Source organism: Limosilactobacillus gastricus DSM 16045 (assembly GCF_001434365.1).
Classification (GTDB): Bacteria; Bacillota; Bacilli; order Lactobacillales; family Lactobacillaceae; genus Limosilactobacillus; species Limosilactobacillus gastricus.
Map to the genome: position 1 here is coordinate 1 of NZ_AZFN01000007.1, position 57,671 is coordinate 57,671.

At 42.6% G+C, this 57,671-nt stretch carries 47 protein-coding genes, 1 tRNA gene, 1 pseudogene and 1 other annotated feature (1 of these 50 running past the window's edge); of the genes and pseudogenes, 12 read left to right on the forward strand and 37 right to left on the reverse strand.

Going from position 1 to position 57,671, the window contains the following annotated elements; genetic code table 11:
* Positions 1-59: 59 nt before the first annotated feature.
* A complete protein-coding gene (gene argS / locus FC60_RS03080) occupies positions 60-1,748 on the reverse strand; it encodes an arginine--tRNA ligase (protein WP_056937035.1) in 1,689 nt (562 codons plus the stop codon).
* Between the two features lie 157 nt (positions 1,749-1,905).
* Between argS and rlmD the strand changes: the two are divergent.
* Together rlmD and FC60_RS03090 are read left to right on the forward strand one after the other, a co-directional pair.
* Positions 1,906-3,332, forward strand: a pseudogene (gene rlmD, locus FC60_RS03085) (23S rRNA (uracil(1939)-C(5))-methyltransferase RlmD).
* Between the two features lie 40 nt (positions 3,333-3,372).
* Positions 3,373-4,170, forward strand: a complete 798-nt coding sequence (locus FC60_RS03090) for an alpha/beta fold hydrolase (protein ID WP_056937036.1) — start codon at positions 3,373-3,375, stop codon at positions 4,168-4,170.
* Between the two features lie 117 nt (positions 4,171-4,287).
* Here FC60_RS03090 and FC60_RS03095 read toward each other — a convergent pair whose 3' ends face one another.
* The 6 genes from FC60_RS03095 to FC60_RS03120 all read right to left on the reverse strand — a co-directional run bounded on the left by FC60_RS03095 (position 4,288) and on the right by FC60_RS03120 (position 11,508).
* Complete coding sequence (locus FC60_RS03095) at positions 4,288-5,445, reverse strand: ArgE/DapE family deacylase (RefSeq protein ID WP_056937037.1); 1,158 nt, start codon at positions 5,443-5,445, stop codon at positions 4,288-4,290.
* A gap of 23 nt (positions 5,446-5,468) precedes the next feature.
* A complete protein-coding gene (locus FC60_RS03100; RefSeq protein WP_056937038.1) occupies positions 5,469-6,170 on the reverse strand; it encodes a methionine ABC transporter permease in 702 nt (233 codons plus the stop codon).
* Positions 6,163-7,227: a methionine ABC transporter ATP-binding protein gene (locus FC60_RS03105; protein WP_056937039.1), complete on the reverse strand. Its 1,065-nt coding sequence runs from the start codon at positions 7,225-7,227 to the stop codon at positions 6,163-6,165. The genes FC60_RS03100 and FC60_RS03105 overlap by 8 nt, the downstream gene beginning before the upstream one ends.
* Before the next feature lie 18 nt (positions 7,228-7,245).
* The gene (locus FC60_RS03110) at positions 7,246-8,091 is read right to left on the reverse strand and encodes a MetQ/NlpA family ABC transporter substrate-binding protein (RefSeq protein ID WP_056937040.1); all 846 of its coding nucleotides are present in this window, start codon (positions 8,089-8,091) and stop codon (positions 7,246-7,248) included.
* A 59-nt stretch (positions 8,092-8,150) separates the two neighbouring features.
* Positions 8,151-8,393: a binding site (T-box leader), on the reverse strand.
* A gap of 92 nt (positions 8,394-8,485) precedes the next feature.
* The gene (gene asp1 / locus FC60_RS03115) at positions 8,486-9,979 is read right to left on the reverse strand and encodes an accessory Sec system glycosyltransferase Asp1 (RefSeq protein WP_056937041.1); all 1,494 of its coding nucleotides are present in this window, start codon (positions 9,977-9,979) and stop codon (positions 8,486-8,488) included.
* 2 nt (positions 9,980-9,981) lie between these two features.
* Positions 9,982-11,508: a glycosyltransferase gene (locus tag FC60_RS03120; RefSeq protein ID WP_056937042.1), complete on the reverse strand. Its 1,527-nt coding sequence runs from the start codon at positions 11,506-11,508 to the stop codon at positions 9,982-9,984.
* Positions 11,509-11,622: 114 nt separating this feature from the next.
* Here FC60_RS03120 and FC60_RS03125 point away from each other — a divergent pair, with 114 nt between their 5' ends.
* Complete coding sequence (locus FC60_RS03125; RefSeq protein WP_056937043.1) at positions 11,623-12,006, forward strand: hypothetical protein; 384 nt, start codon at positions 11,623-11,625, stop codon at positions 12,004-12,006.
* Between the two features lie 65 nt (positions 12,007-12,071).
* Here FC60_RS03125 and pyrE read toward each other — a convergent pair whose 3' ends face one another.
* The 17 genes from pyrE to FC60_RS03210 all read right to left on the reverse strand — a co-directional run bounded on the left by pyrE (position 12,072) and on the right by FC60_RS03210 (position 33,774).
* Positions 12,072-12,710, reverse strand: a complete 639-nt coding sequence (gene pyrE / locus FC60_RS03130; RefSeq protein ID WP_056937044.1) for an orotate phosphoribosyltransferase — start codon at positions 12,708-12,710, stop codon at positions 12,072-12,074.
* Positions 12,707-13,435 (reverse strand): orotidine-5'-phosphate decarboxylase, encoded by a 729-nt coding sequence (gene pyrF / locus FC60_RS03135; protein WP_056937045.1) that lies wholly within the window; start codon positions 13,433-13,435, stop codon positions 12,707-12,709. Before pyrF ends, pyrE begins: the two co-directional genes overlap by 4 nt.
* Positions 13,436-13,530: 95 nt before the next feature.
* A complete protein-coding gene (pyrR, locus tag FC60_RS03140; RefSeq protein ID WP_007122729.1) occupies positions 13,531-14,061 on the reverse strand; it encodes a bifunctional pyr operon transcriptional regulator/uracil phosphoribosyltransferase PyrR in 531 nt (176 codons plus the stop codon).
* 170 nt (positions 14,062-14,231) lie between these two features.
* Positions 14,232-15,521: an adenylosuccinate synthase gene (locus tag FC60_RS03145; protein ID WP_007122730.1), complete on the reverse strand. Its 1,290-nt coding sequence runs from the start codon at positions 15,519-15,521 to the stop codon at positions 14,232-14,234.
* Positions 15,522-15,693: 172 nt separating this feature from the next.
* Positions 15,694-16,251 carry a CHAP domain-containing protein gene (locus FC60_RS03150; RefSeq protein WP_056937046.1) on the reverse strand — a complete coding sequence of 186 codons (558 nt, stop codon included), beginning with the start codon at positions 16,249-16,251 and terminating at the stop codon, positions 15,694-15,696.
* 165 nt (positions 16,252-16,416) lie between these two features.
* A complete protein-coding gene (locus tag FC60_RS03155) occupies positions 16,417-17,061 on the reverse strand; it encodes a hypothetical protein (RefSeq protein WP_056937047.1) in 645 nt (214 codons plus the stop codon).
* A gap of 17 nt (positions 17,062-17,078) precedes the next feature.
* Complete coding sequence (locus FC60_RS03160) at positions 17,079-18,518, reverse strand: glycosyltransferase (protein WP_056937048.1); 1,440 nt, start codon at positions 18,516-18,518, stop codon at positions 17,079-17,081.
* Positions 18,519-18,555: 37 nt separating this feature from the next.
* Positions 18,556-18,957, reverse strand: coding sequence for a hypothetical protein (locus FC60_RS03165; RefSeq protein WP_056937049.1), 402 nt, complete (start codon positions 18,955-18,957; stop codon positions 18,556-18,558).
* Positions 18,957-20,072, reverse strand: a complete 1,116-nt coding sequence (gene wecB, locus FC60_RS03170; protein ID WP_056937050.1) for a non-hydrolyzing UDP-N-acetylglucosamine 2-epimerase — start codon at positions 20,070-20,072, stop codon at positions 18,957-18,959. Before wecB ends, FC60_RS03165 begins: the two co-directional genes overlap by 1 nt.
* A gap of 298 nt (positions 20,073-20,370) precedes the next feature.
* On the reverse strand, positions 20,371-22,074 hold the full coding sequence (locus FC60_RS03175) for a glycerophosphodiester phosphodiesterase (protein ID WP_056937051.1): 1,704 nt from the start codon (positions 22,072-22,074) through the stop codon (positions 20,371-20,373).
* 210 nt (positions 22,075-22,284) lie between these two features.
* The gene (locus FC60_RS03180) at positions 22,285-22,662 is read right to left on the reverse strand and encodes a DUF805 domain-containing protein (protein WP_056937052.1); all 378 of its coding nucleotides are present in this window, start codon (positions 22,660-22,662) and stop codon (positions 22,285-22,287) included.
* 176 nt (positions 22,663-22,838) lie between these two features.
* A complete protein-coding gene (locus tag FC60_RS03185; RefSeq protein ID WP_040468788.1) occupies positions 22,839-23,033 on the reverse strand; it encodes a hypothetical protein in 195 nt (64 codons plus the stop codon).
* A gap of 382 nt (positions 23,034-23,415) precedes the next feature.
* Positions 23,416-24,531 (reverse strand): vitamin B12 independent methionine synthase, encoded by a 1,116-nt coding sequence (locus tag FC60_RS03190; RefSeq protein ID WP_056937053.1) that lies wholly within the window; start codon positions 24,529-24,531, stop codon positions 23,416-23,418.
* A gap of 3 nt (positions 24,532-24,534) precedes the next feature.
* A complete protein-coding gene (msrA, locus tag FC60_RS03195; RefSeq protein WP_056937054.1) occupies positions 24,535-25,062 on the reverse strand; it encodes a peptide-methionine (S)-S-oxide reductase MsrA in 528 nt (175 codons plus the stop codon).
* A 17-nt stretch (positions 25,063-25,079) separates the two neighbouring features.
* Positions 25,080-25,931, reverse strand: coding sequence for a MetQ/NlpA family ABC transporter substrate-binding protein (locus FC60_RS03200; protein ID WP_056937055.1), 852 nt, complete (start codon positions 25,929-25,931; stop codon positions 25,080-25,082).
* A 360-nt stretch (positions 25,932-26,291) separates the two neighbouring features.
* Entirely contained in the window at positions 26,292-30,131 is a 3,840-nt protein-coding gene (gene addA, locus FC60_RS03205; protein ID WP_056937056.1) for a helicase-exonuclease AddAB subunit AddA, read from the reverse strand.
* Positions 30,118-33,774 carry a PD-(D/E)XK nuclease family protein gene (locus FC60_RS03210; protein ID WP_056937057.1) on the reverse strand — a complete coding sequence of 1,219 codons (3,657 nt, stop codon included), beginning with the start codon at positions 33,772-33,774 and terminating at the stop codon, positions 30,118-30,120. The genes addA and FC60_RS03210 overlap by 14 nt, the downstream gene beginning before the upstream one ends.
* 387 nt (positions 33,775-34,161) lie before the next feature.
* Between FC60_RS03210 and FC60_RS03215 the strand changes: the two genes are divergently transcribed.
* Positions 34,162-35,553 carry a Na+/H+ antiporter NhaC family protein gene (locus tag FC60_RS03215; RefSeq protein WP_056937058.1) on the forward strand — a complete coding sequence of 464 codons (1,392 nt, stop codon included), beginning with the start codon at positions 34,162-34,164 and terminating at the stop codon, positions 35,551-35,553.
* Positions 35,554-35,643: 90 nt separating this feature from the next.
* Here FC60_RS03215 and FC60_RS03220 read toward each other — a convergent pair whose 3' ends face one another.
* Together FC60_RS03220 and FC60_RS03225 are read right to left on the reverse strand one after the other, a co-directional pair.
* Positions 35,644-37,734: an ATP-dependent Clp protease ATP-binding subunit gene (locus FC60_RS03220; RefSeq protein WP_056937059.1), complete on the reverse strand. Its 2,091-nt coding sequence runs from the start codon at positions 37,732-37,734 to the stop codon at positions 35,644-35,646.
* A gap of 80 nt (positions 37,735-37,814) precedes the next feature.
* Complete coding sequence (locus FC60_RS03225; protein WP_007122741.1) at positions 37,815-38,054, reverse strand: DNA-binding protein; 240 nt, start codon at positions 38,052-38,054, stop codon at positions 37,815-37,817.
* Positions 38,055-38,481: 427 nt separating this feature from the next.
* Here FC60_RS03225 and trpX point away from each other — a divergent pair, with 427 nt between their 5' ends.
* The 4 genes from trpX (at position 38,482) to FC60_RS03245 (ending at position 42,186) form a co-directional block, all read left to right on the forward strand.
* The gene (trpX, locus tag FC60_RS03230; protein WP_056937060.1) at positions 38,482-39,474 is read left to right on the forward strand and encodes a tryptophan ABC transporter substrate-binding protein; all 993 of its coding nucleotides are present in this window, start codon (positions 38,482-38,484) and stop codon (positions 39,472-39,474) included.
* Complete coding sequence (locus FC60_RS03235) at positions 39,471-40,367, forward strand: ABC transporter permease (RefSeq protein WP_056937061.1); 897 nt, start codon at positions 39,471-39,473, stop codon at positions 40,365-40,367. The genes trpX and FC60_RS03235 overlap by 4 nt, the downstream gene beginning before the upstream one ends.
* Positions 40,364-41,125 carry an ABC transporter ATP-binding protein gene (locus tag FC60_RS03240; RefSeq protein ID WP_056937062.1) on the forward strand — a complete coding sequence of 254 codons (762 nt, stop codon included), beginning with the start codon at positions 40,364-40,366 and terminating at the stop codon, positions 41,123-41,125. Before FC60_RS03235 ends, FC60_RS03240 begins: the two co-directional genes overlap by 4 nt.
* A gap of 122 nt (positions 41,126-41,247) precedes the next feature.
* Positions 41,248-42,186 carry an alpha/beta hydrolase gene (locus tag FC60_RS03245; RefSeq protein ID WP_420804648.1) on the forward strand — a complete coding sequence of 313 codons (939 nt, stop codon included), beginning with the start codon at positions 41,248-41,250 and terminating at the stop codon, positions 42,184-42,186.
* Positions 42,187-42,226: 40 nt separating this feature from the next.
* On the opposite strand, the gene FC60_RS03250 is transcribed toward FC60_RS03245, so the two are convergent.
* A complete protein-coding gene (locus FC60_RS03250; RefSeq protein ID WP_056937064.1) occupies positions 42,227-42,844 on the reverse strand; it encodes a helix-turn-helix domain-containing protein in 618 nt (205 codons plus the stop codon).
* 434 nt (positions 42,845-43,278) lie between these two features.
* On the opposite strand from FC60_RS03250, the gene FC60_RS03255 reads away from it, so the two are divergent.
* Both FC60_RS03255 and FC60_RS03260 read left to right on the forward strand, forming a co-directional pair.
* On the forward strand, positions 43,279-44,454 hold the full coding sequence (locus FC60_RS03255; protein ID WP_056937065.1) for an aminotransferase class I/II-fold pyridoxal phosphate-dependent enzyme: 1,176 nt from the start codon (positions 43,279-43,281) through the stop codon (positions 44,452-44,454).
* Positions 44,455-44,469: 15 nt separating this feature from the next.
* On the forward strand, positions 44,470-45,459 hold the full coding sequence (locus FC60_RS03260; protein ID WP_056937066.1) for a D-2-hydroxyacid dehydrogenase: 990 nt from the start codon (positions 44,470-44,472) through the stop codon (positions 45,457-45,459).
* A gap of 61 nt (positions 45,460-45,520) precedes the next feature.
* On the opposite strand, the gene rlmH is transcribed toward FC60_RS03260, so the two are convergent.
* From rlmH to yycF, 7 genes are all read right to left on the reverse strand, one after another.
* On the reverse strand, positions 45,521-46,000 hold the full coding sequence (gene rlmH / locus FC60_RS03265) for a 23S rRNA (pseudouridine(1915)-N(3))-methyltransferase RlmH (protein WP_056937067.1): 480 nt from the start codon (positions 45,998-46,000) through the stop codon (positions 45,521-45,523).
* Positions 46,001-46,346: 346 nt separating this feature from the next.
* Positions 46,347-47,588: a S1C family serine protease gene (locus tag FC60_RS03270; protein WP_056937068.1), complete on the reverse strand. Its 1,242-nt coding sequence runs from the start codon at positions 47,586-47,588 to the stop codon at positions 46,347-46,349.
* Positions 47,589-47,661: 73 nt separating this feature from the next.
* Entirely contained in the window at positions 47,662-48,468 is an 807-nt protein-coding gene (locus FC60_RS03275) for an MBL fold metallo-hydrolase (RefSeq protein ID WP_056937069.1), read from the reverse strand.
* Positions 48,469-48,479: 11 nt separating this feature from the next.
* Positions 48,480-49,265 carry a two-component system regulatory protein YycI gene (locus tag FC60_RS03280; protein WP_056937070.1) on the reverse strand — a complete coding sequence of 262 codons (786 nt, stop codon included), beginning with the start codon at positions 49,263-49,265 and terminating at the stop codon, positions 48,480-48,482.
* Between the two features lie 3 nt (positions 49,266-49,268).
* A complete protein-coding gene (yycH, locus tag FC60_RS03285; protein WP_056937071.1) occupies positions 49,269-50,564 on the reverse strand; it encodes a two-component system activity regulator YycH in 1,296 nt (431 codons plus the stop codon).
* A complete protein-coding gene (gene walK / locus FC60_RS03290) occupies positions 50,542-52,410 on the reverse strand; it encodes a cell wall metabolism sensor histidine kinase WalK (RefSeq protein ID WP_056937072.1) in 1,869 nt (622 codons plus the stop codon). The genes yycH and walK overlap by 23 nt, the downstream gene beginning before the upstream one ends.
* Positions 52,411-52,422: 12 nt before the next feature.
* On the reverse strand, positions 52,423-53,130 hold the full coding sequence (yycF, locus tag FC60_RS03295) for a response regulator YycF (RefSeq protein WP_007122754.1): 708 nt from the start codon (positions 53,128-53,130) through the stop codon (positions 52,423-52,425).
* Positions 53,131-53,310: 180 nt separating this feature from the next.
* On the opposite strand from yycF, the gene FC60_RS03300 reads away from it, so the two are divergent.
* Together FC60_RS03300 and FC60_RS03305 are read left to right on the forward strand one after the other, a co-directional pair.
* Complete coding sequence (locus tag FC60_RS03300) at positions 53,311-53,631, forward strand: hypothetical protein (RefSeq protein ID WP_056937073.1); 321 nt, start codon at positions 53,311-53,313, stop codon at positions 53,629-53,631.
* 142 nt (positions 53,632-53,773) lie between these two features.
* Positions 53,774-53,846 (forward strand) — tRNA-Lys (locus FC60_RS03305).
* An 82-nt stretch (positions 53,847-53,928) separates the two neighbouring features.
* Here FC60_RS03305 and dnaB read toward each other — a convergent pair.
* The 3 genes in view from dnaB to FC60_RS03320 are tightly spaced (at most 20 nt apart) and all read right to left on the reverse strand, a layout consistent with a single transcriptional unit that may run on beyond the window.
* Entirely contained in the window at positions 53,929-55,299 is a 1,371-nt protein-coding gene (gene dnaB / locus FC60_RS03310) for a replicative DNA helicase (RefSeq protein ID WP_007122755.1), read from the reverse strand.
* A 20-nt stretch (positions 55,300-55,319) separates the two neighbouring features.
* Positions 55,320-55,772, reverse strand: coding sequence for a 50S ribosomal protein L9 (rplI, locus tag FC60_RS03315; RefSeq protein WP_007122756.1), 453 nt, complete (start codon positions 55,770-55,772; stop codon positions 55,320-55,322).
* Between the two features lies 1 nt (position 55,773).
* A protein-coding gene (locus FC60_RS03320; RefSeq protein ID WP_056937074.1) for a DHH family phosphoesterase crosses the window boundary here: on the reverse strand, positions 55,774-57,671 show its 3' portion. 133 nt of this gene lie beyond the right edge of the window; 1,898 of the gene's 2,031 nt are visible here — the last part of the coding sequence; the start codon falls outside the window, past its right edge; it ends in the stop codon at positions 55,774-55,776.

A 57,671-nucleotide genomic window follows, 5' to 3' on the forward strand; every position in this document is an offset into this window, starting at 1 on the left:
AGTGTCCAACTTTAAGGGTTCACTTCAAGGCTCTCCCATTCTGATGACCGTTTTTCTATTTACATTTCATCTGGCGCTTTAATATCAAGCATTAACAGCGCGTACTTCAAAACATGACTGATGGCTTGTACTACCGCCAAGCGCGCATCTCGTTGCTCATCGTCAACCAAGATCCGAGTATGTGCATAGTAACGGTTAAAGCGCTTAGCTAATTCCAAAGCATACTTAGCGATAACGCTTGGATCATAATTATCCGCGGCCCGTTGAATGACATCGGCAAAACGGCCCATAAAGGAAACTAACTCCCATTCTTCGGCGCCAATCTTCGTCAAGTCAACTTGAGAGAAGTCCCGCAGACCACCTTTACGTAAAATACTTTCGGCCCGCGCCCGGGAATATTGGACATAAGGTCCCGTCTCCCCTTCAAACTTAACCACTTCATCGAGATTAAAGTCAACGGCATTGCGCCGGTTGTTCTTCAAATCGTGGAAAATGACAGCGCCGACTCCGACTTGTTTAGCGACTTCATCAGCATTAGCTAAATCAGGGTTCTTTTCCGCAATTTGTTGGCGCGCTAAATCAATCGAGTCGTTTAAGACATCTTCTAAGGAAACGGTATTCCCCTTCCGCGTTGACATCTTTTGTCCGTTAATACTCATTAACCCGAAGGAAATATGTTCAATCTGGTCGTACCAGTTGAAGCCCATTTCCTTAAGACCGGCCTTTAATTGGTTGAAATAAGCTTCTTGTTCAGCTCCTACCACGTAGAGTGACTTTGCATGGCCAAACATCCGCTTCCGGTAAAGGGCAGTAGCAATATCCCGGGTAATGTATGTCGAGGTCCCATTACTCTTGATGATTAACAGCGGTGGTAAATCATACTTTTCAAGGTCAACGATTTCGGCCCCTTGACTCTTTTTCAAGAGCTTTTTATCCCGCAATAGTTGAATTGATTCCCCCATTTTTTGAGCACTAAAAGCTTCCCCATTGAAGGAGTCAAAGTTCACATCCAACATCTTGTAGACCCGTTGGAAACGTTCCAAGGAAATTGATCGGAACCAGCGCCATAATTGCCAAGCTTCTTCATCGCCGTGTTCCAATTTGGCAAACCATTCCCGGCCCATGTCATCATATTCGGGATGTTCATCAGCTTCCCGACTAATCCGGACATAATAGCTTAATAAGACATTAATCGGATCCTTAGCAACTTCTTCTTCGCTTCCCCACATTTTGTAAGCGGCCATCATCTTCCCAAATTGGGTACCCCAGTCACCAAGATAATCAATCCGAATCGGCTTATAATGTTCTTTTTCGAGAATCCGAGCAATTGACTCCCCAATCATGGTCGAACGTAAATGCCCCATTCCCATCGGTTTGGCAATGTTAGGTGAGGAAAACTCAACGCTGGCCGGAGCATTGTGTCCCAGATCACGGCGACCATAGTTGGCTGGATCAGCTAAAATAGCTTTTAAAATATCGGCCCCGACTTGCCCCTGGTTCATGTAAAAGTTGATGTAAGGACCAGCTTGGACTACCTTTTCATATTTACTCGTGTCTAATTTGGCAATTAAATCTGCCGCAATCGCTTGCGGGGCCTGATGTAACTGTTTAGCTAAGAAAAAGGTAGGAAAAGCAAAGTCCCCGTTATTGCTATCCTTCGGCCGTTCGATTTTGCTTTCGATTTCGGCGACCGAAAGCTCTGGCAAGACCGTTTGTAGGGTCATCGCAATTTGTGCTTGTTCGTTCATCGCATCCTCCTGTTTTTTATCTTGTCGTCTGAATGACGTTCGTTTATTCTCAATCCTAACAATTATAGCAAGGTTGATAAGGGTTATTCAACGATCATCGCTGATTTATGAAGCAATTAAGGTATAATACTAATTATTAAGATAAAAGGAAGTTATCATGCCATCAAAAAGATATCGACAATCACCAAGTCGGCCAACTCGACGACCGATACCACCAATTGAAGTTGCCATCGGTGACCGGTTTCCCCTAACGATTAAGAAACTGGGTATTAACGGCCAAGGAATTGGTTATTTTAAGCATAAAGTATGTTTTGTGCCCCAAACTATTCCCGGTGAAATCATTGTTGCTGAAGTGACGGCCGTTCACGAAAAGTATCTTGAAGCTAAGATTCATCGCCTGAAAAAAGCCAGTCCGGATCGCGTTTCTCCCAAGGACGACTATGCTGGCTTGGCTGGCGGTTTTGAGTTAGAACATCTTGCTTATCAGCGCCAATTAGCATTTAAACGTCAAGTGGTCCTTGATAGTTTAGCTAAATTTAAACCATTTGGTTATCAACACTATCAGGTGCGTCCAACCATCGCGGCCCCGCATCCTTATGGTTACCGGAATAAAGCCCAGTTCCAAATCCGCCGAATTGACGGGAAAATCGTGGCGGGCCTTTATCGGGCTAATAGCCACGAGGTTATCGATATGGTCACTTGTGCGGTTCAAATGCCTGCAACGATGCTAGTAATGCGCCAATTAGTCCAATGGATCCAAGAACTTCAAATCCCCGTCTATGATGAGGAATCTAATAGTGGAATTATTAAAACTATTGCTATTCGAGAATCCCGCAGTACCGGTGAAATCCAGGTTACCTTCATCACCAATAGTCGCAAACTCCCCCATAAACGCCTCCTACTGGACAAAATCCAAACTGAACTCCCCGCTGTTAGGTCGGTCATACAAAACTTCAACCCTGGTGATACCCCCTGATCTGGGGAAAGAAGACCACCAAATTAGCAGGTGATGACTATCTAACCGAAAGTTTGATGGGATTAGACTTTCATTTATCCGCCCGCTCCTTTTTGCAATTAAATCCAGAACAAACGGAAACCCTGTATGAAGAAGCTGCTAAGGCTATCGATTTAACGCCTGACGATACCCTAATTGATGCCTACGCCGGAATTGGTACCATTGGTCTTTCCCTAGCAAGTCGGGTTAAACGAGTTCTTGGCATGGAAACGATTCCTGAAGCTGTTGCTGATGCCAATCAAAATGCCACTTTAAATGGGATAACTAATGCGCGCTATGAAATCGGAACCGCCGAAGAAGTAATGCCCAGATGGCGGCAAGAAGGCCTTAACTTTGATGCGATCATTGTGGATCCGCCACGAACCGGTTTAGATCGGGCCTTTATTGACCAGATCCTTCAAGAAAAGCCCCATAAGTTCGCCTATATTTCATGTAATATGGCCACCCTCGCTCGGAACCTGACTCACCTTGTCCCAACCTATCGCGTGGAGTATATTCAACCCATTGACATGATTCCCCAAACGCCGCGCTGTGAAGCGGTTGTCAAATTAGTATTAAACGAAAGGTAAATAACTTTATTAAAATTAACCTTCTCTGGAGATGCCAGATATGTATAGCGCAAAGAATTTAAAAATGTCCGTAAATCACCATCAGATCAGCTATATCCAATTTGGAAAAGGTTCTAAAGTATTGGTTTTAATTCCAGGATTATCAACACAACGAATAGAAGGTAAAGCATATTCAATGTCTTGGCTATATCGTGAATTTGCTAAAGACTATAAAGTCTTAATGTTTGATCGTCGGGACGATGTTAATCCCGGATACTCAATCCGCCAAATGGCTGAAGAAATCGCTCAAGCTTTAGACCAACTAAAAATTAAATCTGTTGATGTTATTGGTGTGTCTCAAGGCGGCATGATCGCCCAGTGTTTAGAAATTACACATCCAGAATTAGTTCATAAAATGGTGATAGCAGTGACCATGAGTCGGCCAACCAAGACATGTAAACAAACTATTGGCAATTGGATCTCTTTGGCCAAAAATGGTGATACCCATACATTAGTTAAAGATTCGTTATTTAAGTCATATTCCAGGCAATATATTAAGCATCATAAATGTATGTTAAACTTATTGAGCTATTTTAGTCGCGTTAAGGACCTGAATAGATTTATTATTTTAGCTCAATCTATTCTGGAATTTAATATTTCTGATCAATTAACAATGATTAAATGTCCGACTCTAGTAATTGGCGGGCGTCAAGATAAGGTCTTAGGAATTGAAGGAACGCTACAAATAATCGATCAAATTCATGCACAAAGTTACATTTACGATAACTATGGTCATGCTTTATACCTTGAAGCTAAAGATTTTAACCACAGAATTCGTAGATTCCTAAATGAACGGTAAATTCACCCAATTATTTTGGGTTTGAAATACAAGAATACTCACAACCTATTTATCAAATATCAACGTAAACTACTAAACGGCCCAGTGACCAACAATGGCACCTGGACCGTTTTTCATCTATGCAAAATAATCTTTAATGATTGTCTTGTAGGCTTCAATCGTGACTAAAAAGCTTGAGATGGTCGTGTACTCATTTACTTGATGGGAGATGTTCCAATTATCAGCCCCCAGCAAAACGACCGGCAGATCCTGGTGATGCTTAACAAAGACACTGGCATCCGTCGCCCCATTAATAATCGTTAGTTTGGGTTGTTCATGTTCGACAAGGGAACTATACGCCTCTTGGGAAGCCTTTAAAACCAATTGCACTAACTTACCATCGGGATCAGATGCCACCGGCCAGAAACTATGAATAATCTCCAAACTTAATTGCGCCTGTCCCGCTTGATTAATTTGATCTACTAAGGCCTGCAATTTAGCAATCACCTGGTCATTAGGAAACGCCTTGGTTGGCCGGATATTTCCGTTAATTTCGGCCTGATCAGGAATCGTATTCACTTGGTCACCAGCCTTAAAAATGGTCACACTGTGTTTAACGGTTCCCAAGTATGGATCAACTGGGGAGTCATCAAAGAGCTGGCGTTCACCGACACAAAAATCAATCAAACTATCAATCGCATTAACCCCGTCAGCAGGGCGGGAGCTATGTACCGACTTACCAACACTAGTAACCCGATAATTCAAGCTCCCCGAATGAGCATAAATAACATTCCCACTGGTGGGTTCCCCAACGATCAAGGCACTAAGATCTTGGGCGATCCCAGCCGCTTCTAATCGATTTGCCCCCGGCGTTCCATACTCCTCGCCAGCGGTGGCAATTAACCGAACCTTCCCAGGAAGCTTCTGTCCAGCAGTCACCAATTCAATAATGGCAATAACTTGAGCAGCCAGGCCACTCTTCATATCGGCAGCCCCGCGCCCATAAAGTCGATCACCAACGACGGTCGCCGCGAATGGATCATAATCCCATTTTGCCAGATCGCCAGTTGTCACCGTATCCATATGACCAGTGATTCCTAGAACTTGATCATCGGTTCCTTCACCGACCTCCAAAAGTAAGTTCGCCCGTTGATCACCAAAGGGCAAGACCTGAGCTTCAAGCTTATATTGAGCAAATAACTTTTGTAAGTACTGGGCCACCGCCAATTCATTTCCGTTAACGGATTGAATCTGAATTAAATCCCGTAAAATTTGAAGCCGTTCTGCTTTTTCCATGCGTCAACCTACTTTCGTTTAAACTAACGTTTTTGGTGGTTGAGGCTCTTGGCTAACCAATCACCAATTAATTGAATAATTAAAACAAAGAGCAAGACTAACAATGTCGCTACAAAGGTCACGTCATTGTTAAAGCGGTTATATCCGTACGAGATCGCTGTGTTCCCAAGACCACCAGCCCCAATTGCCCCGGCCATGGCCGTTAAGGATACAAGTGAAATCAAGGTCACCGTGGAAACCCGAGCAATTTCAGATCGGGCTTCTTTTAAGTAGACGTTAAGGATAATGTCCCAGTTGGTTGCTCCCAAAGCTTGGGCTGCTTCCACTTTCCCGGGGTTAACACTTTCTAAGGCCACTTGGATCTGCCGAGCATAAAAAGGTGCCACGCCGACTGACAATGGAACTAACGCAGCCGTCATCCCAATTTGCGTCCCCACTAATAGTTGGGTAAAAGGAGCGATGAAAGCTAGCAAAATAATAAATGGAATCGCCCGGAAAACTGAGACAACTTTATCACAGAGACCAAACCAAAAGGCATTTTCTAAGATGCCACCTGGTTTGGTAATTACTAAGGCCACCCCAAAAATTAACCCAATGATACCCCCGAAAATAGCGGGCCATACCGTCATATAAATGGTTTGTCCAATTGCTGTTCCCCAACCGCTATCGCCTGTCCATCCTAAGGAGCTCACATTTGGGAACCAAGAATTTAATAAATTAATCATGCCAAATCCCCCGATCATCAATTTGCGTTACTTCGATTTCTTTTTCTTTCAAGTATTTCAATGCCTTAGCATGTTGTTCGTCGGTTCCTTCTACAATCACGAAGAGCGTCCCCACCGGTTCATTACCTAAAACTTCCACGTTCCCGTAAAGCATGGAAACATCGACTCCACATTCCTTATATAGGGAAATAATGACCGATTCACCGACGTTTTTAGCACTAAATACTAACTGATACAGCCGCTGACTGGCGGACAATTGTTCCAAGTTGTAGGCGCGCAGGGTATCAATCGCCGCCAGTGAACCACCCACGAATTGTCGAGTTAATTCTTGTTGGGGCTTTAGATAAATGTCATGCAGGGTTCCTTGTTCAATAATCTTCCCGTATTCCATGACGGCAATCTTATTCGCAACCCGCTTAACGGCATCCATTTCGTGCGTGATTAAGACAATCGTTAGTGATAACTTCTCATTCAAATCCTTCAATAAATCCAAAATTTGGTTGGTCGTTTGGGGATCTAAAGCCGAAGTTGCTTCATCCGAAATTAAGATATCTGGGTCGTTGGCTAACGCCCGAGCAATAGCCACCCGTTGTTTTTCCCCCCCAGATAGTTGGGCCGGAAAGGCTTTGGCTTTATCAGACAAGCCAACTAAGTCTAATAGCTTTTCCGCTTTAGCTTGCACTTCTTTTTCTTTTAGTTTGCTATGTTTAAGGGCAAACATCACGTTTTCCACGACGGTGGTTTCGTCTAACAAGTTAAAGTGTTGGAAAATCATCCCGATCTTCCGCCGCTTTTCTTGAAGCTCTTTATTAGAAATTTGTTGTTTTTGATCATCAAAGAGGACGGTCCCATTGACTTCAATCCGCCCTTGTGTCGGCTTTTGTAAGAGGTTGATAGTCCTTACTAAAGTGGACTTCCCAGCACCCGAATAACCGACCACCCCATAGACATCACCTTTGGCAACGTGCAGGCTAACGTCTTGAACAGCTTTTACTTCCTGGTTCTTTTCCGGATGGAAGGTTACATCAACATGATCTAAGGCAATAATATCGCTCATATAAATATCCTTTCTAAACTACTTTAAGTTCAAATCCCAAGCGGTCTTTTCGGTATCACCATAATACTTTTGGTAAAGCTTCTTAACGGCAGCTGTCTGATAGGCTTTAACCACATCTTTATAGGCTTGATTGTTCTTGTCCTGCTTTCGAGCCACAATGATATTAATCCATTGTTCTGAATCTTTATTAACTGGCTCAGTATAAATGACATCCTTACTACTTAACTTAGCGGCATTGGCATAGGTATTGTTTACTACTGCAGCATCTACATCATCCAAAGTCCGCGCTGTTTGCGAAGCATCCATTTCTTTAATATTCAGGTTCTTCTTATTTGTCTTAATATCCGAGATTGTTGCTAATTTCCCTGTGCCCTTCTTAAAGGTAATCAAACCAGCATTCTTTAATACGTACAAGGCCCGAGATTCATTGGTGGCATCATTAGGAACCGCAATCGTGGCGCCATCAGGTAAATCATTAATACTCTTGTACTTAGTTGAGAATAAGCGAATCGGAGCAATCACTGTTTTCCCGATTGAAATTAAATTACCCTTATTAGCCTTATTCCATTCATCTAAAAAGGCTTGGTGTTGGAAAGCATTTAAATCAATGTCCCCATTTTTTAGCGCCTTATTGGGCTGATTGTAATCAGTAAAGGTCTTGGTTTTAACGGTAATCCCATATTTTTCCTTTGCCGTTTTAGCAACTTGTTTCCAGATTGCCACATCAGCTTTGGAACTATCAACCACCCCGACTGTCACGGTCTTTTGACTAGTCTGGGAATGATGGAAAAAGCTAAAGTAAGCGCCAATCACCACCACTACAGCAATGATAATCCCAATGGTCCAATTACGTTTCTTGTGCATCTCGATCTACCTCTTTTTGTTTTATGACGAATAAAAAACACCCGCCCCAATCATCTCTGATAAAGGACGAGTGCTCGTGTTACCACCTTTAGTTTGCTACTTCCTCACGAAAAATAGCCTTGCTAGGTTACTCTGATCAAACAGAATTACCTTGCACTAATAACGTGTGCGACCCCGTCACTAGCTAAATGATCGCCAGTGCCATTCCAAGCCCATCTTCATAACCTTAAATTATCCTCTTTCACCACCCGAGGACTCTCTTACTAATCGCCAGTTACTACTCTGCTTTTCGATATGTTTATTCGTTCATAATTAATATGTTTTTTATTATAGCTGAATTCCAGGGATCGTCAACCACTTCGCCTTAATAAATTAAACTAATTCTCATAATTAACTATTTTAGGCGCTCCCATTGTTGCCAAACCATCTCATCCTGATAATCGGCTAACTGAGTACCGGCTTGCTGCCGATATTGATTTAATTTTGCCGGATTTTTTAAAAGTTGTACTACCTTTTGCACAAATTGACTTACTTGATTAACTGGTACCAATTCACCATTAACCCCTGATTGAACTAATTCCTTTGGCCCGTATTGAAAATCATAGCTGACCATCGGCACTGAATGAGCCAAGGCCTCAACCATCGCTAAGGGAAAAGCATCGATACGACTAGCATCTAAATACAAATCGGCTTCTTGGTAAGCTTTGGATAAATCGACTTGGTAGCCCGCCCAGGTAACGGCTCCTTGAAGTTTTAATTCTTCAATCAATTGATCTAGTCCCCTCCGTAACTGGTCACTGCAGTAACCATAAATGGTTAAATGCGTCTTTGAAACCTGGTGATGAATTTGGGCAAATATCTGTAGCAATTGATCAATTTGTTTATCAGGAGCAATCCGACCGACATAAATCATCTCAAAGACCGCCGGCTTTTTTTGCTCAGTTACTACCACTGGTTTTACAACCACGGGGCTCACTTGATATACCGGCACCTGATTACCAACCCGTGCTCGAAGATTCGTCGCCTGTTCCTGGCTGGCGGCTAAGATCCCATCCCATGCTTTAACGTTCGAAACTAAGGCTGCTTGTAGAAGGGTTGCTAATGGTCCATGCGCTTGATCTGGTCGATCACCGCCTTCTGGCATGGCCATCCACAGATATTTATGAGCCTTCGTCTGCATCCGCAAGACTGGGTTAATCGTTTCTTGTGGTCGATCGGCAATAAATTGATTATTTTCACCATGGGAGCGATTCAATTCATCTAAGAAAAAGGTGAATAGGTCATCTAAATTATCAAAGAAATAATCACGTCCCTGATAGTCTTTCAAGATATTTAAAGAATTGATTGCTGTATTCTTAGTTGATTGTACATAATAACGTTCTAGATAACGTTTTCCATTCGGCCGATAGTACTGTTCGTAAAATAATTCCCCTTGTTTCCCATAGCTGCGATCTAGGCACTTAAAGCCACGCCAATCATAGATTTGACTCAAAGTCTTATTGCCACTATCATCGAAATAGTCAATCCGACCAACCTGGGCCACCGTCCCCCCAATAAAGTAGATTTCAGCCACTAATCGGCCACCCAGCGTGACCTGACGAAAGTTATTGCCCGTCCCGATTTGATAATCCACCGGCAAAGCGAGGTCATCGATCTTTAAAGGCGCACCGACATAATCTTGGGTGCCCGCAAAAAAATCATATAAGGTCGTCACTTGGCTTCGGTCCAGGCCAAAACGTTGTAAAGTCTGATCAAGGTTCGGTAAAAAATCACGCAGGACTAGTTGTGCCGGACTTTGATGGCGCTTGAATAAACGTAGGCGAGCTAACTCCGTATGTTCGATACTCGAGTTTTGCGGTAACAAATACCGGTTCACAAAAAAGAACATCCTTATTCTCCCTCCACGATTGAAATTAAGTTCTTCCATAATTGCATCACGTTAGCTTCCGAATATCGTTCACTATCCTGATAGGCATGGCCACTGAATTGCCGCAATTTGTCCGGATGACTCAATAAATCAATAATGGTCTTAGCTAAACCGTCCCCATCACCATTTTGCGTTAGGTACCCATCTTGACCGTCAATTACCACTGCCGCTGGGCCATACTTGATGTCATTAGCCACAATTGGCACTCCATGGGATTGTCCTTCAACTAACGATAAGGGCAAACCCTCGGCTCGTGATGGTAAGACCATTACTTGGGCCTGATCATACACTTGTGCCACATCACTGGTATAACCCTTAAAATGAACTGACCCCTTGATCTGAAGTTGGTCGACGAGTTCCTTTAGTTGGTCATCAAAATGATCATTTGCATAGCCCCACAGCTCTAACTCAGCCGTTGGTACTGCTGCTTTAATTTGGGGCCAGACTTGAAGAAGTTGATCTTGTTGTTTTTCGGCGGAAAGCCGGGCCACAACCACTACTAGTCCAGGTCTGCGTTGTTCAAACGGCACTCGCGGGGTCTTTAAGACTTCATCAGGTACGATCGGCCCAGGAATTTGCAGGACGCGCGTTTCTTTAGCAAACCGCGCTGCCACATCCGCTGCTTGTTGTGGGGTTAAAGCAATAATCCCATCCCAATCTTGAGCATGGTTTAAGCCCCAAGTATAGTTATAATTCAGGGGTGAATTCATAATGTCATCCCCATTGTTAAGATGATTATTGTGGAGTTGCAGCCAACGTGACACGCGATGATGCATATTTAATACTGCCCATCCCAGTTCATAACTCCGGTCAACAATTAAACCAACCTTTTGATCACCCACGATCGCTGGATCAGTCACTAACTCGTCATAGAAAAAGCGGGTTAAATCATCAAAGTTGGTAAACTGATAATCACGACCACGATAATTAACCAGATGATATACTTGTTGTTCTTTTTCCCGTTTATTCAGGGTTTTCGTGGTTTGAATTGCCAAACTTCCATCTGGACGATAATAATTCTGCACTGTAATCTGATTGGACCAATCATACAATTGATCCACCGACAAGAAGCCCCGATAATCAAACCAGGCCACTTTAACTAGTTTTCCAAAGCGGTCAAAATATTGTTGATTTAACACATGGTGATCCCGTTTGTCCCGTCGAACATACATCACGCGATGTTTGCCCGCATAGTAATTATAATTAACTCCATCTGCTTGCCGTCTCCAGGATGGATCAATGGCCAGTTCTTGAATTTGTTTGGGATGATACTCTACCATCAGAGACTCTTGAAAGTAGTCAAACAGGTTAATAAAGTCTTGATCTTCTACCCCAGCAGCTTGGGTAATTTTATGTAATTCATTCGAATATTGGCGCGTCACAATTTTGGCCGGGGAATTGAATTTGTTAAATAAATGCTGGCGCTTAATTTGCGCATGCTCAATTCCCGACTTATTAGTTTGTAAATTATCATTTAAGAAGAATAACATAGCCGACTCCTTTTCATTGGTTCGAGTTTATCACACCTCAATGAAGATTATTAGTGATGTCTTCAGACATATGTTAAGATAAAGAAATCAGTATACTATATAAAGGAGTCCCTCATGCAAAACCCCTTTGGGAACAACAACCAAGACTTTTTTAATAACTTACCCATTCCACCAAATTATGCCAAAATCATTAACGACCAGGGTGATATCCGAATTGCTAAGGTTGGTTTTTCCTGGACCACTCTCTGGTTCGGATTTTTCCCCGCTATTTTCCGGGGTGATTGGTATAATTTTTTAGTAATGCTTTTTATTGATGCTGACTACTACCTAGTATCAGTAGTCTTTGGGTGGCAATGGATGTTCGCCTTACCATTCCCCGCCATTTTCTTTGGCTTTGTATATAATTACTTATACTTCCGCCATCTCTTCCACAAAGGCTTTCGACCAGCGGATCAACATTCACAAGAAGTATTAACCCGCGCTAAATATTGGAAATAGTAAGCCAACTCACAAAACGGCGACTGATGAAGCAAATCGTTTCATCAGTCGCCGCTATTTTTTGCTTAATGTTGATCACTCCACGCTTGTGGATCTTCTCGCCATTGATGTAATGATGCCAATTGATCTTGGTTAATCAATTGTTTTTGTTCTGCAGTGGTAATTAAGGTGGTGTAATTAGTGACAGTTTGATAGCTAAGACCGGCTTCCGCAAAGTTCTGATCTAAGGCTGGTAATTGGTAAGAGAAAACCGCAACTACCCCGAGGACCTGACCCCCTTCGCGATTAACTTCTTGGGCCGCCTTTAAAACGCTGCCCCCCGTAGAAAGCAAGTCGTCGATTACCACCACTTTTTGGCCTGGTTTTAAAACCCCTTCAACTTGTTTACCTTGTCCATGATCTTTGGGCTTTGACCGAACATAGATAAATGGCAAATCCATAGCTTGAGCAACCCAAGCGGCATGGGGAATCCCAGCTGTAGCTGTTCCGGCAATCACTTCTGCTTCTGGGAAGTTCGCCTTGATTAATTCCACCATGCCTTGGTAAATATTCGCCCGCACATCAGGATAAGAAATGGTCAGCCGATTATCGGTATAAATTGGCGAATGTAACCCACTCGCCCAGGTAAATGGTTGATCCGGGTTCAGGGTCACCGCTTGAATATCTAAAAGGCCTTGTGCAACTTTTTCAGCATAATTTGTCATTTTGTTTCTCCCATAAATGCTTGATAGATAGTTTGATAACTAGTAACTGGATCATCACTTTGCGTAATTGGTCGCCCAACCACAATGCCATTACTACCAATTTGGCGCGCTTGAGCAGGGGTAACTACCCGGGATTGATCATCGGTTTGATTGAGGTTCGGTCGAATCCCTGGGGTTACACATAAAAAGTCATCCTGAGTAACCTCTCGAATGGCTTTAACCTCCAAGGCCGAGCAAATAACCCCGTTAGCCCCAGCCTTTTCCGCCAGTTGCGCATAGCGCTTAACTGAATCTACTAACGCCCCCGGAATACCTTGTTCCTGATGCATGGTGTCCTCATCCATTGAAGTTAATTGGGTCACTGCTAATAACTTAGGTGTCGGCAAATTAACTGTCTTGGCTCCGGCAGTCAGACCTTCCTTAGCTGCTTGAATCATTTTCGAGCCCCCAGCCGCATGGACCGTAGTAAAATCGACCCCCAATTGGCCAAGAATTTCCATCGATCGACGAATAGTATTTGGAATATCATAACCCTTAAGGTCCAAGAAAATTTTTAAGCCTTTGGCCTGGGCAGCTTTAATAATTGCCGGACCATTAGCATAGTACAATTCCATGCCAATTTTCACAATTGGCTTATCAACTAAGGCACTCAGTTGATCAAATAGCTGTTCGGCAGCTTCTTTCGTATCAACATCAATTGCCACCATTGGTACAAAATGTTCCATTACTTTCTCCTAATAAAAAACACAGTCCTCCCCATTGAGAACTGCGTTGCTCAATCACAATTTTGCCCTCTCTGGAGTCAATTCAAATGTGATAGTTATTCTAACGTAATACCTTCGTTACCGTCGTATTCTTCCACCGCCACATGGACCGTTTCATTAACGGCCGTCGGAATATTCTTACCGACAAAATCCGGCCGAATCGGCAATTCCCGATGTCCCCGGTCGACTAAGACAGCCAGTGAAATCCGCTTGGGACGTCCCAAATCCATTAAAGCATCCAAAGCAGCCCGCACGGTCCGTCCAGTATATAGAACATCATCTACCAAGATAACGTGCTTATCATTAATATCAAAATCAATATCAGCGCTCGTCACGGTTGGTTCCACCGTATGGTCAGCTTGATGACGGTCATCACGATACAGGGTAATATCTAAAGAACCAACTGGTACCTTTACCCCTTCTAATTGTTCCATCCGCTTTGCCAAACGTTGGGCTAAATAAACCCCCCGAGTCTTAATTCCTACAAAAACTAAGTTATCGACACCCTTGTTCTGTTCAATAATTTCATAGGTAATCCGGGTTAATGCTCGTTGCATACTGGACCCATCAACGATTTCTCGTGCCAAAATTCCCACTCCTTTGATTATTAAAAGCTCGTTTTAGTGCCAGGACTAAAACGAGCTAGTTTCATTCAACATAGTCAGTCCTTAGGCACCTCACCGGGTAACTTTAAAGGTTTGTTAACATAAGTTTAACTTTGCTAACACTGGCTTGTCAATCATTTGTTAGATTCTCTTTAACCCTCCCAAGGGTTGGTCAAAATGATCGTTTGTTCACGATCAGGACCGACGGAAATCGTCGCTAATTTGGCATTTGATAATTCTTCTAACCGTCGCAGGTACTTTTGCGCATTCTCTGGCAATTGATCAAACTCGGTAACTCCAGTAATGTCTTCTTGCCAACCCGGCCATTCTTCATAAACCGGTTCACACCGTTCTAGTTCGGCTAAACTAGCTGGATAGTAGTTGATAATTTCACCATCTAACTTGTAGGAGCGACAAATTTTAACCGTATCGAGGCCATCAAGCACATCCAAAAGGTTCAAGCTTAAGTAATTCATACCATTAACCCGTTGGGCGTGACGCATGGCAACACTATCAAACCAACCTACCCGACGGGCGCGGCCAGTCACGGTTCCATATTCATGACCAGTTTCTCGAATATGATCCCCAATCTCATCATGCAATTCCGTTGGGAAAGGACCAGCTCCTACCCGGGTTGAGTATACCTTACAGATTCCGACAACTGTATTAATCAATTCTGGACCTACCCCAGCTCCCGTAGCGGCCCCACCGGCAGTTGGTACCGATGAAGTAACGTATGGATAAGTCCCATGATCGATATCTAACATGGTGCCTTGTGCCCCTTCAAAGAGAACCTTTTGACCATTGGTTAAGGCATCACTAATCAACACCGAAGTATCCGTCACGTATTGTTTCAATTCTTGACCGTATTGGTAATATTCTTCAAAGATGTCATCAAAATTAATTGGGTCAACATTATAAACCTTGGTGAATAAGTCATTTTTGATCGCTAAATTTTGCTTTAACTTCTCAGCAAAGGTGTCCTTTTCTAATAGGTCACACATCCGAATCCCAATTCGCGAAACCTTGTCCATATAGGTCGGGCCAATCCCATTTTGGGTTGTCCCCACTTTATGGTCACCTTTAGCAGCTTCTTGGCATTTATCCAATAAAATGTGGTAAGGCATCGTTAAGTGAGCTCGATTCGAAATCCTTAAGCCACTTACGTCGATCCCTTTTTCTTGAAGATAGTGTAATTCTTCTAAGAGGGCTTTGGGATTAACCACCACCCCATTACCAACAACCGCCAATTTACCAGGGCTAAAAATCCCCGATGGCACTAATCGCAATGAGAACTTCTTGTCATCAAAGGCAATCGTATGCCCTGCGTTATTCCCCCCTTGTGAACGAACCACGACGTCAGCATCTTGACTCAGGTAATCGGTCATCTTACCTTTCCCTTCGTCACCCCATTGACTACCAACAATCACTACTGATGCCATAAATAATCACCTCATTTTTCGATTGCACAATTACTTAATAATACTACAAAATCAGCTACCAGATTGCAAGTCTAGATATTGACAATTGATAGTTAGATGACTGAAATTGTTCGGTTTTGTGCGGAGGAAAATTAAAACAGCCCGTTAAAAAACGGACTGCTTTGCCAATCTATTAATTTTTATGAATGACGCTCTTAATCGTCGTTTGGCTATAGGTCCGGTTGTATTGCGATACAACTTGACCATTTTCAGCGTTTTGTTCCAAGGTAACCATGTTCCCATCGCTATCAATCGAAACAACCACGCCCGTATGTCCATAGATTCCTGGACTAAGCGCCCCACCAGCTTCCCAACAAATAATATCGCCAGGTTTAATGTCACTGATGCTTGGGTAATTTGTCACTGTAAAGCCATAGCTTGCCCAGTCATAGTCAGACCCAATATCTTGGGCGTACTCATGACCGCTCCCCATCATGGTTGGGCCACCTAATTGTTTGGCATACCAAGCTGACAATCCATAACATTGCCCATTATATAAAGTATTTCCTTGTTGCGCTTCTAAGGCCGCTAAAGCCTCGCTCACACTCATTGAATTATTAGTCGTAGTTGTCGTCGTGGTTTGATCACTTTGATTATCATCAGCAAATGCTGGGACAACACTTGTGGTCATTAATGCCCCAAGAGACAGGCTGGCCATTAAAATTTTACTTATCTTGGATTTAAAAATCATCAGATCCTCCTAAAAAATCGATAACTTTACTATACAAGATAATCTTTAACAAAAAATAACAACAACGCAAAAAATGGTTAACATAAATTTCATTTATATTACAGCTTGATTGCGAACAAAAAGACTGGTAAGAAATTAATTTCTTACCAGTCTCTATTGAAATAACTAGCAGAACCAGTAAACCACGTAGTAACTAACTGCGTAGCATGGTGTCCAGCCCCATGACCATGCACATGGGTTCCAGCCATGGTGAGCTGGCTTCCAGTGGTGACCATGATTTGGAGCCTTTGGTGCTGTTGGTGCCGTCGGAGCGGTTTCAGCAGTAGGAGCCGTAGCTGCAGTGCCGGCTGTAGCAGCAGTACCAGCTGTGGCGGCAGTGCCGGCTGTGGCAGCAGTGCCGGCCGTAGCAGCAGTACCAGCCGTAGCAGCAGTGCCGACCGTAGCGGCAGCATCAGCTGTGGCGGCAGTGCCGGCCGTAGCGGCAGTACCAGCTGTGGCGGCAGTCGTGGCCGTTTCAGCAACTGGAGCAACTTCAGCTACCGGAGCAACTTGGGCTACATCAGCTGTTGGAGCGGTACTTGCGGTCTCAGCCGTCGTCGTTGTCGTTGACGTAGCAGCGGTTTGACCTGTTGTGGTTACGTCCGCTTGAGTTGCCGTGGTTGCAGTCGTTGCTACTGATGATGTCAAGGCGATATCAGCTGTCGTAGTATCAGTAGTGGTGGTATCCGCATTAGCAGTTGCTGTTCCCGCAAGGGTCAATGCAAAGGCAGCTGCGGCCGTCGTTGTCAAAACTTTCGTCCATTTTTTCATGTCATTACCTCATAGATTTAATTTCCAATTTGATCTTGAATTCCGTGGGTTGTTTTCTCCCACTTTGTAATCCCACGTAATTTGTTGCATAAGGCAATAATAATAGCAGGATACAGAATGTAGTTATATAAAATTAACAAAATACAAGCAAAATAGATTTGCGGTGTCTGTTCTTCTTGCGAAATTTTTAGATAGTTATAGCAAATTAGGAGATCGATACTGTAATTAATCATTAACAAGCCGATCAATAACAGCCAATACTGTGAAAGATTAGCAATTACATATCCTAAAACATATAGATTCGCAATCCCGAATAGAATCGTCGTAAACGGAATCAACATGTAAAAGCTCATTTCTAATTTGGCTAGCCCGCCAACATGATTATTCCTTAAAATCCGTCCCCAGTATCCCGTTAAACAATCCATACCACCTTGGGTCCAGCGAGTACGCTGGCGAACAAAGGCTTTGACCTTATCCACCGCCTCTTGATAAACCACGATATCGGGGGCATAACGGGTTTCTTTGCCTTCTAACAAGAACCGCGTACTAAATTCAAAATCTTCTAATAAAGCATTCCCCCACGGGTCATAGCGAGTGACCGAGCTAGCCCGGATGAACTGGCCATTCCCAGAAGCAGCCGCATTATTAATCTTATTTCGGGTATTTTGAATCCAGTTATTAATTACGGTAAATTCAACATCCTGCAAAATTTGTAAGAGGTTGTGACATTCCACCATTTTGACTCGAGTTTGCAATAAAGCAAGTTTAGGGCTCTGACTGAAAGTTTTAATTACTCGTTCATAATCAATTGGACGCATATAAGCATCGGCATCAAGTACCCCACAGACGACCCGTGATGGATCGGTTTCTTGATCAACCACGCGATGATAGGCCCAGTTTAAAGCGTCACCTTTCCCAGTTTGAGCATTGGGCTTAAAACGCTGAATCAACTGAACCCGATCGGTACAAGCATACTGACTAATTGCTTGGCGCACCTCATTGGCAGTCTCATCGGTTGAACCATCATCAATGATCACCATCTTAACCATCGGTAAGTGTCGCGTACTTTCTAAAAAACCAGCAATCGTCTTTTTAATGACCGGTTCTTCATTCATCGCCGGCACTAAAATGATTAAACTCTTAATTGATGATTCTTCAACCGTTTCCGGCTTCACGAACTTTTTAACTCGCTGCCTAAATCCTGATAGCATCGTCATTGCTACCAGCAATTCACGTTTTAACAGTGGCGTTTTCGCTGCCGTCTGCCGTTTAGGTTTAACTCCGTAAAGCATCAAAATTGATTGTAAGATACTCCAACTTACGGTCGTTCGTTGGTCACGATACTGTTCTTCCAACTCGTAATTTCTAGGTGTCGATCCAAAAGCAATCAAACAAACCAACCAAGTTGAATAAACAATTAAGCCAACTAACGAAAAATTAAAGATTACCTGATTCACGTATTGTCTCACCTCCTTTCAATGTAGGATAATGGTCTTATTTCACCATCACACGAGTGGCAGCGGTTGCGGCCGTCCCGGCTGTATCCGCTGTATCAGCCGTATCAGCACGGCCACCCGATCCAGAAGTTCCGTTTTCACCCGACTGCCCCGAACTTGCTTTTTGCCCAGGGATCACTTTATATTGATGATTCTTCAAGGTTGGTCCCTTGGGGGCTTTGTCAGCCGTCGACGCAACCGGCGCAACTGACGCAATATCAGCTACCTCGTTCGTATAGGTACTACTTGTCTGCTTAGCCGACTTGGTAGAAAGTTTCGTTGAAACCGGCTGATCGCTTTGCTTGGTCGACTTTGTTTGTGGAGTCATAAATACGTAAACAATTAAACCTAACCAGCCAACCAACGCAATGGTTAGTAATAATCCCCGGAATCGTTTCATCATTTACCTCCCAAATACTCTGTTAACGCTTCTAAAATTCGCTCAGCTGCGTGACCATCTCCGTAAGGATTTGGCGCGGTTGCCATCTGTTGATAACGCACCTTATTGGTCAATAAAGCCGTTAACTGTGTTTTAATAACCTGTGGATCCGTTCCTACTAAGCGTAAGGTTCCAGCCGTTACTCCTTCAGGGCGTTCTGTTGTATCCCGCAATACTAGAACCGGTTTCCCCAGTGATGGGGCTTCTTCTTGCACCCCACCAGAATCAGTCAAAATCAAGTAGCTCCGAGCAGCCAAATTATGAAAATCGATCACCTCAAGTGGATCAATAATATGGACCCGCTCGACCCCATCAAAGACTTCATGCGCCACTTTTTGTACTCGCGGGCTGAGATGGGCAGGAAAAATCACTTCCACATCCGGTTGGGCCGCAACTACTTCTTTAATCGCCGTTAAAGCCCGGCGCATTGGTTCGCCCTGATTCTCTCGACGATGCATCGTAACCAGGAGTAATTTAGCATCAGGATTTTTAATCTGCGCGAGCACTGGATGCTTAAAATCTTGAGTAACCGTGTATTGTAAGGCATCAATCGCCGTATTCCCGGTTACGACAATCTGCTTTTCAGGATGATGTTCCAGCAATAAATTTTGCTTACTTTGATCAGTCGGGGCGAAGTATAAAGTAGCTAAATCATCAGTAATCTGGCGATTCATCTCTTCAGGAAATGGATCATACTTTTGCCACGTCCTTAATCCCGCTTCCACATGACCAACGGGGATTTGTTGATAAAATGCGGCTAAAGCAGCCGCCATCGTGGTAGAAGTATCACCATGAACCAGTACCATTTCAGGTTGAACTTCTGGAATAACTTTAGCCATCTCACTCAAAACTCGATTGGTAATATCGGTTAAAGTTTGCCCACTTTTCATTAAATTAAAATCATAATCAGGATGTAGGTCAAAATCTTCCAGCACCTGATCCAACATTTCGCGATGTTGTGCCGTCACGACGACAACTGATCTAAAATCTGACGATGCCTCAAGAGCTTTTACCACTGGCATCATTTTGATCGCCTCTGGGCGGGTCCCAAAAACCGTCATGATTGTACGTTGCATGCTATCTTCCCTTCCTACACCTATAATTCAATATATATGTAACTATATATTTTAAAAGATATAATTATATTAAAATTTAAGGAAAGATTTTTCAACACCTCATAATAACTAAATTATTCCGTTAGCTTAATTCGCTATCATTTCATAAACGGTCTTTTGCCTGTTATCCGAACTTAGTGAGAAATCATTCGAATTTACTGGTCGTAAACACGTCCATTTACTAACCAACAACTTCAATCATTCGGCAAAATAAAAATCGCCCGATTAAAAAAATCGTGACGATTAATCGAAAAAAATTTTAAAAACTACTTAAATAAGTCCACAATACCAATCGGTTATGATCTAATTTGTTGATCTGATGCCAAACGCGTCGTAACTCACTGGGGCGATCGGTGACAACCCCATCAGCCCCCATTAGAATCATCCGGCGCATCATCATCGGGCTATCCACCGTCCAAGCAAAAATCCGCTGATGCTGAGCATGTGCTTGTTGCATAAACCGATTATTTAAACTGCCGTACTCCATCGTGTAGGCCTGGAATGAGGTTCGTGGATTCATTAAATTATAGCCCTGAATATCAACAATCGATAGGCGTGGAGCCGCATGGTGCATCTGGATTAAAGCCTGATAATCAAGCGAATGTACTAAATCATGGTGGGTAATTAAGGTTTTAGCATACCGCTGGATAAAATGATTTACCATGAGCGGCGAATCATAGCGACTCGTTTTTAATTCCACAATTAATTTTTGATGATGTCGCTGGGCAACCTTCAGATATTGATCTAAACTCACTAATTTAGCCCGATGACCATTTTCCCTAACGGTAATCTTTTCTAACTGCCGTAAGGTTAACTGGTGCGGTCGGCGACTAATCCCGGCTAATTTTTGCAAGTTTTCATCATGCAAAACCACAAATCGGCCGTCCTTGGTTTCATGGACGTCGATTTCAACATAATTTGGATGACTGGTTTGAATGGTCTTTAAAAGTGCCGGAATAGTGTTTTGAACTCCATTATGACCATTAACCCCCCGATGTGAAATAACAAGCGGCTTTTTAACCGCTATTTGATTCACCGCCTGTCCCTGATAAATTGCCTTCCCCAATAGCAATCCCAGCACCAGTAAAAACAAGCAGCCCCAACGCCAATTTAATGGTTCCTGATTTCCGTCCTTCAAGTTCCTGGGGCCAACCAAAACCAACGTTAAACGAATCACCATAATCGCTAAGGCTAATTCACTAATGATTTGTAAACCACCAATTACTAATCCCATCATTGGCCTTGGCAGTTGAGCGATGGGAGAAACCCAGACTAACCCATAGATTAACCATAAAATTAAGGTTGGCCACAAAATTGCTAAGCAGATCGATCGCCAAAGCAGTAGCCCGGCCCAGCCCTTGGTTTCTTGCCAACTTTTCTGAAGCGCCTGGCGAACCGCCAGGTGATCTAACATTATTTGGGGTAAAACCATAACCCAACGATACATTAAACAAACCGCTAGCAAATAAAGAATTGTTGCCGTTGCTAATATCCAAGTATGGCGAGGTAAAAAATCTAACAGGAAGATCGGTAACTGGATTTGTGACCACAGCGGCGTCCGATACAGTAAATTTACCCATGGCAATCCAACGAGCGCAATTAACAGCATGACGCCGATCCCGCCCCAACCATCTGGTCGCCAAATCTTGCCGGTCTTAAATTTAATTTGTTCTCCCTGACTAATAGAAAGCAACCCGTTAAACCAAACCGTCACCATCCAATAAGTTAAGACCAACGCAAGCAGAACTTCTAGGCCTAAGCCTAATAAAGCCCACGAATGATGATCAATAACTAGCATCAAATTAGCAACCGTCACTAAGGGCCAATTAGCCGCATAAAACAGCTGGCTAGCTAGCCAGCGCCCCACTGGAATAATGATAAATTGTAAAACTACCGACCAACTCAAGGTCCAAGCTAGCATGGCAAGCCAAGTTGAAACGGGCTGATTTTTCTTCTTTTGCATAAGCAATCCCCTTTAGTTGCTTTCATTATACTAAATTGATGATCATGAGAATACGGGATTAAGGTTTCTAGTTATACTATTTGTTGTAAAGCATCTTATCTATAATTCTACTCAATCCCCCGCATTCGGCTTACTCGTGGGACGGGAAAGCAAAACAGGGACCAGAAATCTAATCGCCTAGCCTTCTGGTGCCTGCTTCATTATCTACAATTAATCATCATCTTTACTTGGTAAACAAGCAAGGACAAGCAATACTAAATGACCAATGCCAGTCAATAACTTAAGAAATACTAATCCCAAAGGCAAACCCGCATCTCTTAATCTCCGCACCGTCACCGCCCATCGTGGAATCAAAGTAACTAAATACCAGCCCGAAAACATCCAAAAGAAGATGACCACCTGATTGCCACTGAATGAAAGATGGTCACCAACTGCTGCACCACGTAAAATCTTAAGACCAACTTGAATAAAGATCAAAATGATCCCAATTAAAGCATTCCAAAAGAATGCCCACCAGAACTGGGAACGGGTACTTCTCCCTGTGAAGGTAAAATATCGCCGCCAAAAATCACTATATGCTTTAAACATGACTGTTACCTCCTATCATTTCCTTGTTATTCTTTCTATATGACAATGATATCATGAATGACTGCCTTGATATAATACCCATTTCTAAATTAATTTAACGATAACGAAAAATAGCGCTCCAGTTCGCTATTTTTAGCAAACTAGAGCGCTATTTACCCTCAATTAATTTTCTTTCCTTAGAATTGGTAAGGAAGGAAAGCACCATGCTTTTTCGCTAATCCGTAAATTTCTTCTTGGTCACCGTTAGCTGGAATGTAAAAAATCACCCCATCTTCAGCAACACAAACCGTGTATTCCTTGGATTGTGGCTTGATTTGGCTTGGTACTGTCAGAACCATAGATGTTCCAACCTTGCGTACTTTAACAGTCATTAAATTCACCTCACATTAACTTGTATTTTATACAAACACGCATAACCAAATACTTTCGAAATTATATTAGCATCGTGCTACCTATGTTTGTTGATACAAATTAATTAAAGTGAGTACTTGCATTCATATAGCTGTGAATCAGTATTGTTCTTCAATTAATATATCTATCACCATCTAAATATATAACTTACAGAATTATCGATTAACTTTTTACCGGACAGTTTATAAAAAGTGTGTACTGACCACCAAGTTCACAACTACGATTGGAACAGTCTTTTCGTCCCTTTTTACTCAATTCATCGATTCAAAATCATAATAAATGACACAGCATCATTTCAAATGGGCTGTTATTTAATATTTTTCTCATTTTCGAAGTTCGTTATCAACCCTCTGGCCAAACGTCTTGGGAAACTTTAACCACTAATTTAATCTTATTCCATTGTTCTTCACTTGTTAAGGAGTTTCCTTCTTCGGTAGAAGCAAAGCCACATTGAGTTGATAAAGCTAAATTCTTCAAAGGCACAAATTCTGTTGCCGCTTGGATCCGTTCTTTTAAGAGATCTTCACTCTCTAATTCTGGGAATTTCGAAGTTACTAATCCTAGCACCACCCGAACATTGTCCCGGTTATTCCAGATCTGCTTCAATGGCGCAAAACTGCCGGCCCGATCAGTATCATATTCTAAAAAGAAACCATCATAATTTAATTGGCCCAGATACTTCGCTACCACATCGTAACCACCACTAAAAAGATAAGTTGACTTAAAGTTTCCCCGGCAAACGTGAGTTGTAACGGTTAAATCCTCAGGAAGACCCTTTAAGGCCCCGTTAATGACCGTCACCGCATCTTCAGCTAGTTTCCGGTACTTAGCTTGTTCTTGGAAGTCGTCCTTAGTTTCCAGAAATTTAGCAATTAAGAAGGCCCAAGTAGTATCGTCTAATTGGATATAACGACAGCCTAAATCATAAAAATGTTGAATCGTTTGATGATAGGCTTGGGCGAGATCAGCCAGGTAATCTTCCCAATTGTCGTAAAAATTCAGGGCAAGGTCGCTTCGATTATCCCGGAAGAGCATCGTTGGTGATGGTATCGTTTGTTTCGGAATAACACCAGTTGGGGTTACGCTTTGTAAATATTTAAAGGCTTCAAAGAAGGGATGATCTGGATTGTAGGCAATCTTTCCCGTTAAGCGCACATTATCTGTCCGGGTCTTACTGCCCTTAAACTTGTAGCTTTCATTATAGTCGTAACGTTCCGTCCCGTTCAATCCCCACAAAAAGTCCAAATGCCACCAACTGCGACTAAATTCTCCATCCGTGACCGCTTTTAAACCGGCTGCTACTTCTGCTTGGACTAATTCTTGAATATCCTTATTTTGCACTTGCTTTAAACCGGCTGCATCCAACTTGCCCGCCGCAAAATCAGCATGCGCCTGCTTTAAATCTGCCGGACGTAAGAATGAACCAACGATATCAGCGTGAAAAAATTGTTTTGTCATAATCTATTCCTCACTATTGTTCCAATGTTGACTTATAAATTCCTGGCGCGCGCCCTCTTCTTCTCGCCAACGCGCCGGGTTTTTCTTATAAAATGCTTGGTGATAATCTTCAGCTAGGTAAAAGGGCTGGGCCGGCTCAATTTGAGTCACAATTGGCTCGGTAAAGCGGCCACTTTGTGCTAATCGTGTACGCGAAGCGCGGGCCACTTGATTTTGATAAGCATCTTTAACAAAGATCACGGGCCGGTAATTATCCCCCCGATCCTGAAATTGGCCAAAAGCATCCGTTGGATCGGTTTGTTGCCAATACAACTCCACTAATTGATCATAAGAGACTACTTCCGGATCAAAGGTGATCCGCACCGCTTCGGTATGCCCAGTTCCCCCATGTTTAACCTGCTCATAAGTCGGATCTTGCACATGACCGCCCGTATAGCCAGCCTCCACTTTTTGAATTCCGGGATAGGTATCAAAAGGCTTTACCATACACCAAAAACAACCACCGGAAAAAATCGCCGTTTCTGAACTCATTCTATTCACCCCCTTAATTACTTCTTGCCGTAAATCGGCCAAGCCGCCTGCTGCGCGCCATGATAAGTCTTTTGAATGGCCTTTTCGGTCGCTTCGGTCTGATAGGCCTTAACCACTGCTTGATAGACCTTATTATTTTTATTTTTGGCTTGTACCGCAATTATATTGACATAAGGCTTAGCGGCTTGGTTAATTTTTTCCATGTATAAGGCTTCTTTCCCGCCGGGTTTAATCTTAGCCGAAACGGCATAGTTACCATTAATTACTGCAGCATCAACTGATGTTAAGGCTCGTGGCGTTTGAGCCGGGTCCACCTCTTTGAATTTTAGGTTCTTCGGGTTGGACGTAATATCATTCAAAGATGGCTTAATCCCACTACCAGCCTTAACTTTAATCAAGCCAGCCGCTTGTAACATATTCAAGGCTCGTCCAATCGTGGTTGGCTCGTTTGGTAGTGCGATCGTAGCCCCATCCGGTAAATCGCTTAGCTTGCTATATTTTTTAGAATACAATCCTAAAGGCGAGATAACCGTATTTCCAATACTGACTAAATGAGCATTCTGACTTTTATTATAAGATTCAAAATAGTACTTGGTTAAACAAGCGTGCATATCAATTTCCCCATCTTTAAGGGCCTTATCAGGTTGCACATAGTCATTGAAGACCACATATTGCAATTTGATATTTTGTTTAGCTAATCGCTTTTTCACGTTATTCCAAACCGGTTCCGAATCAGTCCCAACTAAACCCAGTTTCACGGTCGTTATCCGTGAACTTTGATAGCGCCGATAACCAAAATATCCAAGCCCACCTAAAACAACGATAATGACAATTAGCCACCCCAACCAGCGTTTCACTTGACGACTCATCTTGATTTCCTCCAACTTCTTCAACCATGAAAAAAACGTCCTTAGGAATAGCGCTTGCCATTCCTAAGGACGCTTGTGCGTGGTACCACCTTAGTTCAACCCTGATTGGATCCTCTTAGTACTCATACTTGAATACCGTGACTGAATACCGGTGTCACCCGTGAATCATTTACAAACGCTCATGATTCTCATTTCCCAAAAGACCATGTTCGTTAATTGTTCGCACATCAGCTCCCAGCACCGCTGACTCTCTTGGCTGCTACTTAAGAAACTACTCATCTTTCATGATTGATGATTAATTGTGTTTTATCCTAACGAATTGATTAAAATCTGTCAAGAATTAAATTAGATTTTCTAATTTTAAACCAAACTTTGGCAAGTAACCGAATATAGGTCCGACTTAATTTTAGCCAATGGACAATCCAACATCGATGCTAAAGCACTAGCATATAAAGCTAGCTGGCCGTGATAACGTTGCCGAAGTTGCGGTAATTTCGTTCGGGTAATTTGATCCGTTTTATAGTCAAACAACTCAACGCCCTCGTCTGTAACTAAATAGCCATCGATAATCCCATGCACCAGAATCGGTCCATCTTGGTCCGTCAAGTTGTTAAATAATTTCGCCCCTGGCAGTAACATGGAAAAGGCAACTTCTCGTTGAACCTGATCAGGATGCGCTAAAATCCGCTGGCCCAAATCAGTTTGATAAAAAGCTACAATCGCTGCTAAATCAAGTTGGTTACCAACCGCTGGGGATGGAATTAATCCTTGCTCCACCAATTGATCTCGTAAGGCGGTGACTTGACTGAGGGTTACTTCGCCATGACTCAAATCCAACCGCTCAAAGAGCAAATGCGTTGCCGTTCCTAAAACCGTTGGCGTCACCGCTTGATTGGTTTGCATAAACTCTGGAACCGCCATTGTATCTTTTAAATAGGCTCCTTCGCCCCGAACCTGATCTGCATCAATCGTTAACCGACCCATTGCGATATCATCAGGATCTTGAATACGAAAGGCTTCTCGAATCGTTGAAACTGCCTGGTAAGCCGTCGTTTCTGTGGCCGCTTGATGAGGATATTCAAACCGAAGAATCTGCTGCATTAATTGCGCTTGGGCTTTAGTCAGCGGTGGTTGATCCTCACCAAATAACGATAATTGAGTCTGACCAGCTTTACGAACATCTGGTAAATTGGCTTGCCATTGGCGAACCAGTGCTTGATCTACTAATTGGAAGGTAAAGTCGACGTCGCCAAGCTGCAAGGATCCCTCATCAAAAACTGGTTTATCTAATTCGTCCAAAATCGCCGGAAACTGCGGATGACGGAACAAGGTTAAGCCAAGCCAATCAAACATCGAGTTAGCTTTTAGACGCAAGGCATCATTTAGAACTAAATTCTTTGATTGCACCGCTTGTGACCAAAAATTCCAATCCCGTTTTAAATTTCCTAGTTTATTCGTTGGTGCATCGTTAACTGAAGCCGTAATAATTAAGCGCTGTTCGGCCCGGGTTAGGGCCACATATAGCAACCGCATTTCTTCAGCCCGATTTTGGCGTTTTAATTGTTCTTTGATAACTGTTTGTTGCGGTAGTTCATATTTAACTTCCACTGGTGGTAAATCGGGTGCTTGATCATGAACATTTTCTACCAGAGACATCCCGATCCCGGTTCGCGGTTCAATCACCACGCCTTCACTATCTTTGCGAAATTGATGATTCATATCAATCAAGAAAACAATTGGGAATTGCAGGCCCTTACTACCATGAATGGTCATGACATTAATACTATCATTAGCTAGGTCCGCTGGCGCTACCCCTAAATCATCATCTTTGCGTTGCATTTGTTCAATGAAACGAATGAACTGATATAAACCTTTAAAACTGGATTGTTCATAGGCACTGGCCCGCTCATATAAGGCATGAAGATTAGCTTGGCGTTGGGGACCACCGGGCATCCCGCCTACATAATCCAAATAACTGGTTTGATCGTAAATTTCCCAAATTAATTCCGCCAACGACCGCTGACGAGCACAGGCTCGCAAGTGATTAAGCAAAGTCAACAGTCGATTAACTTTTTGCGCCACTAAATAATAATCGACACCGTCACGGAGATGATTTCCTGGGAAATCATCTTCCGGGAAATCATCTTCCGGAAAATCATGGGCGAATTGTTGAATCGCTTCATAATAAGCGCCATCAGGATGGTTTAATTTAATGATTGCCATTTCTGGTTCAGTAAAACCGATTACGGCCTCAGCCGTCGGTAAAGCAATTAATGGTGACCGCATTACTGCTACCAAAGGCACATCCTGGTAGGGATTATCGATAATTCGTAGTAAAGACATCACAATCCGAATTTCGGTAGCCTTAAAGTAATTTTCAACTCCATGGACTGTTACTGGAATATTGAGTTGACCAAACTGTTCTACTATTTGGCTATTAGCCGCCTTGGTTCGTGACAAAATGACAATATCATTAGGCTTGATCCGCCGCATGGTCTGAGTATCTTGGTCAAAGATGGTTTCCTTTTCGTTATCCAGTAATTGTCGAATCCGCGTGGCAACCATTTGGACTTCCCCCGTTAAACGGTCTTCCCCGACAATCGCTGGATTATGGTTGGTCCGGTAGACGAGCATTTCCGTTGGTCGTGCTGGCGCGACTTGTCCATCAGCTAATTGCCATTGGGCTTTGGCCCGCAATTCCGCCGTTTGATCATAGTCCATCTCACCAACGCCTTGGTTCATTAACTGCTTAAAGACCACGTTTGTAAACTCTGTGATATTCGTCATCGAGCGATAATTATCCGACAGGTCTAATGCTTCGTTAGGATCATTGGCTTGGCGGAAACGTTGATAATTCTCTAAAAAGAGGGTCGGATCGGCCTGGCGAAAGCGATAGATCGATTGCTTCATATCCCCCACCATAAAAAGATGATTGCGCTTAGGATCGTGCAATTGTTGCAACAAATCATATTGCAAACGATTGGTGTCTTGGAACTCATCGACCATAATTTCTTGATACTGAAATTGGAGTTCCCGGCGGATTTGAGTGGCGGTTGCTTGATGCGTTGCTAATAACTCGTTAGTTAAGACCGCTCGCCCCGTTAAAATTGCATAGGCATAGTGCTCTAAGTCCGAAAAATCTAACAGGTGACGTTGCTGTTTGGCTCGTTGGTACCGTTGACGAAATTGTTGACTGAAATTAACTAATTGTTCCAAGATCGTTTTGGCTTTTGGTAGCAAAGCGTGGTAGCGCTGACTGGACCAATTAAAATAGGTCTTATGGATTTCATCTAATTGGCTTTTTAAAGCATTTCGCTGGTCTAATTGAGCCAGTTCGACCTCCGAAGAATCTTTTGTTTTCTTTGGATTGATCCCAAAGCTCTTTTTCTCCGTAGCCGCTACTAATAAATCCCAATCATCAACTAATTCGCCATTAATAAAAAGCTGCTCCAGCTTACTCAAATCTTCCGCTAGTCTCTCCCGCAATTTATCATTTTCCGCAACTTGTGATAAGTTTTGCCACTGATTTAATAAATTAAATAATTGAGCTTGGGCTATCGGCTTAACGACCGCCTGATAAAAATGGGTATCAGTAATTGCTTGCTGATCATCCAACTCATAATTATCAATGAGGTGAGTCAGCCACCCATTGGGATCGGGCTGGGCATTGGCCCCCTGATCCATTTTGCGGACCACTCCCGCCAAACCTTCTCCCTTCACTCCTTGGGCAAAATTATCAGCCACTCGCAGATAGGTCGCTTTTTGATCCCCAGTTAACCAATCATTAACGAGGTCATGCCAAACCTGATCCATTAATAAGTTTTGTTCGCCATCCGTCACTAATCGATAATTTGGATCTAAATCAATGGTGTAATAGTAACGCTTAATTAATTGCTCACAAAAAGAATGAATCGTCGAAATATTGGCCACGGCAAGCCGACTAATCTGCTCTTTCATATGTTGATCTGGACTCGCCATGAGACGTTTACGGATCCGCTCCCGCATATTTTTAGCAGCTTCTTTCGTAAAAGTCACCATTAAAAGTTGATCAATATTTAAGCGATCTTTTTCTAACAGTTGAATTACCCGTTCGACTAAGACGGCCGTTTTCCCCGAACCAGCAGACGCTGAAACTAAAATATCATGGCCACGATGTTCAATCGCGGGTTGTTGTTCAGCGCTGGGCTTAAAACCACTCATGCTCCCCCTCCAATTCTGCTTGCATTTTTTTAATTAGATCATCTTCGTCAATGGCAATTTCCCGATACCGGTCTAACATCTGATCGAATTGATAGATGTCTAAATAATCCGAATATTCCAATCCCGAATGCGCTCCGCGTCGAACCGGGAGTAAGGAAACATTCCCCGCTAAAATTTCACTGGCTGCTTGGTGAATCAACCATCGATTTCGTTTAATTAACCAACCAAGTTGATCGGAACTGACTAAAGACGTTCCTGCCTTAGCTTGGAAATTATTTTGATCTGAGCGATTTAATCTCGGCTTAGACTTGCCAAGTTTATTGACATCGATCACCAACCCCTTGGGACTTTTATTAGTCAGTCCATCATCTAAAGGCATTAAAAAGGACTCTTGATTTAAGAGAATTCCTTTATAGGTATGGTTTTCTAAACTAACAGTTATTAAGTTCTTCTTTAAGTCTTTTTCTTTATATTGTGGATCGGATAAGTGAAGGTAAATAGCCCCCGCTACCCGACCGTTTGGTAGATTTTGTTGCACCACATCTAAATAGGCGAGCATTTGTAAATCGGTACCAACATAGGCATCAATCAAATCGAACTTCCGTTCACTGGATTTGTAATCGACAATGACATAGTCCATCCCCTGATCAGTAACAACTTGATCAATCCGATCGATTCGACCACGTAAGGTTACTACTTTACCGTTTGATAATTGTTGTTGCAGGGGTTTTAAGACGACCTGATTATCATCACCTGGCCGAGTAACCCGCGGACCAAATGGTTGTTCCATTGCTACGGCGCGCGCGTCACTATGCTGAGCCTGCAAACTCAAGATCCGCGTCATCGTCCGTGCCACTTTTTCCATGCTATAAACTTGGTAAGCCGCTACCTGATCATTATTTGCCAATTCCATCACACTGGTTTGTTTGACCTTAGCCGCTTGAATTGCCTGGTCAGTCAAGACCTTTAACAAAGCTTCATCATCGACGAGGTCAGCCAAGTCAACTGGTTGTTGTTTAACCAGACGCATAAACTGATCCATCACATCATGAAAAAAGGTTCCCGACTTATCAATCGAAATTTCCAATTCATCGCGCGGTTGCAAGCGTAAACCGTACTTTAAAAAGTATTCATATGGATTTTGATAAAAGGTCTGCAATTGGCTAACGGACCCCATTAATTGACCGCGCGGATCATCATCTAAGGGTTGCCCATATAATTTTACCGCTAACGAAGCTGGTAGATTAGTCGTCTGATTATGGTAGTCTAGACTGGCCATCAAGTACTGATAACGGCTCGGCATCACTTGATTAAGTTCTATCGCAAGGCTTTGCCAACCATCACTCAACCAGGTTTGATCATCGGCTTGGAGCCGTCGAGTCACTAATAGATAAGCCATTGACACATTCGGAGTACTAATCACCGGTAAGATTTGTTCAAATTCGGCTTGAGGCTTGATTTGAGCGGGTTGAGTTCCTAGAACCATTTGGTGATCACTATCCCATTGCCCTAAATGCTTGGCTAGACCAATCAAATACGGTGATAAAGTTAACTCACTTTCATCGCTACTTAGTTGGGCTGCCGTCATGATCAACCTTTTGGTCCCACTCAACATCCCTAAATAATTAATAAAGGGTTCATGATTGCTTCTGGCGACATCACTTAAAGGCAGAAATTGATCCGCTTTTAAACCCTGTCGTAATAGGTCTAAATCTGGATCACTTAATAGTCCAGTAGTAGTTTTAATTTCTGGCATAACGTCATCCGTTGATCCCATCATAATCACAACTGACCGCTGGTTGGTTTGGGTCATTCCAGTTTCCGAAACCATCACTTGATCTAAAGTGGATGGAATCTGGGAATACTCAGCTGCTCCAAAGGCCGCTTCGATCATGGCAATAAATTCCTCGAGTAGCTCCTTTGGTTCATTGGTCAGCTCGCCCACCAAATCCACATACTCATCTAACAAATTGCAAAAGGTTTGCCAAACCTGCTGTGGTTGTTCCATCAAGGTTAAGTCTCCATCATCTAAAGCGGCTTGGGACCACTTTAAGAGCGCTTGATCCACCCCTTGATGAACCAAGAATTGATAAAGAACGGTTGCTAATTCACGCCCGGTCGTGATTTGATCCAACTGATCTAAAAAAGGCGCGATTTCCCGGGAAATATACTGGCGAACCTGGTTAATCGTATTCATCAGGTCAGCTGATTCGTTTGCGATGGGCTGCCAGGCTTTCCCTATCCAGGCCCTGCTACCTTGTCCATATTTTAAACACCAATTTTCAGTTTGGTAGACGGCCTCCATAAAGCTTGCATGCTCAACGTCTTGGGGAGTCAATAATTCCGTTTTTAATAGTTGCATCACATCCGCCGTCTGGTAATAATTTTGTTTAATTTTAAAGAGTGCTTCGATCATTGTCACCAGGGGTGAATTGGCCATGGACCGTTGATGATCAATAAATAAAGGAATTTGGTGCCGTTTAAAAATTGGCTCAATGATATTCTCATAACTCGCCAAATGTCGCGTTAAAATTAAAAAATCACGATAACGATATCCCTTGGTAGCAACCAGATGTCGAATTTTAGCCGCAATCTGATCCACCTCCGCCAAGCGAGTCGGGGTTACCAGAAAGGATACCTGCCCCTGAAAGTCAACTTTAGCTTCTGGAGTTTGGAACTGAGCTTGGGCTTCCATCCAGGCTTCGACCGCTAATAAATCACGCCCCACCCGTAATGGTAACTGGGAGGCCATGATTGGAGGTAACAGATCTACTTTGGTTTGTTGATCTACAAAAGTTATCAGTCGTTGGTATTGGGCGGCTGATTGATAATATAAGTTATGCTCGTCCGGTAACTCATGAGGAGCATAGGCTCGATCAGCTACCAAACTCATCATAGTGGAAGCCCCATTTTGAATCATCGCTTCCACCATCGCTTGTTCTTTAGCGGAAAACTGCCCGGTGTACCGGTCTAAATAGAAATGATCATGACTGGTTTGGGGGTCATTAAGCTTTTGAACTAATAAATCTTCAATATCAACATTGCTCAACCGATCAGCACTTAAAGTTAAGTAACGTTCATAAATTTGACTGATGATCCTTAATTTTTCGAGCCAGATCGCTTGACTAGGGGACTGATGCTGACTTTGTAAAGCCTGGGCAACGACTGAATCAGGCTGATCAATTAAATCATCGGGAGTTAAATTGGCTGTTTGAAAGGCGATGATTTGTTCGGTTACGGTTTGGACGAAACCAGGACGGTCACTCTCACCTTGAAAAATCCCCAACTGTTGCGGGTTCGTTTGTTTTAACTGTTGAATGATTTGGGCTACTAACATTACTGGTCCCATTTTTGATAATCGGGGGCTCTGATAAGCCGGGTCATTCTTCAATAAATACCAAGCTAACCGGCTAAAAGATAGGATTTGGACGCGTGATTGGGCATACTGTTCCCGATAGCCTAACCGGCTTTGTAGAGTCGCTAAAATTCGCACTTCCGTTTCAAATTTAATGTGATTGGGTACCAAGAAAAAGAACCGATCCTTGACTTGCTTAGGATCTTGCAAGCGTATAATTAAATCCTCGACCAAGGCTGCTTCATGTTGCCGTGAAGCTTTCCCAATGACAAATTGTAAAGTCCCCATAAGTATCTCCTCAAGTTAATAGAATGATTAAATTATAGCATTAATCCAATAATTAACCATTGACATCAATTTCTCAGCATGTTTTAATAAAAGCAATTATTCAACGAAAGGAAGGATTGTTCAGATGTCTTGTTCATCATTAATCACAGTAGCTAACTATTATTACGGCTATGCTTATTCAGCCTAATGTCCGACCACTTGGTGCGGACAGAGACGTTCGCACTAAGCAAAGCTGTGATTTAATAATCCTTTGCTAGGTGTTGTAATCTAGCTAGGGGTGTTCAAGGATCTGGACCAACCATCCATTAAATAGATTCACCAACTAGATTGAGTTAACGTCTCAAGCTTGTTGGTGTTTTTTTATGTAGTATGAAAGAAGGAAAATCAATGAAACACGCACACGCCACTAATCGGCCAGAACCTAAATTTGGTTTTGGCGAAAGCATCATGATCTTAATCGCTATTTTAATCATCTTAGGATCATTAATTATTGTTAAGCAACAAGAACCGCAGGCCCCACTCTTTATCGCTTTTACCCTTTTAGCAGTTTACGCCCGCCTTCGTGGTTTTAAATGGTCGACCATCATGGATGGGATGCGTACCGGGCTCAAGGACGGGGTTGACCCCCTCGTTATTTTCTTATCTATTGGAGTATTAATTGCAACTTGGATCTTTTCGGGAACCATTCCAACTATTATGTACTTTGGTTTTAAGATTATCTCCGTACAATTTTTTTTGCCGACGGTCTTTATCGTCTGTACCCTTGTGGGGGTCGCTTGCGGGAGCTCATTTACCACCGTTTCGACCATGGGGATTGCCTTTGTTGGGATTGGGGCTACCCTAAAAATCAATCCTGGTTTAACGGCGGGGGTGATCGTTTCAGGAGCCTTTTGTGGATCTAATATTTCTCCCCTATCCGGAACCACTAATCTAGCCGCTTCGGTTGGTGAAATCAATATTTACAAGCATATTAAAGCCCTAATGATTACTGATATTCCAGCTTGGGCCATTTGTGTCGTCATTTACACCCTGCTCGGCTTAAATTCTAAACAGGTTAGTTTAAGCGCCGTTCACCAAATGATGCATGGTCTTAGTGATGGCTTTTGGATTTCTGGATGGGCCCTGCTGCCGGTCGTTCTCCTAATTGTCTTAGCGATCTTACAAGTCCCAGCAATCCCATCTTTAGGTCTTGGATCAATTTTTGCTGCCCTATTAGGCTGGATTCACCAACCTTCAACTAGCATTACAACGATTACCAAAACCATTATGGATGGTTACGTTGCTCATAGTGGCGATAAAACCATTGATACCTTACTTTCAAAAGGTGGTATCTCTAGCATGCTGACTTCTTTAGCTTTGATTGTTTTTGCCCTCTCCTTAGGTGGTTTACTAATCAAACTAAATATTATTGGGGCGATCATTAATCATTTATCAGGAATCGTCAAAACGGCTGGACGGGTTACCCTCGCTACAGCCATTACCTGTATTGGGGTTAACTTAATGATTGGTGAACATTACCTCGCCATTATCTTACCGGGGCAATCCTTTATCCACGCTTCTGATAACTTAGGGATTCCTCGCGAGCTCTTCACGCGTATTTTAAATGACGCTGGGGCCGCTGTTAACGCTATTGTTCCTTGGAGTGTCTCCGGAGTTTTCATTGCCGGAGCCTTGCAAATCAATCCTTTGCAATTTATTCCTTGGGCTTTCTTCCCCTTCATTGTCACGATCTTATGCTTGATTACGGGAATGTTTGTAAAGCCAAACTCGGAAAAATAATTTTAGATACTAGACTACAAAACACCTCAGCACTAACCAGGACCTATAGTGCCCTCTTAAGTACTGAGGTGTCTTTATACAAGTTTAAACTTACTTTTCACTATCGGACCGTTCGCTAATCACGATCGTCCCATCACTAACATCCGCTAACAGATGCTTTGCTTCCAGATGATCTAAGTAGAAGTCTGTGACCTTATCACGAATTTGTTGTTCGATCACCCGCCGTAATGGTCGAGCTCCCATCGTTTCATCATAACCTTCTTCAATCATCAGGTCCTTAGCAGCATCCGTGACTTCCACGTCCATGCCCTTCTTAGCTAAGGTTTGGTTGACCCCATCCAGCATCAAGTTAACGATTGCTTTTAAGTCATCCTTACTCAAAGCTTTAAATTCGACGATTGCATTGAACCGGTTTAAGAATTCTGGCCGGAAGTATGGCGTTAAGCGCTTGATCAAAGTTGGTTGGTCCTCCGTTAATTGTACGTCATTGGAGAAGCCAGCGTTAGAAGTGGCAATCACAATCGTGTTCTTAAAGTCAATCGTGTTTCCTTGGCCATCCGTCAACCGCCCATCATCGAGCACTTGCAACAAGAGCGTGATTACTTGTGGATCAGCCTTTTCAATTTCATCAAACAAGACAATTGAGTAGGGGTGACGACGAACTTTTTCCGTTAAGGTATTTGAGTTATCGTCATAGCCCACATATCCAGCCGTCGTCCCAATCAATTTGGAAACCGCTGTCCGATCAGAGTATTCCGACATATCCAACCGAATAATGTCATCCGTGCTCCCAAACATATCTAGGGCTAATTGCTTGGCTAATTCCGTCTTACCAACCCCGGTTGGCCCGACGAACAAGAAGCTCCCAATTGGTCGGTTTCCTTCATCAAAACCAGCCCGGTTCCGCCGAATCGCCCGTGCTACCGCATTGACAGCTTCATCTTGACCAATTACCTTTCCGGCTAACCGGTCATTTAAGCCTTTCAAACGTTCGATGTCACTGGCACCCATCTTTGATACAGGAATCCCCGTCATCCGTTCAACCGCCGCAGCCACATCATTTGGGGTGGCAACGGCTCGTTCAGCCGTTGAATGATCGTCTAATTGTTGCTTTAAGCTTTCGATCTTTTCCTTAGCTTCTTGGGCTGTTTGATAATCTTCTTTGTCGGCTGCCTTTTGTTGCTGGTCTTCTAATTGCTTAATTTCTGCTTCAATCGCATTAGCATCCTTCACTGGATGTTGAGCAGCCAGGTGCGTTGCCGTCATATCAATCAGATCAATTGCCTTATCTGGTAATTGCCGTTGTGGCATGTATTGAACTGAATAATCAATGGCCGCCTTTAAAACTTCATCCGGCAATTCCACATTGTGGTGCTTTTCGTATAAATCCCGAATTCCTTGGAGAATTTTAAGGGTATCTTCCTTACTTGGCGCATTTACCGTTACTTGGTTGAACCGCCGAGAAAGGGCTGCATCCTTCATGATTGTGTTCCGGTATTCATCTTGAGTTGTGGCCCCAATAATGGTAATTTCACCCCGTGATAAAGCCGGCTTTAAGATATCAGCCATCCCTTTAGAACCACTTGCGTCCCCGGCATTACCAGCACCAATGATTTGATGAATTTCATCAAAGAAGAGAATTACATTCCCCGCTTGTTTTACTTCATCAACTAGCTTTTGCATATTCTCTTCAAAGCTACCACGATATTGCGTTCCGGCTTCCAAGCTGGAAACATCAATACTAATAATTTCTTTGTTCTTAATGGCCGCAGGGACATCCCCATTCACAATCGCTTGGGCTAAGCCTTCGACCACCGCGGTCTTACCAACCCCGGCATCCCCGACTAGAACCGGATTGTTCTTGGTCCGCCGCGCTAAAATTTCCGCCGTTTCTTGAATTTCTTGATTCCGCCCGATCACTGGATCTAACTTCCCGTCCCGAGCTTCCTGCGTTAAGTTGCGTCCTAATTTACTTAAAAGCCCATCTGATTTAATTTGACCAGCTTGAGCTTGCTTAGTTGGGGTTGGGTTACCTGGTAACTGCCCCGTTTGCCGATATTGGGCAAATTCTTCTGGGGTTACCTCCCGACCGTTAATTAAGTACCGCCGGTTTTCAGTATTATAACCGTTCATGTTCCCCATCAATTGGTTAAATAAGTCATCCATATCACTGTTAAACATAAGCCAGTCCCCCTTTAATAGTATTTATTTTTGTGTTTACTAAAAGGCCCAATGCATAAAATTTACACCCGACCCTTCGACTACACATGTTTATCATCATCTATTAAGTAACTATCTTCCAATTCCTGCAAAATCTGCCACATTTGCTTGTGCATGGTCTGCGCTAACGCATCCAAATCTCGCAAATTAATCGAGGTTGCATTCGTCTGTTGCTTATTAAACGATTTATGTAAAGTGGTGTAGCCATAACCAGATTCCTTAGCGACCCGATAAATGGTCAAGCCATTATGATCGAGATACGCTTTGATATCTATTCTCATCGCTGATCACTTCCTTTACGATTCTTAGTATACCACATTTGTGATATAACACAATAGTAAAATACCAAAAATTTGATATATTTTTTCTACTCGTTTTGATGAGAATTTTCTTAATTTATTTTAATTTTTATCTTGACAAGCTCTTCCCCTATTCGGTACACTTACATCATCAAAAACGAAAGGAAGATTAACCATGTTACAACAAGTCACTAATCAATCATGGCAAAGCCAGCGTTAGGTTGTTTTTTGTGTAACTGCACAGATGCAACCGATCAGAGTTCATCTGTGCTGGCTAATTTTCCTATACAAAAGCCCGCACATGAAAGAAGTGTGCGGGAGTTGCCAAACCGGCATTCCTGTTTACTCGGGAATGCCGGTTTTTTTATTCGAGAATTAGCTTTTTAAATCAATTGGAGGAATTAACATTATGAAACGTTTATACACTATTATTGGGATCTTAGTCGCCGTCGTGATCATTGCCTTAGTTGGCAATCAACTTAGCCAACGCTCAAATTCAACTAAACCCACGGTCGGTATCTTACAGTTGATGTCACATCCGTCACTGAATCAAATTCATAAAGGTGTCATTACCGGTTTGAAAGAAGAGGGTTACGTTAACGGAAAAAACATCAAGATTGATTTTCAAAATGCAGAAAATGATCAGAGTAACTTGAAGAGTATGGCAGAAAAATTTAAAAACGAAAACGCTAAAGTTACCATTGGGATTACTACCCAAGCCGTCCAAGCCCTCGCTAATGCTTCCAGCAAAACACCGATCGTTATGGGAGCGGTCTCCGATCCCGTTGGCTCAGGAATTGTCAAAAGCTTAAAGCACACGGGCAATAATGTTACCGGAGTTCAGCACGTTGAACCCGTCGCTCAACAAGCCAAGTTAATTCGGACCTTATTACCCAACGTTAAAACTATCGGGGTCATCTATAACGCGGGTGATGATGCGGCCACCGGTGAAGTGAAGTTATTCCAATCACTAATGGAAAAACAAGGGATCACGGTTAAGACCTACACCATTACTTCCACTAATGATATTGACCAAGTCAGCGCCAACATGGCGAGTGAAGTTGAAGCGGTTTACGTACCAACTGACAATACGGTTGCCGCTGGGATTCAAACACTTTTAAAGAATACTGATAGTGCAAACGTTCCCGTTTTTGGGAGTGTCCAATCCATGATTAAATCGGGTGCCGTGGCTACCTACAGTATCAGTCAATATGATATGGGTGTGTTAACCGGGAAAATGGCCGGTCAAATTCTTAAGGGTAAGAAACCTTCCGCCATGCCCGTTCAACATGTCAAAACCGGTCATTACTACATTAACACTACTGCCGCCAAGAAGTTTAATATCACCATTCCACAATCAATTTTAAAGAGTGCCAAGAAAGACGGGGTTATTTACAAATGAGTATTATTCTTTCCGCTATCGGTCAAGGTCTCCTCTGGGGGCTTTTAGGACTTGGCCTGTATCTTACCTTTCGAATCCTTGATTTTCCAGACTTAACCGTTGAAGGAACTTTTCCTTTAGGCGCCTGTGTCTGTGTCGCTGCCATTACACATGGTTTATCACCATTTATTGGCTTACTACTCTCCCTTTTAGCCGGGGCCTTAGCTGGCCTCGCCACGGGCCTTTTATACACCAAATTAAACATTCCCAATATTCTCGCGGGAATCTTAGTAATGACAGGGATGTACTCCATTGATTTACGGATCCTTGGTCGATCAAATGTTGGGTTATTGAATTATCAAACCTTTTTCATTTACGACTTCATTCAACAACTACCAGATTATTTGGGTGCCATTGTAATTGGGGTCATCTTCGTAGTAGTTGTGATTACCATCTTAACCGGCTTTATTAATACTGATTTAGGTCAGGCATTTGTCGCCACCGGTGATAATGAACGCATGGCGGCTTCCTTTGGGATTAACACCGATAATACCAAGATCCTTGGTTTAATGGTCTCAAACGGGATCATTGGTTTAGCTGGCGGGATGATTGCCCAGCATGATGGCTACGCGGACGTCAATATGGGAATTGGAACGATTGTGATCGGCTTAGCCGCCATCATTATCGGAGAAGTCCTGTTACCAAATCTTTCTTTAAGTGGTCGGTTAATTGCCATTATTATCGGGAGCATTGCTTACCGTTTTGTCATCTTAATCGTCTTACAACTCGGCTTTAATACCAATGACACTAAACTCCTCTCCGCTATCATCCTGGCCCTTTGTTTAGCCATTCCAGTACTCCGCCACAAGCTAAAACTCGATCACTTATTCAACCAAGGAGAGCAAAAATCATGACGACTTTATTGGAACTTAACCATATTTCAACGACTGTTAATGCTGGAACTCCTAATGAAAGGACTATCTTAAAAGACTTAAATCTAACAGTTGAACAAGGCGAATTTATCACCCTACTGGGGACTAATGGAGCTGGTAAATCGACGCTTTTAAACGTTATTAATGGTTCTTTAAGACCAAGCCACGGTCAAGTAGTAGTTGATCAACATCCGGTCACGAAATTACCAGAGGCGAAGCGGGCCAAATACATTGCCCAGGTCTTTCAAGATCCAAAATTAGGCACTGCTCCCCGGATGACGGTCGCCGAAAACCTCCTCTTAGCCGCCAAACGTGGCCAACGGCGCTCCTTAATCCCGCGTCGATTAAATGCCCATCTTGACGAATTCAAGCAATTAACCAGTCAATTACCTAACGGCTTAAGTGATCGTTTGACCACCGCTGCTGGCGAACTTTCAGGTGGCCAGCGCCAAACCCTGAGCTTTTTAATGGCGACCATGACTAAACCACAACTACTCTTATTAGATGAACATACCGCAGCTCTAGATCCCAATACTAGCCACCAGTTAATGACCTTGACGGATCAGGTTGTCACCCAACAAGAACTAACCTGCATTATGATTACCCATCAAATTAAAGATGCTTTAAAGTATGGTAACCGAATCATCATTTTAAATCAGGGCCAAATCGTCCTGGACGTTAAAGGCACCGACCGTTCAGACTTATCTGAAGCTGACCTTCTCCAATATTTTGAAGCCTGAATAGATTTTTAGGCTTTTCGCTACGGGACGAGTAAAATATAACTATATCTAAAATTAAGACTGCATTGGCAGTCTTTTTTATCTAGCGAGGTGATCTAATGCCATCAGAAAAACAAAAATTTATGCTTTCAGGATTAGCAACCGTTCTAGGAGCGGCTGGAATTAGTTTTCTGGTAAGTGAAAAATTATTTAAAATTGCCTTCCAACGGGTTAATTATGTCCCGGAGACCTCAGCTGACAAACAAAAATATGCCGACTTATATTGGGATTACGTCGCTTGGTTTAAAAAAGTTAATAAGGAACATTGGACCTTTTCGATGGATGACGATGACGACTTGATGTCCGCATACTTTATTCCAGCCAAAGAACCATCACTAAAAGCCGTAGTAATCTCACATGGTTATAGAGGCAATGGCGAAACGATGGCTAATTACGCAAAAATGTTTTATGAACTTGGTTTTAACGTTTTATTACCAGATGATCGTGGTCATGGTCAAAGTGCCGGTAGTTACATTAGTTTTGGTTGGTTAGATCGCATTGATTACCAGACCTGGCTTCATAAATTAATTGCGCGGCTGGGTGACCAAGTCAAAATCGTCCTCTTTGGGGTTTCCATGGGCGGGGCAACCGTTGAAATGTTAAGCGGGGATGAGTTGCCCGCACAAGTTAAATGCATTATTGCTGATTGTGGCTATTCCAGTATTGAAGATGAGTTGCAATATCTGCTCAAACGGCAATATCACTTACCGGCCCATCCCTTTTTACCAATGGTCTCAACTATTAATCGTCATCGCTTAGGATATTACCTTAAAGACGTTTCATCAACGAACCAACTCAAGAAAAATACGCGACCGATTTTCTTTATCCATGGCGAAAAAGACGTTTATGTCCCTAGTTGGATGGCCCTGGAAAATTATCAAGCAACGGAAGCACCGAAGAAACTCTGGCTGGTTAACCAAGCTACCCATGCGGAAAGTTTTTGGATTAATCCCGTTGATTATCAAGACCACATTACCGAATTTCTGCAACAATACTTTGATAATCCAACTACCAAACAATAACATGGCTGGGAAGATCACCTTTCTTCACCAGCCATGTTATTTATCGTTTATATTTTAAGACGATATGAATCAGGATCAAGGTAGCACCAACCCCGAAAATCGCCCCGCCTAGATACGAAAAGAGATCGTCATTGATTAATATTGCCGTCATTCCGCCAATGACAACCAATCCAATTGAAGTCACCAAGAGCCAATTACTTTTCATGATGGTTTCAATCCGTTCCTGCTTTTTTTGATCATTATTTACCTTCATCTCGATTGCGACACCATATAAAATGGCAATACTATTTAAAATTACAATTGCCACAAAGATGTAACCTACTATGTCGGTACTATTAATCATCCCGTTTGCATCCGCCAAAGTAAAAACCAAACAGATTAGGTTGATAAATTGTAACAAGACTATTAATGGTCGAATATTCTTTCTGACTTGTTGTTTAATAATTTGGTCTTTCATTTTCCCGTCCTCCTTTAATAATTGATCAATCGAGAGGTCAAAATATTCACTCAGTCGAATCAACATCGCAAGATCAGGATACGAGCGTTCATTTTCCCAACTTGAAATTGTTTTTCGTGATACGGACAAATCCTTGGCTATTTGGGCTTGGGTCACTTGTCGTGCTTGTCTTGATGCTTTTAATTGTTGACCTAAGTTCATTTGACCACCTCAAACTTTTAATTAATTTGAAATCGAAGGCGCGCTTAGTTGATTTCAAATTTTATGATAACGAATCTTTGGAAACCTGACTAGCTATGATCCGGTTACATCCGGATTTTTCAAGAGTTTACCTATTATATTGCCCGGGAAATAATTGACGATTCAGAAATCCCCCTTGACAATTATTAAAATTAAATTAGAATAAAACTATCAATTAGTAAACGAGGTTCATTATGTCAGGTCTAACAAACTTACAATTAAAGATGACCTTTTATTTCTGGTTCCAGCATTCCTAGGACCAGAACGTTTTGTGATGGTTTCTAGGACTTATCCCGGAAGCCATTCATGATCTTCTTTTACTAAAGAATAAATCACGATAGCCATCCGGGTGTTGAGAAATCAACCCCGGATTTTTGTTTATAAGGAGGACAACCATGCCACATTCAAATTTAGCAATTCGCTATAATTACCATCTTGATGAAATCAAACCCAATAATATTTTAACCTTCAATCAAGAAATTAGTTCCATCCCCGATATTGTCAAATTAACCTTAGGTGAACCAGATTTTAACGTCCCGGAAATCGGCAAACAAGCCGCCATTGCCAGTATCGAAAATAATGATTCTCATTATGCTCCCGGAACTGGCTCTGAGGCCCTGCGAAAGGCCATTGCTGACTTTTTAAAGGTCCGCTACCAATTAACTTACAGTCCTGACCAAGAAATAGTGGTGACGATCGGTGCGACAGAGGCCATCTATGCTTCCTTAAATGCCCTGCTTAATCCTGGAGATAAGGTTTTGATCCCCACCCCTACCTTCCCGCTTTACGAAACGGTGGTCCGGATGTTAGGCGGTGTCCCGATTAATCTTGATACGAGTTCTAATAACTTCGTCTTATCGCCAGCGATGGTAAAAGCTGCGCTCGATGAATACGGTCCTGCCGTCAAAGCAGTCATTTTAAACTACCCCTCCAATCCAACGGGAGTTACTTATTCCGCTAGCGACTTGCAGGCCTTAGCAGAGGTACTCGCCCAGAGCAAGGCGGTGGTGATTGCAGATGAAATTTACTCCGAACTCTTATATGATGGCCAACACGTTTCGATCGCTACTTATTTACCTGAACAAACCTTAGTCTTAAATGGGGCTTCGAAGTCCCATGCCATGACTGGTTATCGGATTGGCTTCATTGCCGGACCAACAGAAATCATGCAGAAAGTCAGTCTCGTCCATAATTTAATGATTACTTCCCCATCTGATCCAGCCATGGCCGCCGCCGTCCCTTGTTTTGGAACGGAAACCGGTCGACAAGCATCCGTTGAAATGCGCGCTGCTTACCAAATCCGGCGGGATTACATGGTTGAAGAACTAACTAATCTTGGCTTTACAGTAGCCAAACCAAACGGGGCCTTTTATATCTTCGCGCAAATCCCTCATCAGTACGGGAGCGACGATGTCCAATTTGCCCGTGATTTGGCACAAGAAGCTCAAGTTGCTACCATCCCTGGATCTTTCTTCGGTCCTGGGGGTGAGGGTTACTTACGGATGAGTTACGCCACCAGTTTAGATGACTTGAAAACGGCAATCAGCCGAATCCAGAATTTTCTTAATTAGAAAGGAGTTTTCCCAATGACCACAATCTTAATGACCAGTGTTCGTGATGATGAAATGGCTGCAATCAACCAATATGCTGAACAACATAATATCACCATCAAAACCACCCCAAAATTAATTGAAGACGCCCTTGATCTGACCACTGATATCGATGGTTTAGTGATCCAACAACGAGATCCCGTTCCCGACCATGTTTACCCCATCTTAAAGGAACACGGCTTAAAGCAACTAGCATCACGAACGGCCGGTTATGATATGGTGAATGTCCCCTTAGCTCATGAAAATGGGTTAATCGTTACCAATGTCCCGGCCTACTCCCCACGAAGCGTTGCCGAATTTGCTCTCATGCAAATTTTTCGTTTATTACGGAACACCTATGCCTTTGACCACCGCGTTGCGCAAAATGACTTCCGCTGGGCTGGATTACAATCGCTCGAAATTCACTCAGCCACCATTGGAATCATCGGGGTTGGCCGTATTGGTGGAACCCTAGCCAAACTTTTAAAGGCCTTAGATGCCCGCGTCTTAGGCTATGATGTCAAACCCCGGAGTGACTTAGCGGGAATTGTTGAATATGTATCTAAAGATGAACTTCTTCAACAAAGTGACGTGGTTTCGTTACATGTAGATCTTAACCCAACTTCCGTTAATTTATTAACGGCATCAGATTTCCGATTAATGAAAGCTAGCGCCGGCCTCGTGAATGCTAGTCGGGGACCGGTCGTTAATACAAGTGATCTCATCACGGCTTTAGAAGAACATACGATTAAAGCAGTCGCCTTAGATACGGTTGAAGGTGAAGGACCCGTCTTCAATGCTGACCTGCATCAAAAAGGAATTTCGGATCTTCAAATTGCTAAACTCCACGCTTTAGATAATGTTATTTTGACTCCCCACGTTGCCTTCTTTACTAATATTGCTGTTCAAAACATGGTTGACTTCGCCCTTGATGATGTCCTGACTATTTTGAACGGTGGTCATTCTAGTCACGAAATTAAGCCATAAATTTAAAAATAGAGATAGTATGAGGTTCACTTCAAATGAAGCTCCTGCATACTATCTCTATTTATTTATGGTAAGGCAACCCATTAATAATGGTATAGGCACGATAAACCTGCTCCGTTAATACCAATCGCATTAACTGGTGTGGTAAAGTGAACCGTCCAAAAGAAATGGTCGTATTAGCCCGTTGCATAACCGCTTGACTCAACCCCAATGAGCCACCAATCACAAAAGTTAGATCACTATGCCCATAAGTGGTTAATTGATTAATCTCCTTAGCAAACTCCTCGGAAGATCGTTCTTGACCTTGAATCGCTAAAGCAAAAACGTATTCCCGGTCCTTAATCTTATCTAGAATGCGAGCTCCTTCTTTTTCCATTACGCTCTGCATTTCGGCTGAACTTAATGATTCTGGGGCCTTCTCATCTGGAACTTCAATTATTTCAAATTTGGTATAGCGATTGAGGCGTTTGGCATACTCCGCGATACCTGCTTTAAAATACTTTTCTTTGAGCTTGCCTACTCCGATTATTTTGATCGTCATTTGTTTTCCTGCTCCTTTTTCTACTTATCCACAAGTTTTCCACAACATATCCACACCGCTTTGTGGATAGTCTTTTGTGTTTAATGGTTTTCCACATAAGTTATCCACAATTTAGCTTTGCTATATCTCGCACTAATAAATCCTATTAAATCAACGTTTCTAGCGATTTTTAGTTTATTTAATCCACTTATCCACATTCACATTTATAACCTGTGGATAAGTTATTAAGGATTAGTAAAGCCTATTATATCAGTCCTTGGTCCACCTGTGGATAACTCGTGGATATCTTTTTCCACAAAAAAGCTTGAAGTAGATTTACCCAAAATCTTTACTTCAAGCTTCATGATTAACTATTTGTACTGCTACTACTATTGCTAGCCTCTGACAAGGTAACAGTCGCCGTTTTTTCCTGACCATCATGATAGTAAGTAATTTTGACTCGATCGCCCACCTTATATTTATATAGGGCCGTCCGCAAATCACTAGCATCCGTCACCGTTGTTTTCCCAAATTTTGTGATGACATCATATTGACTGAGTCCGGCCTTAGCAGCCGCTCCATCATCGGTCACACTCATTACGACCACGCCGGAGGTTACGTTAGTTGGTAATTTCAACACTTCGGTCTGATCACTTTCCGTCACACTATCTAAATCAAGCATGCTAATTCCTAATGATGGTCGGGAAATGGAACCGTTCTTCACCAGTTGATTAATGACGCTTACCACTTCATTACTTGGAATGGCAAAGCCCATCCCTTCAACACTAGTTCCATCAATGCTGGATGATAACTTCATCGAATTAATGCCAATCACTTGTCCCGCCATATTAATCAAGGGACCACCCGAATTTCCAGAATTAATTGCGGTATCAGTCTGGATCACCTTGGTTGCTACCGAAGCATCACTAGCTCGAATAGTCCGATTAACGGCGGAGACAATCCCCTTAGTTACTGAATTAGCGTACTCCGTTCCCATTGGCGAACCAATCGCGAGGACATCTTGTCCCGCTTGAACCTGCTTTGAATTTCCAAATTCAGCAACCGTCTTAACATGACTCGCACTAATCTTGAGAACTGCTAAATCTGTCGTTTCATCCGTCCCAACAATTTTGGCTGAAACCTTTCGACCAGACGCCAGAATAACACTAACGGCGCTCGCTCCCGAGACCACATGGTTATTAGTCACAATATAGGCCGTTCCCGCTGATTTTTTATAAATCACTCCCGATCCTTCAGCCGCCGTTTCTAAGCCTGAACTATTAGTGGATGAAGAACTAGATGCATAGCCAAAGTCACCCATGTTACTGGTACTCGTACTTTGCTGATTAATAACACTGACCACGGCCCCTTTCACCTTGTTATATGCTTTGGTGGAGCTACTGGTTGCTACTTTACTATTATGAACTTTAGCTCCCCCAGAAGATCCAAAGCCACTGGCCACCGTACTGACGATCGTCGGCCAAACACTGCTAATGGTTTTTTGAACGCCCCAAAAAATTCCGCCGCCGATTAAGCCCGCAACTATCCCAACAGTGGCCACTTTCATCCAGAATAATTGTCGATTGCGATCATGATTGGAATTTCGCATTGATCATTTCCTCCGTACCCCATAGTTAATTTTTATTTTACCAGAGGATCTTGAAAAAGCTGTTCATATATCTTTACAAAATTGTTAAGCCCAAAGCCTGATCTGGTTCGGCATCAATCAGTTTAAAATCATGATCTACCCCCAGGTCATGGGTTTCTAGCTCTTCAGCAACCGTTAGATGGGCTAACGATCGTAAGTTATTATGTTGACTCCGGTGTCCCAAAATCACTTCTTTGGTTCGATCACCAATTACTGAAATTAAGGCCGCCGCTCCCTCTTCATTGGACAAATGGCCTTCATCCCCTAAGATCCGCTGCTTTAATGACCAGGTATAAGGTCCATTCCGCAACATCTCCGTATCATGGTTACATTCCATTAAATAGGCATCCGCATTTTGAATGATGCCGACCATCCGCTCTGAAACATATCCCGTATCAGTTAACAGACACAAGCTTTTATCATCGTGGTGAACCTGATAAAACTGGGGTTGAGCCGCATCGTGAGAAACTGCAAATGATTCCACCTGCAGATCACCAAAATCGATTACTTGCCCCGGTTGGACTTCAAAGCATTGATCACTTTTGACCTTGCCAATTTTGTTACTTATGGCATCCCAGGTGCCTTGATTAGCATAGACATTCACCCCATACCGCCGTGCAAGTACCCCAACGCCTTGGATATGGTCGCTATGTTCATGCGTCACAAAAATCGCTTCAATATCCGTCATCGATCGACCAATGGCCTGTAACCGTTCTTCAATTTTCTTCCCGCTTAATCCAGCATCGATTAAAATACGGTGCTGACCGGTTTCAATATAGGTTGAATTACCGGTGCTGCCGCTGGCTAAAATACTGTATTTTAATTCCTTTTCTAATGACAAGCTGATTACCTCTAATCATTTGTTTGAATAATCGTTCCCGTAATAGCGTTAACCCTTAAATAAGTGGTTTTATTATTAGATCGATCTCTTACTTTAGCTTCCCAAATTGGTGCATAAATATCCTGATTGTCTGATGAGCTAACTTTGGAAAAGCCATATTGAAGCCAAATAACCTTGGAATTACTTGGGATTTCATTATGCCGATACAATACCGCAATCGCTTGTTGCGAACTAATTGCACTCACCTGTTGGCGAAGTACTTTGATCCCTTTTAAATAGGTTTGAGTATAACCGGTTAATTTTTGACCACTCACCCGAAATTGGATTCTTCCGGTGGCATCAAGAACCGGAATGTCATCAATCATCTGCGTATAAACTAAGCGACTTTTGGTTGAAAAATCTTGATTGACTTGGTAGCTCTGCCCGTGTGCAATGCGAGAATTACTTCTTAACCAACTTTTAATTGTAGCTTTTTGATTAGCAATGGCAGTATTAAAGGTCGACGTAATTTGTGTTCCAGACCAATAGGCACTTTGTCGCGACAGACTCGTTACCTCATCACCCAAATCAGTGGACGAATTAACACTTATATAATAGCCCCTAGGCTGATGATTGGATAACTTAGGTACCGTGATCGAATCCGTTTTCAATTCGCGAAGTAACATCGCTTGTTGGCTGACACTTTGTCCTGAGTTGGACTGGACCCGCCAAAATCCCCAAAAAAAGGAAATGACGAGCACAATATCCAAAATGACAAAGGCAATCAAAAAGATGCCCTGAATTCGCCGGAAATTCATCGTCTATTCCTCCTTGAGTAAAGTCTGATATGGTACCCAATTTCCATTGTAATAAACATAATAGGTGGGTTCCAAAGTTACCGTTTCAGTATCATCATTGTTCCACGTGTAACCAATCCGCATCCCCTTAACCTTTTTTAATTGGCCGCTTTCCTTCAAAGCGTTGGAAACCACGGCCGATGAAGGCATGGTAACTGTTGTTCCATCACTAGTTTGGGGAAGACCCAAATAATAATTTGATAATTGGTAGCGTTCCATCCCATCATTATTGGACTTAATTAGGATGGTTCCATAATTTCGACTACTAAAAATCGGGAAGCCTTGGACAAAGCTGCGGTAAGTAACCGTTTGACCAGCTTGTGAAACCGTATCAAAGTAAATGCCCGTTAGATCAATACTCAGCTTTTTAAGGCGATTATAGAGATGACTTTCCAAACTTTGCCGACCATATTTTTGATCTTTCCCTAAATAATTATCGTATTGGATACTACCAGTTTGACGGTTATAGGTCATCCGATGCGAATTACCATTCGTATAAATGATTTGATTCCCATTTCTTTCTGTATCAATTGAATTGGAATTAGCAGTAGCTAATAAGGTCTGGGCTAAGTTATCAACATTATGTTGACTAACATCATAAGAATAGGTGGGTAGCGTATATTCGTGCGGATAAGATAAAATTGGCGTACAGTTAACAATCTTATGATCAACATCCACCCGTCGACCACCTTTAAGGGACTGCTTAATTGCCTTTAAACTTAATTGATCAACCTTGACCCGATAGACTTTCTTACCCTGGTCCGCGAGCAGATATACTCGGCCACGATCATTTAAGGGCACCACCACATAATTAACCGTTGCTAACCGATCGGCATCTAGGGACTGATCAAAAACTTGATTAAACACCGTCATTGAAACGTGGTCGGGGAAGGAAATTGTCACGGTGTTGGCCATTCGTAAATAATCCAAATATTTCCCATTATCACCATTCGCAACTCGATTCAGTCCACTCATTTTGGTTTTTGTTAGGGTTTGTTGAATCGTTAGCGCTGGGTTGCGCTTTTGATTATATAACAGCTGTTGACTCCCATCTTGTTTCGTCACGACTACCTGATTAGCTTGATAGACACTCCCAATGGAAGTAAGTGAATCATTAGTCGAACTAGTACTATTACTTGCTGGAATTCGATTGGCTTGATAAGGATTAATCCAGACACTAATTGATAGGACCACACTAATCACCACCGCAATGATTAGCCCGAGTGGCAGTAAATAATTAGTCTTCATCCACTTGATCATCCCAATCATCCTCCTCAAATGGTACGTATGGCAAAGCAATATAAAAGGTTGACCCTTTTCCTTCCGTACTGTTAACCCAAATTTGACCACCTAATAGGTTAATTACCTCTTTAGAAATCGCTAACCCTAAACCAGTTCCTCCTTGTTTACGAGAACGAGCTTTGTCAACTCGGAAGAATCGGTCAAAAACGTGTCGTAAATCTTTGCGCGGAATCCCCAAGCCTTGGTCAGCAATACTCAATATGACATGATTATGGGTGTCAGTTAATCGAGCCGTGATCACCCCACCATCCGGTGAATATTTAACCGCGTTGTTCATGATATTATCGATTACCTGCGTGAACTTATCAGGATCAATTTCTACCCATAAACTCTTGTTAGTAATATGCCGGTCAATAGTATATTTCTTTTGATCGGAATCATCCGCCGTTTCATTTTTAATGATCATGTCAAAGCGGTTCAAAATATAGTTAAAAAGTTCCCCGATGTTAACGTATTCCAAATCTAACTTGGTGGTCCCTGAATCCATTCGCGATAAACTTAACAGATCATTAATCATCCGGATCATCCGCTCGGTTTCATCTTCAACCACCTTTAGAAAGCGGGGACTCAATTCTGGATCATTGATAGCCCCATCACTAAGCGCTTCCACATAACTTCGGACACTAGTTAAGGGGGTCCGTAATTCATGGGAAACGTTCGAGACGAATTGTTTACGTTCTTCTTCTTCTTGTACTTGATCCGTAATATCGTGAAGAACACAAACCAGCCCACTTACGAATCCTGATTCTCGTTGGATTGGGGAGAAAGAAGCACTGATAATCGTATCGTCGGTTAACCCATCTAGAATCACTTCATTTTGGGCCTGCTCATTTTCTACTAGGTCACGAATACTGTAATTTTGACGAATATCTAAAACCCCCAGAATCGACTGACCGATCACTTCTTTCTCATCATCAACCCCTAATAACTGCAATGCCATATTGTTGATGATGATTACATTTCCGCGCCGATCCGTTGCTAAAACCCCATCAGACATGTGAGCCAGGACCCCATCGAGCCGGCGCCGTTCAGCATCCGTTGATTCTTGTGATTCTTCTACCCGAATGGACAGGTTGTTAATTGCCGCTGACAGCTGCCCCAGCTCATCATTGCCATTAACTTTAACGCGCCCTGAGAAATCCCCCCGCGCGATCCGTAAGGTTTGTTTCCGCATTTCTTCAATTGGTCGGGTAATTTCCCGGGAAATGATAATGGATAAAATCAAACCAATGATGATGGTAATCACCGTGGCCGATAAATATATTAACGAGATACTGGTAACGGTACTGTATACACTCTCTAAGCTAGCTCGAATATATACAACCCCCACCACATTGTTTGTATCGCCACTCATTAAAGGAATCGTCGTGATATAATAGTGGGTCTTACTGTCGCTGTCATAAACCGTTTCGGAATGACTTCGATTATTCACCAGGGTATTCTTGACGATTTGGGTATTAGCTTTTTGACCAACAACACTTTGATCCCGATTGCTGGTCCCTCGAATAATCCCTTTAGCATCTACCACGCGGATTTCAGTAATACTATTATTCTCAACCTTTTGTAGGGTGGAGTTAATATTTCGATTAGCGGTCTTGGTATTCGTCTGGACTAACTCTTGAGTTAAAGAATTTTCAACGTATGAAGGTAACTCAATTTGTTGCTTAAAATTAGTTAAGTTTTCGTGTTCTAATTGACGCACAAAAAGCGCCCCCACTATTTCTAATGTCAAAATCAACATTAGAACAAAGACAAGGGCGATTTTATATTGGATCGATTGATAAAATTTAATTTTACTGTTCAATCGTTTGACTCCCTAATTCTGATTAGGATTAGCTAAGAAGTAACCAACCCCCCGCCGGGTAATCAACCATTGCGGGTGGCTTGGATTATCTTCAATCTTTTCCCGAAGTCGCCGCACGGTCACGTCGACCGTTCGCACATCCCCAAAGTAATCATAACCCCATACTGTTTGCAACAAATTTTCCCGGTTAATGACTTGGCCTTGGTGTTGAGCTAAATAATGCAGCAATTCAAATTCTCGGTGAGTTAAATTAATGTTTTCACCACGTTTCGTTACTGTGTAAGCATCTGGATGAATCGTTAAATCCCCAATTTGGATATCGGCTTCTCGTCCATCTTCCACCGCACTAGTCACAACTTCTTGACGTCTTAAATTAGCTTTAACCCGAGCAACTAGCTCTCGATTAGAGAACGGCTTGGTAACGTAATCATCTGCTCCTAATTCGAGCCCCAACACCTTATCAAGCTCAGAATCCTTAGCCGTGGCCATGATAATAGGAGTGGTATATTTAGCCCGAACCTGCTTTGCCACTTCAAGGCCATCTACCTTTGGTAACATTAGATCTAAGACTAATAAGTCCGGTTTTTCTGATTCGACTTTTTCTAAAGCTTCCTCGCCATCAAAGGCGACAACGACTTCATAACCTTCTTTTTCAAGATTAAATTTGATGATGTCTGAAATTGGTTTTTCATCATCAACAACCAAAATTTTTTTAGACATGCTTCCCCTCCGAAAATACATCTCTCGTTGGCACTTATGCGATAGGTCCATTATAGCATGAACAGCCAAGACTGTTCATTTGGCAAAACCAAGGGGCGCTATTTTTTTTCAGTAATTTATTTATAATAATTGATAGTTATGAGATAATAATGTTGTACAAACATAACGGAGGTAGTGACCATGAAGAAAATCTTCTTATCATTGGTGGGAACAATTGGGATTGCCCTCATCTTTTTTGCTAGTTTAATGAATCATACCGATTTATCGCTTAGTAATAACTATCGAGAACTTTTTGCTTTTCTTGGTTTTGTGATTCTGCTCATTGTACTTGCCTTTAGAGGTGCTTTTAAAAATCCCGCTAACTTTCATTTCTATCGATATTTTTGTTACACTTTTACAGCCGTAATCTTTGTTAATGCGCTGGTAAATGGGGTCTCATTGGGAGCTTATTTGATTTTTTGCATTTTAGTATTTGGAAGTTTTTACTATCGAAAAGCCTAATTAAGTAGTACTCGTCTTAACAACATAAGCAAAGCAGATCGTGATCCGTTGATTCGGCAACTTTTTTTAAAAAGTTACTAAAAAGTATTGCCAAACTAAAGGGTACCTGATATTATAATTTATGTTGTCAAAGACGAGACACGGGCAGTTAGCTCAGCTGGCAGAGCACCGGACTCTTAATCCGGGTGTCCAGGGTTCGATCCCCTGACTGCCCATTGTAACCGATCACTTTAGGTGGTCGGTTTTTTGTATACCAAAAGAACCTGGTAGCAATTAGCTCCCAGGTTCTTTGATAATTTAAGCTTCTTCATAATCAATTGAAGCGAATTTATTATAAGCTTTATTGAAGAGGAGTTTGACCGTTCCTCGCGGGCCACTCCGGTTCTTTTCAATGATTACTTCAACTTCGCTTAGACTATTAGTTTCATCTTGCTGCTCAGCGCCTTGTTCACGAGTATAGTAGTCTTCCCGATATAGGAACCCAACAATATCCGCATCTTGTTCAATCGACCCTGATTCTCGAATATCTGATAGCACTGGCCGTTTGTCTTGTCGCTGTTCCACTCCCCGTGATAATTGGGATAAGGCGATTACTGGCACACTTAATTCTTTGGCAAGCTTTTTTAATTGTCGCGAAATTTCCGAAACTTCTTGTTGCCGACTTTCCGAGTTGGATCCTTCAATCAATTGAAGATAATCAATCACAATTAAACCTAGATTTCCTTCGCGCTTGGCAAGTCGTCGGCACTTCGCCCGAATTTCAGCAACTTTAATTCCTGGCGTGTCATCAATAAAAATTTTGGCTTCACTCAAGGTCTGTGACGCTACCCAAAATTGTTCCCACTCATCGGCATTCATGTTCCCAGTTCGCAAGTGATTGGCGTTGATGTTTCCTTCGGCACACAACATCCGATTTACCAGTGATTCAGCTCCCATTTCTAGGCTAAAAATTGCCACAGTTGGTCGTTCTTGGCTATGGGCTGCCACATTTTGTGCAATATTTAAGACAAAGGCCGTTTTTCCCATTGCCGGCCGGGCTGCTAAAATGATCAATTCGTCCGCATGTAAGCCGGTCGTCATTCGATCCAATTGTTGATACCCCATTGGAAGTCCCGTTACATCCGTCGTCTGTTGTGCTAATTCTTGTAAGTGATCAGCTGATTGCCCTAAAAGTGTATTGATGCTTTGGAGATCAGTTTGCGTGTTACTCTCAGCAACACTTAAAATTGATCGTTCGGCTTCATCCAACATCGTCGTCACATCTTGACGATCCTCATAGCCTTCACTCGCAATCTTAGTTGCGGTTTCAATCAAACGCCGGGCCGTTGCCTTATCACGGACGATGCGAGCATAATAAGCCACATTAGCCGCCGTTGGAACTGCTGCTGCTAATTCGGCTAAATATTGCACTCCTCCCACATTGTCCAATTGATTGGTCCGCGTGAGTTCGTTTTGTAAATTAATGACATCAATCGGTTGATCTTGATCATTAAGGTGCAACATGGCCGCATAGAGGATTTGATGTTGACGGCTATAAAAATCATCAGGTTGGACGAATTCCATTGCTTCCACAATGGCGTCCTTTGTTAATAAGGCTGACCCTAAAACGGCTTGTTCTGCTTGAAGGTTCCGCGGTGGTGTCCGCGTGAGTTCTGCCGTATTATCCATGATTCCCTCAGTTCTTGCATTTATTTTTCTGCAATGTGTACCCGTAAGGTTGCTTCAACTTCATGATGGAGTTTTACCGGAACATTAACATAACCCAGTGACTTAATCGGGGCAGCTAGTTCCATCTTTCGCTTATCTAACTTAATTTGATATTGTTTCTCCAAGGCCGCCGCAATCTGCTTGGTTGAAACCGAACCAAACATCCGACCATCTGAACCAGCTTTTCCTTGTAATTCAACAACAGTTTTATCGTCTTCCAAGACTTTTTTAAGTTTCTTTGCCTCGGCTAGCTCTTCAGCCGCATGCTTTTCTTCCGACCGCTTTTGCCCTGCCAATTCGCTCATTGCGGCCTTATTTGCAGCCTTAGCTTTCCCGCGTGGAATCAAGAAGTTCTGGGCATAGCCGTCAGAAACTTCTTTCACTTCGCCTCGCTTACCGCGTCCCTTAACATCTTCAGTAAAAATAACCTTCATTTTACTCTTCCTCCGTTTCTGATTCTGCTTCTTGATCACTGGTTAATTCAGTAATTAACTGCGCTTTAACCGCTTCGACCGTCGTATCTTTAATCTGTGTCGCAGCATTGGTTAAGTGACCACCACCACCTAAACGCTCCATAATGACTTGAACATTAAAATCACCAATTGAGCGGGCCGAAATTCCAACGATGTCAGGACTCTGCCGCGTAATCACAAAGGACGCTTGAATTCCTGACACTTGTAAGAGCATATCCGCCGCCTGGGCCGCAATCACGGAATCATATGTCTGATCATCAGCGCCGGCACAAATCGCCATGGCATCATCGATAAATTCAGCCGTATCAATTAAATGGTTCCGTTGAATGAAGTTAGCGGGGGTCTCTTTGGTTAAATATTGAATCATCTTACCATCAGCCCCAGCTGACCGTAAGTAAGAAGCTGCATCGTATGTCCGCGTTCCCGCATTTTGACTGAAAGACTTAGTATCGATTCGGATTCCAGCCAACATTGCGGTTGCTTCAAGTTTATTTAATCCCTTGCTTTCTCGTGGTTGATATTCAAACATTTCCGTAATCAATTCACAAGTTGAAGATGCATATGGTTCAATATAAACCAACAAGGGATTTTCCGGAAATTCTTCTCCCCGACGGTGATGATCAATAATCACGAGCCGGTTAGCTAGCCGTTCGGTTAATTTAGGGAACGCTGACAAACTTGGTTTAGAATGATCAACCATAATTAGTAAGCTAGCATCCGTGGCTTTTTTTAAGGCTTCCTCAGGGTTAATAATGTGTTCTTTGATACTTTGGTAATTATCAACTTCACCCATTAAGCGTTCAATATCAGAATGATTAGTTTCATCATCATCCAGCACAATCCAGCTTTCGTGATCATTCATTTCCGCCAAGCGACGAATTCCAAAACAGGCTCCAATTGAGTCTAAGTCTGGGCGAGTATGTCCAATCACGAAAATATTATCAGCCTGATTCATTAAATCACGTAACGCCTGGCTAATCATCCGCGCCCGGACCCGCGTTCGCTTTTCCATCGGATTAGTCTTACCACCAAAGAACCGTGCCTGACCACTCTCCATACGCACAACTACCTGATCGCCTCCACGACCGAGGGCTAAATCCAAGTTCTTTTGGGCCATATTAGCTAAGCGAATTAAGTTACTTTGTCCATAGGCAATTCCCATACTAATCGTTACTGGAGAGTTTTGTTGGGAAGTATTTTGGCGAATGGTATCTAGAACGTCGAAATTTTCGTTTTCGAGGGCTTTTAATGAATAGTTATGACCGATTAATAAATAGTTATCATCATCGATCACCTTTAACAAAAGATCATGATCCTTGGCCCACTGACTCAGTTGGGAAGTCACATAGTTACTGAGATTCGAAACCATCGAATCACTCATTCCCTTAGTAATTTCATCATAATTATCTAGGAAAATATTTCCCAGGAAAAGTTGTTCTCGCTGATAACGATCCGAGATTTCCTCATATTCCGTAATATCAGTTAAATAAACCGTATTAAATTGATCCTGAACTTGAAGTTCAAATTTATAACCCTGCCATTCAACCACAGAAGTCTGATCATCATGCCGATGTTTAGCTACCAATTTAGCTAAGTCATCATCAACCATTGCCAGTTTCCGTCCCACAATCATTTCTTGTGGATCAAAATACTTCGCCATATACGGATTAATCCATTTGATAATGTTTTCATCGGTTAACAAGATTAAGCCAATCGGCATCTCTAACAAGGCCTCTTCTTGGCTTTGATTAACCTGGACAGCCAATTGGTTTAGATATGCTTCAGTGTCATTATTGATCCGCTGGAGCCGTGCAAAAGAATAAATCATTCCAATTAAAACGATTACGGCTAGGCTAGCCC

Bases quoted from the DNA above. Each gene is read 5' to 3' on its own strand.
- pyrF (WP_056937045.1), bottom strand. From the start codon at position 13,435: ATGGAACATTTTGTACCAATGGTGGCAATTGATGTTGATACGAAAGAA.
- trpX (WP_056937060.1), top strand. From the start codon at position 38,482: ATGAAACGTTTATACACTATTATTGGGATCTTAGTCGCCGTCGTGATC.
- pyrE (WP_056937044.1), bottom strand. From the start codon at position 12,710: ATGACAAATTATGCTGAAAAAGTTGCACAAGGCCTTTTAGATATTCAA.
- FC60_RS03100 (WP_056937038.1), bottom strand. From the start codon at position 6,170: ATGATTAATTTATTAAATTCTTGGTTCCCAAATGTGAGCTCCTTAGGA.
- rplI (WP_007122756.1), bottom strand. From the start codon at position 55,772: ATGAAGGTTATTTTTACTGAAGATGTTAAGGGACGCGGTAAGCGAGGC.
- FC60_RS03250 (WP_056937064.1), bottom strand. From the start codon at position 42,844: ATGAACTTAGGTCAACAATTAAAAGCATCAAGACAAGCACGACAAGTG.
- yycF (WP_007122754.1), bottom strand. From the start codon at position 53,130: ATGTCTAAAAAAATTTTGGTTGTTGATGATGAAAAACCAATTTCAGAC.
- FC60_RS03165 (WP_056937049.1), bottom strand. From the start codon at position 18,957: ATGAAACGATTCCGGGGATTATTACTAACCATTGCGTTGGTTGGCTGG.
- FC60_RS03125 (WP_056937043.1), top strand. From the start codon at position 11,623: ATGCAAAACCCCTTTGGGAACAACAACCAAGACTTTTTTAATAACTTA.
- FC60_RS03185 (WP_040468788.1), bottom strand. From the start codon at position 23,033: ATGACTGTTAAAGTACGCAAGGTTGGAACATCTATGGTTCTGACAGTA.
- FC60_RS03225 (WP_007122741.1), bottom strand. From the start codon at position 38,054: ATGAGAATAGATATCAAAGCGTATCTCGATCATAATGGCTTGACCATT.
- FC60_RS03190 (WP_056937053.1), bottom strand. From the start codon at position 24,531: ATGACAAAACAATTTTTTCACGCTGATATCGTTGGTTCATTCTTACGT.
- FC60_RS03270 (WP_056937068.1), bottom strand. From the start codon at position 47,588: ATGCGAAATTCCAATCATGATCGCAATCGACAATTATTCTGGATGAAA.
- rlmH (WP_056937067.1), bottom strand. From the start codon at position 46,000: ATGACGATCAAAATAATCGGAGTAGGCAAGCTCAAAGAAAAGTATTTT.
- FC60_RS03280 (WP_056937070.1), bottom strand. From the start codon at position 49,265: ATGAATTTCCGGCGAATTCAGGGCATCTTTTTGATTGCCTTTGTCATT.
- dnaB (WP_007122755.1), bottom strand. From the start codon at position 55,299: ATGGATAATACGGCAGAACTCACGCGGACACCACCGCGGAACCTTCAA.
- FC60_RS03300 (WP_056937073.1), top strand. From the start codon at position 53,311: ATGAAGAAAATCTTCTTATCATTGGTGGGAACAATTGGGATTGCCCTC.
- FC60_RS03090 (WP_056937036.1), top strand. From the start codon at position 3,373: ATGTATAGCGCAAAGAATTTAAAAATGTCCGTAAATCACCATCAGATC.
- FC60_RS03240 (WP_056937062.1), top strand. From the start codon at position 40,364: ATGACGACTTTATTGGAACTTAACCATATTTCAACGACTGTTAATGCT.
- msrA (WP_056937054.1), bottom strand. From the start codon at position 25,062: ATGAGTTCAGAAACGGCGATTTTTTCCGGTGGTTGTTTTTGGTGTATG.
- addA (WP_056937056.1), bottom strand. From the start codon at position 30,131: ATGAGTGGTTTTAAGCCCAGCGCTGAACAACAACCCGCGATTGAACAT.
- FC60_RS03245 (WP_420804648.1), top strand. From the start codon at position 41,248: ATGCTTTCAGGATTAGCAACCGTTCTAGGAGCGGCTGGAATTAGTTTT.
- FC60_RS03095 (WP_056937037.1), bottom strand. From the start codon at position 5,445: ATGGAAAAAGCAGAACGGCTTCAAATTTTACGGGATTTAATTCAGATT.
- FC60_RS03260 (WP_056937066.1), top strand. From the start codon at position 44,470: ATGACCACAATCTTAATGACCAGTGTTCGTGATGATGAAATGGCTGCA.
- FC60_RS03120 (WP_056937042.1), bottom strand. From the start codon at position 11,508: ATGTTATTCTTCTTAAATGATAATTTACAAACTAATAAGTCGGGAATT.
- FC60_RS03220 (WP_056937059.1), bottom strand. From the start codon at position 37,734: ATGTTTAACAGTGATATGGATGACTTATTTAACCAATTGATGGGGAAC.
- yycH (WP_056937071.1), bottom strand. From the start codon at position 50,564: ATGATCAAGTGGATGAAGACTAATTATTTACTGCCACTCGGGCTAATC.
- FC60_RS03175 (WP_056937051.1), bottom strand. From the start codon at position 22,074: ATGCAAAAGAAGAAAAATCAGCCCGTTTCAACTTGGCTTGCCATGCTA.
- FC60_RS03105 (WP_056937039.1), bottom strand. From the start codon at position 7,227: ATGAGCGATATTATTGCCTTAGATCATGTTGATGTAACCTTCCATCCG.
- FC60_RS03110 (WP_056937040.1), bottom strand. From the start codon at position 8,091: ATGCACAAGAAACGTAATTGGACCATTGGGATTATCATTGCTGTAGTG.
- FC60_RS03200 (WP_056937055.1), bottom strand. From the start codon at position 25,931: ATGAGTCGTCAAGTGAAACGCTGGTTGGGGTGGCTAATTGTCATTATC.
- FC60_RS03150 (WP_056937046.1), bottom strand. From the start codon at position 16,251: ATGATTTTTAAATCCAAGATAAGTAAAATTTTAATGGCCAGCCTGTCT.
- asp1 (WP_056937041.1), bottom strand. From the start codon at position 9,979: ATGTTCTTTTTTGTGAACCGGTATTTGTTACCGCAAAACTCGAGTATC.
- FC60_RS03215 (WP_056937058.1), top strand. From the start codon at position 34,162: ATGAAACACGCACACGCCACTAATCGGCCAGAACCTAAATTTGGTTTT.
- FC60_RS03155 (WP_056937047.1), bottom strand. From the start codon at position 17,061: ATGAAAAAATGGACGAAAGTTTTGACAACGACGGCCGCAGCTGCCTTT.
- FC60_RS03180 (WP_056937052.1), bottom strand. From the start codon at position 22,662: ATGTTTAAAGCATATAGTGATTTTTGGCGGCGATATTTTACCTTCACA.
- FC60_RS03255 (WP_056937065.1), top strand. From the start codon at position 43,279: ATGCCACATTCAAATTTAGCAATTCGCTATAATTACCATCTTGATGAA.
- FC60_RS03235 (WP_056937061.1), top strand. From the start codon at position 39,471: ATGAGTATTATTCTTTCCGCTATCGGTCAAGGTCTCCTCTGGGGGCTT.
- wecB (WP_056937050.1), bottom strand. From the start codon at position 20,072: ATGCAACGTACAATCATGACGGTTTTTGGGACCCGCCCAGAGGCGATC.
- argS (WP_056937035.1), bottom strand. From the start codon at position 1,748: ATGAACGAACAAGCACAAATTGCGATGACCCTACAAACGGTCTTGCCA.
- FC60_RS03210 (WP_056937057.1), bottom strand. From the start codon at position 33,774: ATGGGGACTTTACAATTTGTCATTGGGAAAGCTTCACGGCAACATGAA.
- FC60_RS03145 (WP_007122730.1), bottom strand. From the start codon at position 15,521: ATGGCATCAGTAGTGATTGTTGGTAGTCAATGGGGTGACGAAGGGAAA.